The sequence below is a fragment of the Hwangdonia seohaensis genome (assembly GCF_031932625.1).
Lineage (GTDB): Bacteria > Bacteroidota > Bacteroidia > Flavobacteriales > Flavobacteriaceae > Hwangdonia > Hwangdonia seohaensis.
Map to the genome: position 1 here is coordinate 115,343 of NZ_JAVSCK010000005.1, position 57,671 is coordinate 173,013.

A 57,671-nucleotide genomic window follows, 5' to 3' on the forward strand; every position below is an offset into this window, starting at 1 on the left:
TTTCATATCTTCAACCGAATCAATGGCAACTCCAGCTTTTCCAACATCGCCAACTACTCGTTCGTGGTCGGAATCGTAACCGCGATGTGTTGCCAAATCAAATGCCACCGATAAGCCTTTTTGTCCCGCTTCCAAATTGCGTCTGTAAAACGCATTGCTTTCTTCGGCTGTAGAAAATCCAGCGTATTGCCTAATGGTCCACGGTCTGCGTACAAACATGGTGCTGTACGGTCCACGAAGATTTGGTGCTATGCCCGCAACAAAATTAAGATGCTCGATATGTTGCAAATCGTCTTTTGAATAGGTTGATTTTACAGGAATATCTTCAGCGGTCAAAAACGAGCTATGGACCATTGGTTTTTGGTTTTTGGCCGCTGGCTTAATTGTAATATGTTGGAGGTTTTTTCTAGACATTTTGGTTTACCCAATTTTTTTATTGTGGCGTTTTGTTAAAATCTACTTTTTGCACGGATTTTTCAGCATTGGCGCTTGACAAATCTTTATTAAACAGCTTCGCATAATACAAATCGAAAGCGATGTAAGCTGCCAAGTATTTATCGCTTAACGCATGCCTGTAATTAGACATTAACGGTGCGCCAAAAGGTTTCGGACTCATGCTGTTTACTTTTAATAACGAATTAAAAGTTGCTCTTAAATCTGGGTTTTGCATATTTATAGCAATGCATTTTACCAAAGCACCGTTATAGTTTAAATAGCTTTCTGGGTTGTTGGCATCCCACAAGTCGTTCTCGTTTTTTAGGGTTTCAAAAACCATAACAGTATGTGGCGAAACGATGTCTTCGTGTTTTAACCTGCCGTAAATAGCATTTCTGATAAACTGACCGTAAGCCTGAACTAACGAGGCGTTTGGGTTGTTTTTACCATAATACTTTAAAATATCATCTTCAAAAGCAAATAGGGCTTCGCTGTATAATTTGGAGTTTACGTTTTCGCAAGTTAAAACCAAGCCTTTGTCGGCATATTTATATTCTGTTAGTGTGTTTTCATTTTTACAACTTATCAAACCAAAAGTTAATGCGATTACAAAAAGTTTAAAAAATGGTGTTTTCATGGGTGTAATAAAATTTAAAATTATTCGGTTTTTAATCGGTTTTGTTCTAAGCTTTCGGCAAGTCGTTTTTCAACAATAGGCTCAATCAATGTTTTTCTCGACTTGGTTTTTACAAACGGATATAATTCCAGTTCGTCCTTCATTTTATCGTTTGTATTGGGGTGTTTGTTGCTTCCCAATAACACTTCTTCGCCAGCATTAAATTGCTGTTGTTCTTTGTTGGCGCTTTCCTTTATTTTCCGTTGAATGGTGCCTTCTTTCAATTGTTTTAAAAAGCCGCCGTTGGCCTCAATATCCTTAAATAATTCTAAAGCTTTTTCGGCAAGCTGATGGGTTAAACTTTCAATATAATAAGCACCATCGGCAGGATTGTTTACTTTATCAAAATAACTTTCGTGCTTTAAAATAAGCAATTGATTTCGGGCAATGCGCTCGCCAAATTCGTTGTTTTTATGATATATCGCATCGTAAGGCAAGTTGCAAATGGTATTGGCGCCACCCAAAACAGCGCTCATGCACTCGGTTGTGGTGCGCAACATGTTGGTGTTGTAATCGTAAAGCGTTTTGTTGCGTTTTGTTGGAACTGCAATGATGTTGCAATTTGGGTTGATATTATATTCTGAAGCTAATGTATTCCATAGTGTTCTTAGCGCTCTGAGTTTTGCGATTTCGAAAAAATAATTGGTGCCAACCGACACTTGGAAGATAGCATTGAACGTTGATTTTTTTTCGTTATCAATAATGTTTTCAAGATGATTTAAATACGCGTTGGCATGGGCTAAACCATAAGCCAGTTGTTGCACCATATTGGCACCTGCGTTTTGATACAACGATGCATCTACGCTAAACGTATTGGTGTTTTTTACGATAGATTCAAAATGCTTGTGGTCGTCTTTTAAATTGTTAAACCAGTTGCCAGATTTGGCTAGATTTCCTATGATATCTGTTTGAATGTGGATTCCCGCCTTCGTAGGAATGACAGAAAGTTGTTTAACATAGTCGTTATTTAAAAACTGTAAATCGAAATAGAAAAGGGTAGAAGTAAGGTTGATATTTTTCAATAAACCTTCAATTGAAACGGAATCATTCGGAATAATAAATTTGATGCTTTCTGCGCCTCTTTCAATAGCATCAATAGCCTTTAGATTCGATTTCTCAACATCGGCAACAAAAATAGTTTGGCAGATATTCCATTGTGTGGCTTTGGTGTTTGATGGTTTTGGGAACTCATCAAAATCATCGGCATGATAAAACGGTTTTACCGCAATGCCTTCGTTGGAATTCCAAATAAGGGTATCGTTATAATCGGCGCCTTTTAAATCGACTTGAATTTTTTGTTTCCATTGCTTTGCCGACACCGAGTTGAAACCATCAAACAAACGCTTAGTCATCTTTTTTTGTTTTTAAACTGTCTTCGTATTCAATAATAAAAATTTCCTCATCATCCTTTTTCATGTAATAGGATTCCCTAGCAAATTTTTCCATGCCTTCTTCTGTGCTTAATTTTTTAATGGCTTTTTTATCTTTTTCAATTTCTCGTTTATAGTATTTTTTTTCATTCTCCAAAGCTTCAATATCTGAATTTAATTCATGATGAATGAGCCACGAATTGGTATCGAAAAACAGCATCCAAACCGCAAAAACCACAAGTATGAGTATAAACCAATTTTTAAAAGGTTTTAAGTATTTATTTTTTTTGAATTGTGCCATTTACAGTTTTTCGTTAATAATGGTTTTAACAATATCTACGGCAACGGTATTGTATTTATTGTTTGGAATGATAATATCTGCGTACTCTTTCATGGGTTCTATAAACTGATCGTGCATGGGTTTTAAGGTGTTTTGATAACGCAAAAGCACTTCGTTTATATCTCTACCGCGCTCGGAAATATCGCGTTTTAATCTGCGAATTAAACGTTCGTCGGTATCGGCGTGCACAAATATTTTAATATCGAACATATCCCGCAATTCTGGGTTTGTAAGTATTAAAATGCCTTCAACAATCATAACTTTTCTTGGGTGCGTTAAAATGGTATCGCCCGTTCTGTTATGTTTTACAAACGAATATACCGGTTGGTGTATGGGTTTGCCTGTTTTTAGTTCTTTTAAATGATTAACCAATAAATCAAAATCGATGGATCTTGGGTGGTCGAAATTTATTTTAACGCGTTCTTCGTAAGTTAAATGTGTGGTATCTTTATAATATGAATCTTGCGAAATAACACCAACTTCACCTTCGGGAAGTTCGTTTAAAATTTGATTGACAACCGTTGTTTTTCCACAGCCCGTTCCGCCTGCAATTCCTATTATTAGCATCTAAAAAATGTTTATAAACTTTAATAAAACCAAATAAAATCCAAATTTGTTATCCATCATTTTAGAGGTTATTTAGCATCACACAAATCTAAGATTATTTCTTCGGAATTATTTTAACTATGCCAACATTTTCAACCCCAACATAAATATAGCCGTCTGGACCTTGGCGTACACTGCGCACGCGACCAATGTCATCCAATAGGCGGTCTTGTTTAACAACCGCATTGTTTTTAATAACACACCTGTTAAGGTACTGAAATTTTAAAGAGCCTACTAAAAGGTTGCCTTTCCAATTGGGGTAAATGTCGCTGGTTATAAACGCCATACCACTGGGCGCAATGGAAGGTGTCCAATGATGTATGGGCTGCTCCATACCCGGAGCTTCGGTAAGCTCGGTAAATTTAGTGCCGCTGTAATTTATGCCGTAGCTAATTACGGGCCAGCCATAATTTTTGCCCGCTTCAATAATATTGATTTCGTCGCCACCTTTGGGACCGTGTTCGTGCGTCCATATTTTACCGGTCTCAGGATGTTTTACCATGCCTTGTGGATTGCGATGACCGTATGAATATATGGCTTTTTTGGCACCGGCTTTGTTGGTAAAAGGATTGCTTATGGGTATGCTTCCATCGTCTTTTAATCGATACACTTTACCACCGTCACGGGTAATATCTTGGGGGTTTACATCGCGATTCCCGCGGTCTCCTATAGTGAAATAGAGATACCCATCGTTGTCAAAAACAATTCGCGACCCAAAATGTTGTCCGCGGGTTGTGTTTGGTAACGCATTGTAAAGCACTTCTTTATTGGTTAGTACATTATTTTTAAGTTTTGCCCGCATTATGGTTGTGTTGGCACCGTCGTTATCATCGTTTGACGAGGCATACGACAAATACAACCAACCATTGTTTTTGTAGTTGGGATGCAATTCGATGTCCATTAAACCGCCTTGACCAAGGACTTCTATTTTAGGCATTCTGGAAATTATAGATTTTACTCCATTGTTGAAATGGATTAGTTCTCCGGATTTTTCGGTTATAAGCATCGAACCATCGGGCAAAAAAACAAACCCCCAAGGATTGTTTAAATCGGAAACAACGGTTTCATAAGAATGTTCGGTGTTTACAGGGTTTTTGTCTTGAGCGCAAGCGTTAAAACTAATAATGAAAGTTAGTATAAAATATAAAGGTTTTCGACTCATAATTTTACATATTAAATGAAACCACAATTTACTTAAATTTATTGTTTGTTTATAAAGAAAAGCCATATATTTGCAGTCCTTAAAAAGGGGGTAACCAATTCGGGGTGTAGCGTAGCCCGGTTATCGCGCCGCGTTTGGGACGCGGAGGTCGCAGGTTCGAATCCTGCCACCCCGACTAAAATTAATACCAAAGAAAACTAAAACCTTGTAAATCGTATGATTTACAGGGTTTTATAGTTTTCAAGGATGTTGTAATAGTTGATATCTTTTGGTTAAAAAACCATAACAAGTGTAGAGTTGCTCAATCAAACAATTCGTTATGCCAAATTTATACGAATAGAAGCCGCAAGTGTTGCGTAACGAAGGGTTGTGATTCCTTTATTTTTTAGACTCCTTTATTTATAAATTCACCTTATCTTTTAATAAAAACTGTTGATAACTTCTATTTATATATTGAGGCAAAAAAAGCTATTTTTGCAACTATAAAATTTGAAAATATGTCTGATACAATCGAAAAAGTAAAATGCTTAATTATAGGGTCTGGACCTGCAGGTTATACAGCTGCCATTTATGCAGCACGAGCTAACATGAAACCCGTTTTATACCAAGGTACGCAACCTGGTGGACAATTAACTACCACCAACGACGTTGAAAATTACCCAGGGTATCCTGATGGCATAACGGGACCGGAAATGATGATTGAATTCCAAAAACAAGCAGAACGCTTTGATACCGATGTTCGTGATGGCTGGATTACTAAAGTAGATTTTTCGGGTGATGTTCATAAAGTATGGGTTAATGATGAAAAAGAAATTCACTGTGATACCGTAATTATTTCAACAGGAGCATCAGCTAAGTATTTAGGCTTAGAATCAGAACAAAAATATTTAAACCTAGGCGGTGGCGTTTCGGCCTGTGCGGTATGTGATGGGTTTTTCTATAGAAACCAAGAAGTTGTAATTGTTGGTGCCGGAGATTCCGCTTGCGAAGAAGCACATTATCTGTCTAAACTCTGTACAAAAGTAACCATGCTGGTAAGACGTGATGAGTTTAGAGCCTCAAAAATTATGGAAGCAAGGGTTAAAAACACCAAAAATATTGAGATTTTATTCAATACGGAAACCGATGAGGTTTTAGGTGACGGACAAGTAGTAACAGGTGTACGAGTATTCAATAATAAAACCAATGCAAAGCACGAGATTCCAGCCACAGGATTTTTTGTAGCCATTGGACACACTCCAAATACCGAGATTTTTAAGGATTATTTAAACCTAGATGAAACGGGGTACATTATCAATGTGCCAGGAACATCAAAAACAAATGTAAACGGTGTTTTTGTATCTGGTGATGCCGCAGACCATGTGTACCGACAAGCGGTTACAGCTGCGGGAACAGGTTGTATGGCAGCTTTAGATGCAGAACGTTATTTGGCGGCGAAAGAAGGCTAGATTAAATGGCATTTAAAGTTAGCGTGAGTTAATTTAAGCTGGCTTAGTATTATAAAAAGCCATGTTTTGGTAATACCAAAGTAACTTAAGTAGCATTGCTCCATGCATGAATTGGTATTATTGTTATTATTTTTAAGTATTTAGTTTATGGCCAATCCACTTAAAAGCATTGTAAGCAAGAAAGCAAGCAAATCCAATCTTGAGGCTTATTTCAAGCCTTTTAGAGAAGAAATTATTGGCATAAACCAAGAGTTTGAATCGCCATACGGCAAAAAGAAAATAATTTATGCCGATTGGACCGCTAGCGGAAGACTGTACGAATCCATAGAAGACAAACTGCTTAACCATATTGGGCCATACGTGGCCAACACGCATACCGAAACATCCGTTACGGGTTCGGCCATGACATTGGCTTATCACGATGCGCGACACATTATCAAAAAGCATGTCAACGCTTCAAAAGACGATGTTCTCATTACCGTTGGCACGGGCATGACCGGGGCAATTAACAAGTTTCAGCGTATATTGGGGCTAAAAATAAACGAAAACCTAAAGGACCACACCCAGGTTCCGGAGGAGAAACGCCCCATTATTTTTGTGTCCCACATGGAGCACCATTCCAATCAAACCTCGTGGTTGGAAACCATTGCAAGAGTCAAAGTGATCCCTTCAAACGATGAGGGATTGCCCTGCATCAATAAATTAAAGGAATTAATTGAAACGCATAAGGATTGCCCCATAAAAATTGCGGCCATTACAGGTTGCTCCAACGTTACGGGCATCCGAACAAACTATCACGACGTGGCTCGTGTAATGCACCAAAACAACGGCCTGTGCTTTGTGGATTTTGCGTGTTCTGCACCTTATGTAAGCATCAATATGCACCCGGATAACGAGGATGCGTATTTAGATGCCATTACCTTTTCCCCACATAAGTTTTTGGGAGGGCCGGGGTCTTCGGGTGTTTTAATCTTCAACAAAAAGCTGTATAAAAACCTGGTACCGGATAACCCCGGTGGCGGAACGGTGAGCTACACCAACCCTTGGGGCGACCACGATTATATTGACGATATTGAAACACGTGAAGATGGCGGAACCCCCGGTTTTTTACAGGCCATTAAAATAGCGCTGTCCATTCGATTGAAAGAAAAAATGGGTGTTGAAAACATTTTGGACAGGGAGCACGAGCTCAATGCCATTATTTTTAAACGCCTTAAAAAAATTGAAAACCTGCGTATTCTCGCCGAAAACCACACCGATAGATTGGGCGTGTTTTCATTTTATATTGAAGATGCGCATTACAATTTAATAGTAAAACTTTTAAATGACAGGTTTGGCGTGCAAACCCGTGGCGGATGTAGTTGTGCCGGCACTTACGGGCACTATTTGCTGAATGTGGATGAGCCCACATCAAAATCCATAGAGAAAAAAATACTCGATGGCTGCCTTATCGAGCGCCCGGGCTGGGTGCGCATGTCTATTCACCCAACGATGACCAATAACGAAGTGCACCTTATTTGCGATGCCATTGAGGCGGTTTCCAAAAACCATAAAGATTGGGGTAAGGATTATGAATATAGCGCCATTAAAAATGAGTTTATCCATAAAGGAAACCATCAAATTGAAAAAGATATTATTCGAAATTGGTTTAAATTATAGTTAAAAACGAAATTGTAATTTTAATTATTATTCAATTGTAATAAGCACAGAAAAAACTCCGAAATAACACTGTTTTGGAGTTTTTTTATGGAGTAAAACCATGTGAAAAGCACTTTTTGATATTGCTTTTTTGTCTTACATAAAACCATACAAAAACCATACAACGTATTATAGAATGTAATTAGTTAAAGGATTTGTGCTATATTGGTAACGCAACATTAACTGCATTACCCTTGAAAAAATTATTTTGCCTTACTACACTATTGTTTTTTTTGTGCTCATTTGTATTGGTTGCACAAGAAATGCCTCCCATTGATGTTTACACACCAAAATCTTATGGCGCTGAAAATCAAAACTGGTCTATTGCGCAATCAAAAGACAAGTATATTTATGTTGGCAATAATAAAGGTCTGCTGGAATTTAATGGTGCAAATTGGCGTTTATACCCATCGCCAAACGAAACTATAATCCGATCTGTTAGTGTTTTTGACGATGTTATTTACACCGGTTGTAGCAAAGAGTTCGGTTATTGGAAAAGAAACAAGTTTGGAGATTTATTTTACACATCGCTTTCCCAAAAGCTTCAAATCGATTTTTTAGAAGAAGAAGAGTTTTGGAATATTATAAATCTAGACGATTACATATTGTTTCAATCTTTAGAAAGAATTTATATATATAATAAAAATGATGTATCGTATTCTGTAATTGATTCCGATACCACCATTTATAAAATGTTTAAGGTGAATGGTAGCATTTACTTTCAGCAAACCAAGGATGGCCTGTATAAGATTGAAAATGGCAAGTCTAAAGTAATTTCAAATCACACCGTATTACAAAACAATTTATTGGTTAATGTTTTTAATCATAAAGGAAAACTATTAATTGAAACTGAAAACACAGGGTTTTATGTTTTAGACAACAAGGGCCTTGAGCAATGGGATATTCCTGCTAGAAAGCTTGTTCCCGAAAGTGGTGTTTACCGAAGTACAAAATTGCGAGATGGTAGTTTTGTGCTCGGAACCAGGTCGAATGGCATTTTTCATTTAACAGAAGATGGAGAAATCAATTATCACATCAACATCATAAACGGTTTAAGTAATAACACTATACATGCCATTTTTGAAGATGCCGAAAATAACATTTGGCTGGCTTTGGATAACGGTATTAATTGTATAAATATTAAATCGCCATTTAGAATTTATAACGATAAAGAAGGGAAGATAGGGACCGTTTACGCATCGGCAGTGTACAACAATTACTTGTATTTGGGCACAAACCAAGGCTTGTATTGCAAGCCTATTAACGCTAATGGTGAATTTGAGTTTATTGAAGGCACCCAAGGCCCTGTTAGGTGTTTGGTAGAGCTTAACGACACCTTGTTTTGCGGGCACGATACCGGCACATTTCTTATAGATAAAAATACCGCAGATTTGGTGGTTGATGTTCAGGGCACTTGGAATATTGTACCGATAGACAGCTCGAAAAATGTACTGCTTCAAGGTAATTACGACGGGCTTAATGTAATTGTAAAAGTAAATGGCAAATGGATTTTGAGAAACAAAATAGAAGGGTTTGATATCTCAAGTAAGTTTTTTGAAATTTATAAAGACAATATTTTTGTAAGCCACGAATCTAAAGGCATTTATAAGATAAAAGTTGATAAGGATTTTACAAAAGCCACTGAGATTATTAAAGATTCTATAGTGGGCAAAGGGCTGAATTCTAGTGTGATTAAATATAACAACTCGATTTTTTATGCCTATAAGGAAGGCGTTTTTAAGTACCATCCTGAAAAAGAACAGTTTGTTGTAGATTCTGTTTTAAATAGTTTGTATTCGAAAGATGAATATACTTCGGGAAAACTCATATCCGATAAAGAAAACAATATTCTGTGGAGCTTTTCTAAAAAAAATCTGAGCTATGTTTCTCCAGGCAAGTTAAGCAGTGTGCCACGAGTTAAAAAAATCGCTTTATCAACGGCACTGCCCAAAGGTTTAACAGGTTACGAAAACATTTCATATCTGCAAAACAATAAACATTTAATGGGTACATCAACAGGTTATTTGGTTTTGGATTTAGATCAAATAAAAGAAAAAGTGTATAGCATTTCAATTAATTCAATTACAAAAAGCGATGTAAAGGATGGCCTTCAGGTTGTAGATAAGCAAATAAAAGGGGATTTTGAAAACAAAGACAATAACATAGAATTCACGTACAGTGTAGCAGAATTTAATAAATATTTAGACACCGAGTATCAATACCAATTAAATGGGATTTATCCGGAGTGGAGCGATTGGTCGGCGAACTCAAGTATATTATTTAAAAACTTGCCCTATGGCGATTATGTTTTTAACGTTAGGGCAAAGGTTGGCAATAGAATAACAAATAATACGGCAACCTATAGTTTTTCTATAGAAAGACCATGGGTTGTATCAAACACGGCAATCATTATATATGTTGTTTTGTTTTTGCTTATTACATCGTTGATGCATAATGTGTACAAACGCTATTACAGAAAACAACGGGAAAAGTTGATGCAAAAATCGGCACGGGACTTGGAGTTAAAGGAATTGGAGAACCAACAACAGCTTATGCGTTTTAACAACGAAAAATTAAGACAGGATATTGAAAGCAAAAACCGTGAGTTGGGAATTTCCACAATGAGTCTAATAAAAAAGAATGAGTTTTTAAACAATTTAAAAAAGGAGCTTAAAAATGTTTCGGATAATGATAAAAACTTAAATTCTGTAATTAGAATCATTGATAAAAACCTTAACAATACAGATGATTGGAATGTGTTTGAAGAAGCTTTTAATAATGCCGATAAAGACTTTTTGAAAAAGATTAAGGCCATCCATCCTTCGTTAACGTCAAACGATTTAAGGCTATGTGCCTATCTCCGGTTAAATCTCTCATCAAAAGAAATAGCTCCGCTACTTAATATTTCACCAAGAAGTGTAGAGGTAAAAAGGTACAGATTAAGAAAAAAAATGGATTTACCACACGAGTCGAGCTTAACAAATTATATTCTTGAAATTTAAGAACTATACATTTATATTTTTCACCTATACAATACCACAACATTTAGTAAAATAACGTTTTTTTAACATTAATTTGTTTTTTAGTAATTCGTTGGTAAAACCCCGATTTTATTATGGTTGTCACAATAAACTTTACTTTTTTTTGCTATGTATACTTTTTGTTTGGGTGAAAAATAAGGCTACATCAATGGTATAGAGTAGTTTTACATAAACTCAAAAAACTAACTCTATGAGACACAATCTCTTTAAAATTCTAACACTTTTCTTTATAGCATATTCAAGTGCTCAAAATGTAAATGTTAGTGGAAACGTACAAGACGATACAAGCTATCCTATACCGGGAGCAAATGTATTGGTAAAAGGTACAAGTAATGGCGCCGTAACAGACTTTGACGGTAACTTTACTATTACTGATGTTAAAATCGGAGCAACACTTGTCTTTAGTTATATAGGTTATATAACGCAAGAAGTTGTTGTTGCTAACGGCGATACTTTAAACATTCAATTAATGCCGGACATCGCACAACTTAGTGAAGTAGTGGTTGTGGGTTATGGTACGCAGAAGGTTACTAAAGTGTCCGGTGCTATTTCAACGATAAAATCAGAATCTATTGAAAAGATAAAACCTTTAAGGGTTGAAGAAGCATTACAAGGTAGCGCTTCGGGTGTTTCTGTAATTCAAAGTGGTTCCCCAGGAAGTAAACCAACCGTTTTGGTTCGTGGTATTCCTTCGTTTTCCGGGGTTGACCCAGTGGTTATTATTGATGGTGTACCTCAATCCTTAGATGATTTAAATTCTATCAGTTCTGCCGATATTCAGTCAATTAATATTTTAAAAGATGCGGCATCTACAGCCATTTACGGTGTTAAAGGTGGTAACGGTGTAATTGTAGTTACAACTAAAGGTGGAAGAAAAAACCAAAAAACTGAATTTAACTATAACACCTATACAGGTGTACAATCTGTAATAAGAAAAATAGGTTTATTAAATGCTACCGAATATGCTGTTATGGCCAATGAAGGAAGCTCGGTTGCTGGTGGAAGTTTAATTTTCCCTGATATTTCTAATATAGGAATGGGTACCGATTGGCAAGACGAGGTGTTTAAAAATGCAACTGTAAACTCGCATACATTATCTGCTAGAGGGGGATCAGAATCTGTAGGTTACTTTTTATCAGCAGGCTATTTAAGTCAAGGCGGTGTTGTTGGCGGTGATGATAAATCTAATTTTAATAGAGTAAACTTTACTTCAAACTTAGATTTTCAGTTAACTTCTAAATTAAAATTCTTAATTAACACAAGTTATGCGAACATTAAAAGCAAAACCATAGCAGAAAACTCTTTTAATTCCATTTTAGGAAATGCTATAAATTTCGACCCTACAGTACCGGTATTTAACAACGACCCTAACGATTTTGCTACATACGGTTACAGTAACTTATTGTTATCTGAGATTTTTAATCCAGTACAACGATTAGATGATACTTATAATGAGAACAATGGAAACAAGTTGTATGGTAAATTCGAATTACAGTACGATATATTGGATAATCTTAAAATATCGTCGCGTTTTGGTTACACCAAATGGGATCTAGTAGGCAAGAGTTTTTCTCCTTTAGCGTATTACGGACCCAATAACGTGTCTAGTCAATATTTACCAGATGGCACGGTGCCTATGCAAACTGTAGATAATGGCGATGGTACAACAAGTACAATCCCGTCGTCCCACAATAGTGTTACCGAATACACGGCATCAAATTTTAATTACACGTTCGAAACATTTGCCAGCTATAATTTTAGCTTAAACGATGCACATAATTTTGATGTTGTTTTAGGTTTAGCCCGAAGCAAATCTACAGGACATGGTTTTGGTGCCACTAGACAAGATGTAAGAGATAACTCGTGGGCTTGGGCAGATATTAGTGCTGCTACGGGAGTAAATACCAAATTAAATACCAATGCCTATACAGGGTATAGCTACCAAAATTTAGAGCGTAGAAACATGTCTTTCTTTAGCAGGGTTAATTACGATTATAAAGACAGGTATTTGGCATCGTTTTCTGCAAGACGCGATGGCTCTATAGCTTTTGGTGATGATAACAAGTTTGCCAATTTCTTTGCAGGGTCTTTAGGATGGGTTGTAACAAACGAAGAGTTTTTCAATTCAGAATCTATTAATTTCTTAAAGATTAGAGGAAGTTATGGTACGGTTGGTAATGAAAATGTAAATCCGCAGTATGTAGGTATTTCTGTGGGCGGACCAAGTTATAACTCTACCGCGAATAGTAACGGATATACGTTTGGAACCGAGTTTGTTTCTGGCGCCACGGTTAATTCGTTTAGCAACCCAACATTGAGTTGGGAGGAGCAAACACAATATAATGTAGGTTTAGATGCTACATTATTTAATAACTTATCTATTACTGCAGATTATTTTAACAAGTCTGTTGAAGGATTATTATTTACAGATGCACCGCCACTTTATGCGGGTACTTCAGAACCAGTTACATCTAACATTGGAAGTACAGAAAGTAAGGGTATAGATTTAACATTAGGATATAGGACTAACGGAGACGATTTTAAGTTTGATACATCATTTACGTTCACAACGTCTAAAAACTTGGTAACCGCAACAAATACCGATGGTACTGCATTTGTACCAGGTGGGTCTTATTTTAATGGTCAAGCGCATAATGCAACGCGCTTCCAAAAAGGGTTTACACCGGGGTATTTCTATGGTTTTGAAACAAATGGATTATTCCAAAATCAGGCTGAAATCGATGCGCATGCCACACAAACGGGAGCGCAACCAGGAGATATTCGCTTTGTAGATATTAATAACGACGGCATCATTAACGATGATGATAAAACAAATATTGGAGACCCGTTTCCGGAATTCACTTTAGGTTGGAATTTAGGATTTGAGTACAGAAATTTCGATTTAGGCATGTTTACTTATGCGTCTGTTGGAAACGACATATTTAGAGCCTATGAGCGTAATGCGATATACACGAATAAAGATAGAAGCATTTTAAACCGATGGATAGGGGAAGGCAGTACCAACGACGCTAAAAATCCGCGATATACTTTTGCCGATTCCAATAGTAATATCAGACCATCAGATCGATATATTGAAGACGGTAGTTTTATTAAAATTAAAAGTTTAATTTTAGGATACACACTACCTGAGGACTCAAATAATGTATTTAGTAAAGTGCGTATTTATGCCCAGGCTAAAAACTTATTAACACTTACAGAATATACGGGTTACGACCCTGAGATATCAGGTGGAATTTTAGATACAGGTATAGACAGAGGTGCTTATCCGCAGGCAAGAACATTTCTAATTGGTTTAGACCTTAAATTTTAACATCCAAAAATAAATTAGTATGAAAAATATAAAAAACAGTATAGTATTAACCATGATACTTTCAATCTTTGTTGGTTGTTCAGATGTTGTTGAATTCGACCCGCATGATGAGTATCAAGTTACCGAGGCTGATTATCTGCAAACAGAATCAGACTACCGGACTATGGCAGTGAGCTGTTATACACCAACACAATGGTTAAATCAAATGGTGGTTATTGGCGATATTGCATCAGATAATGCCGTTGCAGGTGGCGAAAATGCTTCCGATGTACTATCGTTGCAAAACATTGATGATTACGATTATCAACTTTTAGCAAACAATTCAACACTTCAAGATTTATGGCTATCGGCTTACGAAGGCATTAACAGAACCAACTATCTTATAAGTTATAAAGATGTTAACCTGTTAGGAAACACGGTAGATTTTAATGGTAAGGAAGCACTTTTTGGCGAAGTTCGTTTTTTAAGGGCTTATTATTATTTCAATTTGGTTAGAATGTTTGGCGATGTAGTGTTATTTACCGATCGTAAATTAGGTATCACGGATTTTGGAACCTTACAAAGATTGCCTAAAGCAGAGGTGTATGCACAAATAGAAACCGATTTAACAAACGCTATTAATGCTTTGCCTACATCGGCTTCGCAACAAGGGCGTGTAACAAAATATGCTGCTCAAGCTTTACTGGGTAAAGTGTATTTGTACCAAGAAAAATTTGACTTGGCGGCACCAATGCTTGAAAACGTGGTAAATGGCCCATTTAGTTTAGTACCAACTTTTGATGATATCTTTTTATTTGAAGGTGAAAACGGTCCAGAATCAATTTACGAAGTACAATACTCAAATGGTTCCCCGTATTATAACTGGGGCGGACAAACAAGAGGTCAAGGAAATTACGCGGTACAGCAATGTGGTGTAAGAGGTTTAAGTGGTTCGGCGGATATGCCTTTTAATGCTGGTTGGAGTACAAATTTACCAACACAGGATTTAGCTTTGGCTTATGAAGATGGCGACCAGAGAAAAGACGCTACGGTTTTTGATGTTGCTGCTTATGCTGCAAATAATCCAAGTCTTAATGTTACATTTCAAGTGGCTCCTTTTAAAAATACCGATTTATATAATAAAAAGTATTTACCAAGAAAAGGGCAAACAAGCGGACAAATTGAGTTGAATTACGAAAACAATCAACGTATTATCCGTTATGCAGACGTGTTGTTAATGGCAGCAGAAGCTAACTTAAGAGCATCTAACGGTAGCGCTGCTAAAGCACAAACCTATTTAGATATGGTAAGAGATAGAGCCTTTGGCGATACTAACCATAGGGTTACAGCAACAGTTCAAGCGGTTTGGGATGAAAGACGATTGGAATTGGCTATGGAAGGCGATCGTTTTTTCGATTTGGTGAGAACAGGTCAAGCAGCTACAGTTTTAGGAAGCGGTTATAGCACGGCTACAAAAGGTTTGTTTCCTATACCTCAAAGAGAAATCGATCTTTCTGGATTATCACAAAATGACGGCTATTAAAAACTTAAAAAACAAATTATGAAAACATTAAAATATATTTTTAGCACGATCTTAATTATAGCTTTGGCATGGAGTTGTGAGGAAAACGTGTTTGGCGATACAGATTTTGTTGATAGCACTAAGGCTCCAACAAATCTATCGGCTGCGGTTAGTATTTCACAAGACAATACGGGCGTAGTAACCATTACACCCTTAGGTGAAGGTGTTGCAAGTTATAGTATTGACTTGGGCGATGGCTCTGAAATTGAAGAAGGCATTACTCCTGGCAATAGCATAGAACATGTTTATAAAGAAGGAACTTATGATGCAACAATTACGGCAGCGAGTATAAATGGGTTAACAACATCCATTACACAACCTGTAGTGGTGTCATTTAAAGCACCGGAAAATTTAGTTGTAACTATCGAGAATGATGCTGCAATTTCAAAGCAAGTAAATTTATCGGCAACCGCAGATTTCGCTACATCTTATGAAGCGTATTTCGGAGAGCCAGGAAACGATGACCCAATTCCTTTTAATATAGACGAAACCATATCGTATCAATATGCAGAGGCAGGAACATATACAATTAGAGTTGTAGCTATGAGTGCCGCTATTGAAACTACGGAGTTTTCTGTAGATTTTGAGGTAACCGCAATTTTACAACCATTAGAAGCTGCGCCTGCTCCAATTAGAGCACAAGCGGATGTGATTTCAATTTATAGTGATTCTTATACAGATCCAGATCCAATTGATTACAACCCGAATTGGGGACAATCAACAACGTATACGCAAATTGAAATTGGCGGAAACAACATGATTCAATATGGTGATATTACTTACCAAGGAATCGATTTTTCTAGCGTAGCTGTTGATGCTTCGGCCATGGAATATGTTCACGTTGATGTTTGGACAGCACAAGCAGGTTTCAATGCAAAAATATCTCCTATTAGTGCAGGACCAAATGAAACGGCTTATGATTTAGAGTTAACTCAAGATCAATGGACATCATTTGATATTCCATTATCTGTCTTTACAGATCAAAACCCATTGGTAGACTTTTCAAATATTATTCAATTTAAGTTTGAAGGTTCTCCATCAGAAGGTGGTACCATTTTTATTGACAACCTTTACTTTTACAAAGTGCCAACAGGCGTAGAAACTGGTATTGTTGGAACATGGAAATTGTCATCGGCAGCTGGATCATTAGGTGTAGGCCCATCAGTTGGTGATATTAGTTGGTGGAACTGTGATGATACTTGCGTATCAGACAGAGCATGTTATTATGATGATACTTATGTGTTTAACCAAGACGGTTCTTTCCAAAATGTATTAGGTGCCGATACCTGGGTTGAGGCTTGGCAAGGTGGTAGTGACTCATGTGGCGCTCCGGTTGCTCCTCACGATGGCTCAAACGCTGCAACCTATGTATACGATGAAAACACAGGTACAGTTACTCTAAACGGTACTGGAGCTTTTATAGGATTGCCAAAAGCAACCAATACGGGCGAACTTTCTAGTCCTGGCGATGCACCAGCATCGGTTACTTACAATGTTAGCTTTGTAGACCCAAATACCTTATCGGTATATATTGAAGCGGGAGCAGGTGTGTTCTGGCAGTATACCTTAGTAAGAGAAGGCGTGGTTAGCTCACCATTAACAGGAACATGGCAAATGGCGCAAGAGGCAGGAGCACTAGGTGTAGGACCAGCTCTTGGAGATACCACATGGTGGAATTGCGACGACGCTTGCGTTTCAGGTAGAGCATGTTACTATGATGATGCTTATGTGTTTGGAGCCGACGGTTCTTTCCAAAATGTATTAGGAACCGATACTTGGGTAGAGCCTTGGCAAGGTGGCAGTGATGCTTGCGGAGCACCTGTAGCACCTCATGATGGATCAAACCCGGCAACATTCACCTTCAATTCCGGCATATTGACATTAAATGGCGTGGGAGCTTATATCGGTTTACCAAAAGCAACCAATACAGGCGAGCTTTCAAGTCCTGGAGATGCGCCGGCATCAGTTATATATAACGTGTCTTTTATAGATAATAATACAATAAGTGTATCTATTGAAGCAGGAGCAGGTGTATTTTGGCAATATAAGTTAGTAAGAATCTAAAAAAATTAAATTATGAAAAACATAAAATATTATATCGGAATGTTTTTGGCACTAGCTTTAGTATTTACTAGTTGTCAAGACGATGATATTTCAATGGGCGAATTAATTGCCCCATCTAATGTCACAATTTCTGCCGAAGTTTTTGGAGTAGATGCAAGTAATCCTAACGGAGATGGATCCGGATTTGTAGATTTTTCTGCAACAGCAGATAATGAAATTAGTTACCAATATGATTTTGGTGATGGTAAATCAGAAATATCTTCAACAGGTAAAATAACCCATAGGTACACAACCACAGGGGTAAATACTTATACGGTTGTTGTTAGCGCTATTGGTGCCGGTGGAATTAAATCGAGCACTTCTATGGAAGTTGAGGTGTTTAGTTCATTCTCCGATCTTGAAGCTGTAGAAATGTTATCAGGAAAAGTAATAGGAGGCTCTAAAACATGGTATTGGGCCTCTAATTTGCCAACTCATGTTGGTTTAGGTCCTGTTGAAGATGATTATGGAAATGGTGAATTTGCCTATGAAGCATGGTGGAATTCCATTGGGCCTTGGGATGAGGAAAAATCATGTATGTACACCAACGAATTTGTATTTACTAGATTAGAAGAAGGCTTAACATTTGAACAAACCGTTGGTCCTGCATTTATACCAGGAACTTATGCTGGTGATTTAGGTGTTGCTGGCGATACTTGCCATGATGAAACCGTAGCTACAACCATGTTTGGTGTTAAAAATGTATCATTTGCACCTTCTTCATCTAAAGCAGCGCTTGAGGGTTCATATAATGAAGCACCTTACAGAGGCACTAGTTTCGAAATTGCTGATGGCGGATTTATGGGATGGTATGTTGGAGCATACACTTATGATATTATATCGATTACCGATGACTTTTTAGAAGTTAGAATTATTCAAACCGGCAATGGATTTGCTTGGTATCATAAATTCACCTCTGTAAAACCTGAAGAAGGAGCGGTTGAAGAATTTGAATCTCAGTACAATACACTGGTGTGGTCTGATGAGTTTGATACAGATGGTGTTCCGGATGCAGCAAACTGGACTTACGATACTGGCGCTGGAGGCTGGGGTAACCAAGAAGTGCAAACTTACACTACCAATGAAGAAAATGTAACGGTTAGCGGCGGATTACTTATTATAACAGCCAAAGCAGATGGAAGCGGTGGCTATACCTCGGCAAGAGTAAAATCTCAAGGTTTACAAGCGTTTACTTACGGAAGAGTTGAGTTTAGAGCTAAATTACCAAGCTCACAAGGAACTTGGCCTGCATTGTGGATGTTAGGTGAAAGCTTTTCTACCATTGGTTGGCCAAGGTGTGGAGAGATTGATGTTATGGAGCAAACAGGTTGGGACAAAGAAACAACTTTAGGAACATTGCATTGGTTCGATACAGGAACAAATGCCAATGCGTCTTATGGTGAAACAACAGCTATAGCCGATGTGTCTTCAGAGTTTCATTTATACTCTTTAGAATGGACTGAAGATAAGTTAACCGTAATGCTTGATAATGTGGCCTTTTTTGAAATGGACAACAATTCAGGTTTACCGTTTAACGATGATTTCTTTTTTATCATGAACATCGCCATGGGCGGAACTTTAGGTGGAACAATCGATCCTGGGTTTACCCAAGACACGATGGAAATTGATTACGTAAGAGTTTATCAATAAATAATTTGAGAGTCATTAAAAAGGCCGGCATTTTACCGTCCGGCCTTTTTATTCCATTTCTTATTTAAAATAGCGCTTTGGTCACTTAGTCGCATGCAATTCAAACGATTATAATTAATGAACAATACAGTTTTAACAGCAGATAAAAACGTTTTGAACCACACCCAAAAAGTAAAGGGTGAACTGGTGGATTTTGATGGCGAAGCGTATTACAAGATTTCCAATAGTGACGCTATGCGACCATTTTTTATGAGCATCGTTAGCGATTCCAACCATTGGATGTTTATTTCTAGCAATGGCGGTTTATCGGCAGGCAGAAAAAATTCTGAATCTTCATTATTTCCTTATTATACCGATGATAAAATAACCGAACTTGCCGATATTACGGGAAGCAAAACCATCTTTCAAATTCATTTAAAAGGAAAAACCTATGTGTGGGAACCTTTTTCGGAAAGACAGGCAGGACTTTATCAAATTACCAGAAACGTATATAAAAACAGATACGGCAATAAGGTTGTTTTCGAGGAAGTTAACAAAGATTTAAGGCTAACGTTTCGATATCAGTGGAGTTCAAGTAACCAATTTGGTTTTGTAAAAAAATCGACCCTTCAGAACAACTCCAATAAAGATTTAAACATCACTTGTTTAGACGGATTGCAAAATATTTTACCCGCTGGGGTAACTTCCGATATGCAAAACGCATACAGCAATTTGGTTGATGCTTATAAAAAGAACGAGTTGTTGCCAGAAGTTGGTTTAGGTATTTTTTCGTTAAGTGCCATTATTGTTGACAAAGCAGAACCTAGTGAGGCTTTAAAAGCGAACACGGTTTGGTCTGTTGGAGTTAAAAATCCAACGTATTTAATAGCGTCAATACAGCTTAATAATTTTAGAAAAGGAAATGCTGTAAAACAAGAAGAAGACATTCGCGCAGAAAAAGGCGCGTATTTTACGGTTTCAAATATAGATTTACAAGCCAATTCAGAAAAAAATTGGATGTTTATTGCCAATGTAAACCAAACCATTACGGGAATTACCCAAATTTCCGAACTCATAAAAAGTGAAAATGACGTAGTTCGTCTTATTGAAAATGATATTGAGTTGGGTACGGAAAACCTAATAAAATTAACCACAGCTTCTGATGGTTTGCAAGTAACCGCAGACCCTTTAACAAACACAAGACACTTTGCAAACACGCTTTTCAATATCATGCGTGGTGGCATTTTTGATGACGATTACAACATCGAAAAACAAGATTTTATAACATACATTTTGAAGGCCAACAAAGACGTTTTCAATACAAAACAGAAAACCTTAGAAGCCCTACCGGAAATTTTTCAATTAAAGGATATTAAAGCTTTCGCTGAACAAAGTGCGGATAAAGATTTTAAGCGTTTGTGTTTCGAATATTTACCATTAAAATTCAGCCGAAGACACGGCGACCCGAGCAGGCCTTGGAACAAGTTTTCAATAAACACAAAAAGTGAAATTGACGGTTCTAAAATTTTGGATTACGAAGGCAATTGGCGCGATATTTTCCAGAATTGGGAAGCACTGGCACATGCGTATCCAGAATTTATTGAGGGTATGATTCACAAATTTTTAAACGCCACAACTTTTGAAGGCTACAACCCGTACCGCGTAACAAAAGGCGGATTTGATTGGGAGGTTATTGAAGAAGACGATCCGTGGTCGTACATAGGCTATTGGGGCGATCATCAAATTATATACCTTTTAAAATTTTTGGAGTTTATTGAAAAGCATTACCCAAATAGATTGGAAAAACTATTCGACCAAAATATTTTTGTGTATGCCAATGTGCCTTATAAAATTAAGAGTTACCAAGACACTTTATCAAACCCAAAGGACACGATTGATTTTGATTATAAACTGAATGAAAAAATCAACGAAAGAAGGACCAAAATAGGCGCAGACGGGGCATTGCTTTTAGATAAAAATGCGTCCATTTACAAAGTCAATTTAATTGAAAAATTATTGGCAACCGTATTGGCAAAACTGTCTAATTTTATTCCAGAAGGCGGTATTTGGTTAAACACCCAACGCCCCGAATGGAACGATGCCAACAACGCTTTGGTGGGCAACGGTGTCTCAATGGTTACTTTATATTATTTAAACCGTTTTTTCAATTTCTTTGAAACGGTGGTATCGAAATCTGAAACCGAAAAGGTAGAGATCTCTTCAGAATTAAATGTATTTTTCAATGAAGTTGTTACCACATTTCAATCTCATAAAAACATACTTTCTGGGCATATTTCGAATAAAGACAGAAAAATAGTTTTAGATGGTTTAGGAAAGGCAGGGAGTAAATTTAGAAGCACTATCTATAAAAACGATTTTTCAAGCGATAAATCTTCTATAAACAAAACAGAACTTTTAGAATTTATCGGGGTAACAAAATCCTATTTACAGCATACCATTGATGCAAATAAACGAGCAGATAATTTATATCATGCCTATAATTTAATGACGGTTGAAAATAGCGAAGAAATTTCCATTTCATATTTATCCGAAATGCTCGAAGGACAAGTTGCCGTTTTAAGTTCGGGCTATTTAGCGCCAAAAGAAGCTCTGGATTTATTGGACGGATTAAAACACAGCGCACTGTTTAGAGCCGACCAATACAGCTATATTTTATATCCAAATAAAGACTTGCCTCGGTTTGACAAAAAGAACAATATTCCAGCCGAAAACGTGGAGCAATCCCAATTATTAAAGCAATTGGTTGATGATGGGAACACGCAGATAATTGAAAAAGATATTTTAGGAAATTTCCATTTCAACGGAAACTTTAATAACGCAAATAGTTTAAAGGAAGCGTTGCATAAATTATCGGATGAAAAATATAAACTGCTGATTGAAAAAGACACCCAATTCTTATTGGATACATTCGAAGCTGTCTTCAATCACAAAGCATTTACGGGACGTTCGGGAACATTTTTTGGTTACGAAGGATTGGGGTCAATTTACTGGCACATGGTTTCCAAATTGGTATTGGCGGTTCAAGAAAATGTACAGTTAGCCATTAACACCAATGAAAGCGACGACATAATAGGCAGATTGTTAGATCACTATTACGAAATTCAAGCCGGTATTGGCGTGCATAAATCTCCAGAATTATATGGCGCATTTCCAACCGATCCGTATTCGCATACGCCAGCAACAAAAGGTGCACAACAACCGGGAATGACAGGGCAGGTTAAAGAAGATGTGTTGAGCAGATTTGGGGAACTGGGCGTTTTTGTTGAAGATGGAAAACTGTTTTTCAATCCACGATTGTTACGAAAAAGCGAGTTCTTAAATTCATCAAAATCGTTTGAATATACCAGTATAAATAAAGAGGATAAAACCATTCAATTGGAGGCCGACTCATTGTGTTTCACTTATTGTCAAATTCCAATAATTTATAAAATTTCAGAAAACGAAACCATTAAAGTGGTTTATCAAGACAACACGATTCAAGAATTTCAGGATTTAAGTTTAGATGAAAAAACTTCAAAATTAATTTTTGAAAGAACGGGTGATATTAACCGCATTGAAGTTTCACTTAAAAATAGATTTTAAAATGACAACAACGCTTAGAAATACATTGATATTGTGCATTTTGATTGTGATGGTTGGCTGTGGGAATAAGCAAAAAAAAGAAGAAAACAACGTGGCAACAGAAAAACAGATAACAGCAAAAGATATTTTAGGAAACCCTGATTATTTGGCCATTTCTTATGGCGGTTATAGGCAAACGTCGCGGGATATTCAACCCACTATTGAAGAGCTTAAAGACGACATGAAGATTCTTGCCGCTATGGGTGTTAAAATACTGCGCACTTATAACGTTCAGTTGCAGCAAGCGCCAAACTTGTTAAAGGCTATTAGTGAACTAAAAAACGAAGATTCAAACTTCGAAATGTATGTTATGCTTGGCGCGTGGATAGATTGTAAAAACGCGTGGACAGACCAAACACCGGACCATAATGTGGAAAGCGAACAAAATGCTGGCGAAATAGATAGGGCAGTAGCCTTAGCAAAAGCCTATCCGGACATTGTAAAGGTAATTGCCGTTGGTAACGAAGCCATGGTGCGTTGGGCAACAAGCTATTTTGTGCAACCCAACGTCATTTTAAAGTGGGTCAATCATTTACAAGGTTTAAAGCAAAAAGGCGAGCTTTCAAAAGATTTATGGATTACAAGTTCAGACGATTTTGCCTCTTGGGGCGGCGGCGGTCCGAGTTATCATACACCGGATTTGGAAAAGCTAATTAAGGCTGTCGATTATGTTTCCATGCATACCTATCCGTACCATAACTCACACTATAATCCGGAGTTTTGGAAAGTGCCGGAAAATGAGCAAAACCTATCTGATTTAAAAAAGATAGATGCGGCCATGTTGCGGGCTTTTGAGTTTGCAAAGAAACAATATAATGATGTTTACAAATACGTAAAAAGCATCGATGCGTCAAAAACAATTCATATAGGCGAAACGGGTTGGGCAACGGTTTCAAATGGGCATTACGGCAACAATGGGTCCAGAGCTACGGATGAATACAAATCGGGATGCTATTATGAGTTGATGAGGGCTTGGACAAACAAAGAAAACATCTCTTGTTTTCACTTTGAAGCGTTTGATGAGCCGTGGAAAGATGCCAGAAATCCGTTGGGTTCAGAAAATCATTTCGGACTTTTTAAAGTCGATGGTCAAGCAAAACATGCCCTATGGGATTTGGTAGATAAAGGCGTTTTTAAAGGATTAACCAGAAACGGAAACCCTATAACAAAAACCTATAATGGAGATAAAGACGCTTTAATGAAAGACGTTTTAGTGCCGCCAATAAAAGAATAAAGATGAAAAACTATATCGTACTGTTTTTAATGGTTTGTGTTTTTGCATCGTGTAAAAACGAGGCTGAAAGCCCTGTGGTTTCGGTTAACGCGCGTCAAATTCTAGTAGATGGCTCACCCTATCTTATAAAGGGTATTTGTTATCATCCCGTGCCCAAAGGAAGCGATAAAAGGGACTTCAGCACCATCGCCCAAGATTTGGACTTAATGGTCGAGGCAGGTATTAATACCATCCGCGTTTATGCGCCTATTGATAACAAAGCGGTTTTAGACGACATACATGCAGCCGGAATTAAAGTGATTATTGGTTTTGGGTATAATCAAAAAGGAAAGTTTGATATACTTTCAGGAACATATATTGATTATGTAAACAAGTATAAAAACCACCCATCCATTTTAATGTGGGAATTGGGTAATGAATACAACTACCATCCAGAATGGTTCAGAGGCGACATAAAAAATTGGTATATAGCCATGAATGATGCTGCAGAACTTATCCATAAAAACGATAGCAATCATCCTGTAACAACAGCTCATGGCGAGCTGCCCGATGCATTGGCATTGTCAATGGGGCCAAATATCGATGTTTGGGGCATGAATGTGTACCGTTGGGACGATCCATCAAGTATTTTTTCCCAATGGGAGGCCGTTAGCGAAAAACCCATGTATTTATCCGAAGCAGGTGGCGATAGTTATATGACCATTTCAAAGGCTGGATTTGAAGAAGGTATTAATGAAAAGGCACAAGCTGAAGCCAATAAAAATATTTTAGACAAAATTTTTGAAAACCAAGAGGTTTGCTCAGGTGTTACCATGTTTTCATTTACAGATGGCTGGTGGAAAGCAGGAAATCCGGATAAGCAGGACATTGGTGGTTGGGCGCCCAACAGTAGCGGCGTGCCATACGACGGGGCTCCAAACGAAGAATTTTGGGGCATTGTAGATATCGATAGAAACAAAAAAGAAACATTTAGTGTTGTAAAAAATAAATATAATCAGTTAAAAAATTAGGAAAATGAGGCAATGTAATTATGTAACAATCTTTATAATGGCGATAGTATTATCAAGTTGTAATGTGAAAGGTAAAGCGTTGGATTTTGAGGTTTACGAAACATCGGAAAGCGGAAATAAGCTAACCAGAATTACCGAATTTAAAACACTGGATAGTGTTGTTAAAATAACTTTAAACCCCGAAAAAACGTTACAAACCATTACAGGTTTTGGCGGTTCTTTTACGGAATCTTCAGCTTATTTGCTGAACAAGTTGAGCAAAAAAAACCGCGATACCATTCTTCAGGCTTATTTTGGTGAAGAAGGCGCGCGCTATTCATTAACAAGAACCCATATTAGTTCCTGTGATTTTTCATTGAGTAATTACACCTACGCACCGGTTGAAGGTGATATGGAATTGGAAAACTTCTCCATTGAAGAAGATCGTGACGATTTAATTCCAATGATAAAAGACGCGATGGCGATTTCAAAAGATGGTTTCAAAATTATAGCCTCACCTTGGACGGCGCCGCCATGGATGAAAGATAACAATGCCTATGTTGGTGGCGAGTTATTGCCACAATATTACGATACATTCGCCCTGTTTTTTTCTAAATATTTAGACGCCTATAAGGCAGAGGGCATTGATATTTGGGGTTTAACGCCTGTTAATGAGCCTCACGGAAACGGCAATAATTGGGAGAGCATGCACTTTTCGCCCGAGGCAGAAACAGATTTTGTTCAAAATCATTTAGGACCAAAACTTGAAGCCAATGGTATGGGAGCCGTTAATATTCTTGGTTACGACCAAAATAGAGCCGGTTTAAAAGAATGGGTCGATGCCATGTTCGCTACCGAAGAATCTTCAAAATATTTTGCCGGTACAGCCATTCATTGGTATGAGAGTACTTATGATTATTTCCCAGAAGCTTTACAATACGCGCACAACAAGGCACCAGAAAAATACTTGATAGAAACCGAAGGCTGTATAGATTCTCAAGTTCCGGTTTGGCAAGACGATGCTTGGTATTGGAAAAAAGAAGCCACAGATTGGGGCTATGATTGGAGAGAGCCCGAAAAAAAATATTTACACCCAAAATACGCACCTGTAAATCGTTACGCAAGAGATATTATTGGTTGCTTAAACAATTGGGTTGATGGTTGGATAGATTGGAATATGGTATTAGACAGACAAGGTGGACCAAACTGGTTTGAAAACTGGTGTGTCGCCCCGGTTATTGTGGACCCGGAAAAAGATGAGGTTTACTTCACGCCACTATACTACACCATGGCACATTTTAGCAAATATATAAGACCTGAGGCTAAAGTTATTTCGCATGATAATTCAGATGAAACCCTTATGGTCACAGCTGTTAAAAATCCTGATGAATCCATCGTATTGGTGTTATTCAATGAAGGTGATACGCCTAAAAGTTTCAATATTAATTTAAACGAACAATCTATTGCTGTTTCAATAAATGAAAAAGCCATTCAAACTATAGTCATTCCAAGTCAACAATAAAAACACCTGCACAATGCTAACTAAAAACTAAAAAAGTATGTCTAAAACGAATAAAGTACCCATGGGTCAAAAAATAGCTTTCGGAATTGGTATGTTCGCTAACCAAATGTTCCCTGCTATTCTGGGCATTTTTATGGTAGTTCTAGTGCAAGATTTAGGTTTTCCTGGGTGGATGTGGGGTATTCTGTTTTTTCTTCCAAGGGTGTTTGATGCTTTTACCGATCCAATTATGGGTTTTATTTCAGATAATACAAAATCCAAATGGGGAAGACGCAGGCATTATGTTTTTCTTGGTGCATTAATTATGGGCATCTCTTTTGTTATAATGTGGCAATTATATAGAACAGACGGTGTAAACTATAATTTTACATACTTTTTAATTTGGTCTTTTGTGTTTTATTTAGGGCTTACCATTTTTAGTGTTCCTTATGTGGCTATGGGTTACGAAATGAGTAATGATTTTCATGAACGCACGGATATTATGGCTATTGCCCAATGGATAGGCCAATGGGCTTGGGTAATTGCGCCTTGGTTCTGGGTTTTTATGTACGATCAAAACTTGTTTGAATCGGCAGATGTAGCAACACGAAGTTTGGCTGTTTGGGTCGGTGTCGCTTGTATGGTTTTTGCCATGGTTCCTGCAATTTTTATACATAGTAAATCGACAATTAATGAAAATTATGCGCCTTTAAATTTTAAGACCATTGGCGGTAGTTTAAAAAAGATTTTCGAAGGTTTTAAAGAAGCATTTAAATCGGTGCCTTTTCGACAATTGTGCATCGCCACCTTTTTTATTTATAACACCTTTTATACTATTGCGAGCTTTTCGTTTTTCATTGTAGTTTACCATTTATTTGGAGGCGATGCCGGAGCGGCAGGAATCTGGCCCACCTTATTTGGCAGTGTGGGTGCTTTGGCTACCACCTTTATTGTTATTCCGATAATTACCGGAATGTCTAAAAAAATAGGTAAAAAGAAAGCTTTTATAGTCTCACAAGCAATCTCAATAATAGGGTATATTCTACTTTGGTTCCTGTTTATTCCAGGGAAACCGTATATGTTTTTATTTGCACTTCCGTTTTTTTCATTCGGAATTGGAAGCTTGTTCACATTAATGATGTCTATGACTGCTGATGTTATCGATTTGGACGAATTAAACACCGGGCAACGTCGCGAGGGTGTTTTTGGAGCTATTTATTGGTGGATGGTTAAATTTGGGTTTGCCATTGCTGGATTGTTAACAGGCACCATTATGTCGGCCGTAGGATTTGACCCAAATTTGGCTACCCAACCAGAAGGTGCCGTTTGGGGGCTTAGGGTGTTTTATTCAGGATTTCCTATCGTAGGTACTTTAATTGCCATTTATGTGATGCGTAATTATGATTTAACCGAAGAAAGAGCGAATGAAATAAGTGAGCAGTTAGAAAAACGTAAAAGTACACCATAAACACAGTATTATGTCTCTCAAAACAGGAAATATATTGTCGCTCTCTGGTGGCAATCATGAAAATAAAACGACAAAAGGATTACAAAATACATTTAATAGGGTATTAAAAAGTGGTATGCACGGCATTTGCTTTAGTGCTTACGAGGAAGGACAGGAAGCCGGAGATCAAATTACCGAAAAACAAATCCGCCGACGCATGAAAATTATTAAACCATACACCAAATGGATTCGTACTTTTTCATGCACAGACGGAAACGAACTTATTCCCGTAATTGCTAAAGAATTTGGTATTAAAACAATGGTTGGTGCTTGGTTAGGTAATGATGCCGAAATTAACAAAAGGGAAATTGAAGGCCTAATTAAACTGGCTAAAGAAGGATTTGTAGGTATTGCTGCCGTTGGAAACGAAGTGATGTACAGGGGTGATTTAACCGAGGCGGAACTTTTAAGTTTTATGCAACAGGTTAAGGAAGCTATTCCAGAAATTCCAATGGGCTACGTTGATGCGTATTATGAGTTTACAAAACGCCCAAAAATCACTGAAGCTTGCGATATTGTTTTGGCAAATTGTTATCCTTATTGGGAAGGATGTAGTCTGGAATATTCTTTAATTTATATGAAGGATATGTTTAACAGAGCATTAAAAGCTGCCAACGGAAAAAAAGTTATAATTACTGAAACAGGCTGGCCTAGTCAGGGTTCAGGGTTGCATGGTGCTGTGCCTTCTTACGAAAACGCCATAAAATATTTTATTAATACTCAAGAATGGGCCAAAGAAGATGATATTGATGTGTTTTATTTTTCTTCTTTTGATGAGTCATGGAAAGTTGGAACCGAAGGCGATGTTGGTGCTTACTGGGGCTTATGGGATAAAGATGAAAAATTAAAATATAAAAACAACATTCTTGGTTTTAATACCTCGAAGCATTCTTTAATAAAAAGTCGGTAATTTTCTTTTCATTAGTTCGTTTTCCTTTAAAAAAATATCAAATATTTATTGCAACTAACTATCTGTCAAGCTAAGCGGGATTACCAACTCAATTTCTTACGGTTAAACTCAGAAATTTACCACTACATCACCCATGCAAATGGCTTTATCTGGAACGATGAAGCTTTTTTTTGGGGAATGGCAATAAGTCTTACAAACCCCTATATTCGTATAATGCGTTTTGTTAAAAATAGAATAAACCCTGGTTTTTATTGCGTTGTATACTTTTTGTAGTGCTCTCAAATAAGAATTTCTCATAGTTTTATTAATATATTTATTAAAGCGACAAATTCAGTTTTCATTTCGCTTTAACAAAAGCATACTTTAAACACTGAATTTGTTTTAATACTAATAATTCTTAAAACTAAATTATGATGAAAAAAATTACTTTATTTCTTTCAAAAATCACATGGTCTATTGTTACACTGGTATTTATGGTAAGTATGTCTGCTTCCGGACAAACCCCAGGAGGCGATTGGTATTTAAAATGGAGCGACGAATTTAATGGGAACTCTTTAAACACTAACCATTGGAATGTTGAAGTTGGGAATCTTAACATAAACAATGAGTTACAAACCTATACTGCCGATAGAGTGACGGTTGGCAATGGCCATTTAACAATATTTGCCTCTTGGGATTTTCAAGAAAACCGTATGGAATCGGGTCGAATAAATTCGGCTGATAAAATCGTATGGGACGAAGGTTATACCGAAGCACGAATTAAATTTGAAGATTGGGACTGGAATGGAAAAGATGCAACTTTTGCTGCATTCTGGTCGATGGGAGAAAGTTTTGGTAATCCAAATATAAGCGCCCATAATGTAAATGGTGGTTCGGCATGGCCAAGTTGCGGGGAAATTGATATGATGGAAATGGTTCCCAATCACGACGCCATTTCTACAATCCATTACAATCCATCATTAGACTATAATGGCGATGGCGATTCAGACGTTCAAAACTGGCCGCACAATTGGGTTTATTATACCGTAAGCAGGCCTGCTCCAGATTGGACACAGTGGCATACCTTTGGTTGTGAAAAAACAGATACCGAGCTAAAGTTTTATATAGATGGCGTCTATTTTGGTTCGCATTATTTAGATGAAACAAGAAAAGAGTATCACCAGCCTTTCTTTTATATTTTAAATGTAGCCATAGGCGGTGATTTGGCAGGCAATCCTCCAAACAATTATGACGTTTATGTAAAAATGAATGTTGATTACGTGCGCTATTATAAACGCCCTTGGACTATTTCATTAAAAGGCAGCAACAACAAATTTGTGAGTTCCAATAATGGTTCGTCGGCAATGATGTGTGATCGCCCAAGCGTTGGAGACTGGGAAAAATTTGATATCATAGATCAGGGTGACGGAAAAGTGGCTTTAAAAGGTTCTAACGGAAAATATGTAAGCTCAAATAATGGTGCGTCGCAAATGAAATGTGACCGACAAAGCATTGGAGGATGGGAAGTTTTTACCTGGGTTGATTTGGGTAACTCGCAATTTGCTTTAAAAGGAAGCAATGGAAAGTACGTAAGCTCTGAAGGTGGCAACACAGGAATGATGTGTAACCGCTCAAGCATCGGAGCGTGGGAAACATTTAACTACCAAACTACTACCCACTCTGCTAAAAATAGCGCCAAGAATAAAAACTTATTATCTGATGACATTAATGAAAACTTATTATCGGATATCACTGTATTTCCAAACCCCGCAATAAACACGCTAAACATTAATACTGAAGAAAAAAATTATACCTTATCGGTATTCGATATGCTAGGTAAGCAAGTTTATAAAGCATCTGATATTAGTGGTGCCACTGCAATTAACGTAGAAAAAATGAACTCAGGATTGTATGTAATAAAAATAAACTCTGAAAACCGAACACATACCCAGCTCGTGGTGGTTAATTAATGCTTTCCGAACCAATAATTAAAAGCTGTTTCGCTTACTTCGAAACAGTTTTTTTTTTTTTTTTACACTTTTTTTATATGAATACAGGTCAATTTGCATCAAAATATTTACTGCAATCACCTTTTCTTCAAGGTAATACAGAGTCATAGATTGGTTTCTTGTAGTACAACTCAAATATTTACCACTACATCACCCATACAAAACGGCAATATGTCAACCAGTAAAGCTGTTTTTAAAAGCACCATAAACCGCACTATTGCCCTGTAGCTGTGCTCTGTTTTATGAAAAATTAGATAAAGCATAACTTTTATTGCGTTGTATGTTTTTTGTAGTGCTGTTAAATGTGAATTTCACACAATTTTGTCAATATATTTATAAAAATGGCAAAGTTAGTTTTTAGTAGGTTGAAGTTCGACCTCACGTAAATACTGGTTTTGTTTAAATATTAACTAATTCATAAAACTAAATTACGATGAAAAAAATTACCTTATTACTTATCTTTTTGACTGTGTCTCTTGGATTTGCGCAGCCAACAACCAATGCTACCGATCCGCAGGCTAGAGATGCAGGAGATGTTATTTCTATTTTTAGTGGTGCCTATACCGATGTGGCTGGATCGAATTTCAACCCAAACTGGGGTCAATCTGGTTTTGGCACTGCAAATACGGCTTTCGATCCCGGGACGGGAAATACCGTATTGGCTTATACCAACTTTAATTATCAAGGCGTTCAATTTGGATCTACTCAAAACATATCAGGAATGGAATTCTTGCATGTCGATATTTATATCGATGGTACATTCAATCCTAATGTATTTGTGATTAGTTCAGGTGCTGAAATTGCCCATGCCATCACAAATACGGGAGCAAATACATGGATTAGTGTAGATATCCCTGTAACTGGAATTACGGGAGACACTTCTAATGCGATTCAGTTCAAGTTCGACGGTGGCAATGGATCTACAGACGCTATCTATGTAGATAACTTATATTTTTGGAAGGCAGCAACAGACCCTGCAACAGATGCAACATTAAGCGACCTGCAGGTTGACAATGTTACGATTACTGGTTTTGGATCGGCTACAACGTCTTATGATTACTCCGTTCCACCGGGAACCTCAGTAGTACCGCAAATTACTTTAGCGACTACAACTAATGCCGGTGCATCACGTGTAATAACTCAAGCGTCTGGTATTCCCGGAACAGCTACGGTGGCCGTTACAGCTTCAAATGGGATAGATACGGAAACATACACAGTTAATATTTTTGCTAGTGGCCCTCCTACAGCTGCCCCATTACCCCCTAATAGAGCACCTGCCGATGTGAAGTCAATTTTTAGTGACGCCTATACCGGTATTACAATTGATACTTTTGATACACCATGGTGTCCCGGAACAACAACAGAAGAGTCGATTTCCGGTAATGCCATGAAAAAAGTTAGTGGCTTAGGTTGTGAGGGTGTAGAATTCATAAACGGTAGATTTGACGCTACAGAGTTTACTCATTTTCACATGGATATTTTTACAGAGACAGCAACCATGGATAAGAGTTTCAATATTAAATTTTCCAACTGGGATAATGGCACATCGGAATCAAACGCTATAGAATATTCTGTAACCAATGCAAATTTCTTAACCAATCCGAATCCAGGTACATGGATATCTTTAGATATACCTTTATCTGATTTTACCGCTGGAAGTAGAAATGATATCACACAGTTTATAATAACATCAGATTTGGGAACTGTTTATTACGATAATTTATATTTATATAAAGGAACACCTTTAAGTACCGATGACTTCGAATTATCGGTATTCAAAGCATATCCAAACCCCACACATGATAGTTGGACGGTGCAATCTAAAAACCAAAATATAGCATCCATTAAAGTGTTTGATATTTTAGGAAAACAAGTGTTATCACTTTCTCCCAATTCAAGCGAAGCAAACATTGATGGATCGAGCTTAAAAACCGGATTGTATTTTGCACAAATACGTACCGAGAATAGTTTACAAAGTATAAAGCTTGTGAAAAAATAAATAAAACCATATATGTTTTAAAACCCTATAAACGCTGTTTATAGGGTTTTTTTATACGCCATGTTTCTCTTTTATCGCTGTGCTCTCTTAACTTAATATCAATCGATTAAAATGCTGTGTTAATTTAATTTAGGTGTTAAAATTTTGAATTACTAAAAATATTTCTTTAATATTGCATTATGTATTACATAATACTTAATACGAAAAACTAACGTTATTTAACTAATTCAAATCATTTTAGTATGAAAAAAAGAAAGTTTAATATCAATTATTTGATATTTATTTTGCTTTTTTCTTTGCCAATTCTAACTTTTGGTCAAGAAAAAACAATTACGGGAACCGTGGTTTCAGCCGGAGACAGTATGCCATTGCTAGGTGCAACGGTTGTTGTTAAAGGTACAACTACAGGAGCGTCAACAGATTTTGATGGAAACTACACCATTAGTGCCAACACAGGCGATGTTCTTGTGTTTAGCTATGTTGGTTATACATCAAAAGAAGTTACGGTAGCAAGCGAAACAGTAATTAATGTGTCTTTAACTGAAGACGTAGCAATGCTGGACGAAATTGTTATTACAGGTTATGGTAAGCAAACCAGATCCACTTTAACAACTTCGGTATCTAAATTAGATACACAAATTTTAGAAACATCAACACGATCTAATGCTGCAACTGCATTACAAGGAACCATTGCTGGTTTAAGGGTAACAAACACTACGGGACAACCGGGGTCTACGCCACAAATTGTTTTACGTGGTGGTACTAATTTTGACGGTACGGGTTCTCCATTAATATTAATTGATGGTATTCCTGGGTCTTTTTACGCATTAAACTCAGACGATATCGAGTCTATCGAGGTGTTAAAGGATGCGGCAGCTACCGCAATTTACGGTGCAAGATCTGCTAATGGTGTTATTTTGGTAACCACAAAAACAGGTAAGGTTGGAAAATCTTCTATCAACTACAGATATAAGTATAGTACCAATAATGAAAGAAACGACCAAAAGTATATTGGTGCTGCAGATCATATCAATTACAACAGACAGTCGATTGCTTGGTATAGAGAAGTAGTTAATAACCCTGGCAGCTTTGGTGCGTTTTTAAATGGAAACCACAGTGCGGCGACAGGTAATAACACAACCAACGATCCGTTTACTACGCAGCTTTTAACAGCTTCAAACCAATATTTATTAAACCAACCTGGATGGATGTCTATTCCAGATATTTTAGATCCAAGTCAAGACATTTTATTTTTCGATAATAAAGGTGTTGGCGATCGTATCTATCAAAATAGCGAATCAAAAGACCACTATTTATCATTTGACGGTGGTAACGAAAAAGGGACTTACTATTTAGGTTTAGGGATTTTGGATAATGATGGTTTAATTTTAGGGTCTGGATTTAAAAGATACTCAGGGAAATTTAGCGGTTCTTACCAAGTAACCGATAATATTAAGGTAAACTCGAATATTTTATATTCACACTCTAATTTAAATTTAAGTCCTTTAGGTGGAGAAGATACTGTTTTTAGAAGATTCCAAGGACAGGCTTCAACCTCAAGAACTTACGATAGTAACCCTGATGGAACTTGGTCTGACCAATATGCCGTAGGGCAAAACCAAGGCTTTGGTAACCCACTATATTACCAAGATAAATTTGTTAGAAAAAATTTAGAGCAACGTTTATCGGCATCGGTTGGTATTAACTGGGATATTATTGAAGACTTAACCTTAGCGGTAACAGGAAGTCATTTTACAATTAATAACCATAACGAAAGCTTTAATAGAGCTTACCGCGTAGGTAGTACTACAGGGCCTTTACGTACAGGTCGTGAAGCAGGTGTTAGTTTAGGCAGAACATTGAGAAACCAATTAACAGGTACATTAAACTATACCAAAAAATTTGGCAATCATAACTTTAACGCCTTAATTGGTGCGGAGTATTTTAAAGATAACGGCTTTAGTACGTTTGCTGGAACAAGAAACTCACCAACAGATTTAATTGAGACGCTTAACGCAGGTGCAGAAGCTGATGGTATTCCTTCAAGTTTTGAATCTGAGTACGTGATAACATCTGCTTTTGGTAGATTGCTTTATGATTTTGATGATAGATATTTATTTCAGTTTAATTACAGATATGATGGTACTTCAAGATTGGGTAATAATAAATTCGACTTTTTTCCAGGTGTATCTTTTGGATGGAACGTGCATAACGAATCATTCTTTGAAGAGTCTTCATTAAGCAACACGGTTTCTAGATTAAAACCAAGATTAAGTTATGGTGTCGCTGGTAATATAGATGTATTAAGCAATTATGGTGTTTACGGTTCTTATGGAGAGCAAGGGGTTTACAACGGTCAAACAGGTTATGCAAATTCTTCTTTACCAACGTTAGATTTATCATGGGAAAAATCAACCACCTTTAATGCTGGTTTGGATATCTCATTTTTAGATAACAGAGTGTCAATCATTACCGATATTTACTCTAGGGACATTAAAGATAAATTAGCAACTCTTACCTTGCCATACTACACTGGATTTGGTGGTATATTAACCAATAACGGAACCATTAGAAATAAAGGTTTTGAATTGCAGGTAAATGGCGATATTATTAGAAACGACGATTTAACTTGGAATGTGGGCGCTACGTTTACCAAAAACAAGAACTATGTGCAGAAACTTCCTGAAAACGACAACGATTTAAACAGACAAGGCGGTACATTAATTTGGAACCCAGATACACAGCAAGAAGAATGGGTAGGCGGTTTCCAAGAAGGACAACGCTCTGGTCACGATTTAGTAGTTGCTTTCGAGCAAGCAGGTATTTATGCTACACAAGCTGAAGCCGATGCAGACAATGCCATTACCGATACCTATATGCCAGGAGCTAGCCGTAATCAACGTTGGGCTGGTGATGTAAAGTGGGTTGATCAAAACGGCGATGGTGTGATTGATGGCTTGGATAGAAAAGTTATTGGACGTACCACTCCAGATTTTGTTGGTGGTATAACCACAAGTTTACAATACAAAAACTTCAATTTATTTGTTAAAACCGATTTTGCTACCGGACATTTAGTATGGAATCATATTAGAAACAAAGGTTACGGGCAAACACAAGGTAACTTGGCACAGCCTATTGAAGTGTTGGATTCTTGGACACCAACAAACACCGATACCGATTGGCCGCGTTTTGTTTTTGTTAACGGAGCTAAAAACGTATGGAGAGGTAATGAAGGTTCGGGTAGTTTACAAACAGAAGCAAACAATAGGTTCTGGGAAAAAGGCGATTACTTAGCATTGCGCGAAATAACTTTAAGTTATAATGTACCAACAGAGCATTTTAACGATGTTATTAAAAGATTAAACATATATGTAACGGGTACTAACTTGCACTATTTTAAAAGTATGAGTGGTGATACACCAGAAGTTGGTGGTGTGCAATATGGAGAATTTCCAGTTCCTAAAACATTTACAATAGGACTTAACGTAACATTTTAAATTTTAAAAAAAATGAAGAAGTATATATATATATTTATAGCTGTAATGACTTTTAGTGCTTGCGAGAGTGAACTTGAATTAACAAGCCCTAGTCAATTAACAGCAGCAGGTTTTTGGGATACCGAAGAAGGTGCAAAAACCGCACATACAGGAATGTATGCAAACTTAAGATCATCAGCGGGAACGCTATGGTTATTAGGAGAAATGAGAAGTGATATTTGGGGTGGACGAACTTACGAGTCGCCTTCAAACGAATCATTAATAGAATCTAACATTACAATTGCCACAGCACCTTTTGGTGGATGGGCAGGTTTGTACACTAGAATTCACAGGATAAATGACTTTTTGGTAAACTTGCCAAATGTAGAATTTAACGACGAATCGGAAAAAAATCATTTATTGGGTCAAGCTTACGGGTTGCGTGCATTGTACTATTACACTATGCTTAAAACTTGGGGCGATGTGCCAATTATTTTAGAACCATTTACCGATATCGATCCAGCAGGATTAAGTAGAGCAAGATCACCTCAAACTGATGTAATGGCGCAAATTAAATCGGATATAGCTGCATCTTTAAGTGCATTTGGATCTGATGATAGCTATTGGGAAGGTAGCCGCGTGTTTTGGTCTAAGGCTGCAACCTTAGCGCTTAAAGGCGATGTGTTTATCTGGTCTGGAAACCTATTGGGTGGCGGAAACGCAGATTTTACAGAAGCTAAAGCTGCTTTACAGCAAATCGCATCTTTGGGTGTGAGTTTAGAGCCAAGTATCGATAACCTATGGGGCGTATCAAACGAAGGTAACAACGAGTTCATTTTTGCTTATCAATATAAACAAGACGAAGCAGAGAACTTTTACAATAGCTTAACAGGTAGAAGTACTGAAATTAACCCTCAGTTTGATAGTATGGGGAATTCTATGAGTAGTTTTATTATCGCTGGAGCTAACCGATATGGTCAGTCTGAGAAAACCATTTTGCTTTTAGATGATAATGATGATGCTCGTAAAGAAGCTACCTTTATTAGATTATATACCGATGATAATGGAGGCGCTGGATACCCTACGTATAATGAGCCTACATACTTTGGTTCTATATTTAATAAATTTTTGGGAGAAGTAAATGGTAGTGAGCGTATTTTTGAAAACGATGTGCCATTATACAGATATGCCGATGTACTTTTATTGTTGGCCGAAGCAAAAAATCATTTGGGTGAAGACCCATCGGGAGAGATTAACCAAATTAGAGCTAGAGCTTACGGTGCAAATTATGTGCCTGCAACCCATGCTTACGTTAACAGTACCCAAACCGATAACGCCAACGCTATTTTAAACGAGCGTTACAAAGAGTTTATTGGCGAAGGTAAGCGCTGGTGGGATTTAAGAAGAGCTGGAGATAGTTTTGTTTACAATAACATAGTTTATATTTCTTCAAGCGATAGCCAGTTGTTGTTGTTACCAATCACAGAAGACATGATAGGTAGGAACCCATTATTGGACCAAACTCCTGGATATACCAATTAGATTAGTAGCAATTGTTTGAGTTAGTTTGAAAAGAGAGTTTTAGTTTAAAAAACTTAACTCTCTTTTTTATCCTTTGAAAACAACAAAACAGCATAAAATTATTAAGTTCGCTTTATGAAACTTCCATAGCGAGAATTCGATTCCCAAGGATATGATTATATGGAAGCTACATGTGACCATTGAATAGCAATAATTATAACACATGAAAATAAAAAATTTAGTAGCAGCGGTTTATGCCCCAATGCATAAAGATGGTTCTTTAAATACTGATAAAATTAAAGATTATAGTCAGTTTCTAATCAACAATAAAATCTCTGGGGTATTTATGAATGGCTCTACGGGGGATTTCGCATCATTATCAACTGCAGAGCGAAAGCAAATAACATTGGCTTGGTCTCAAAACAAATCCGAGGATTTGTGTTTAATAGACCATGTTGGGCACACCAATCTGCGAGAAGCTAAAGAACTAGCGGAATATGCTGCCGATAAGGTAGATGCCATTTCGGTATTGGCGCCATTTTATTTTAGGCTAAATACTATTGAAAAATTAGTGCAATACTGTAAAGAAATTGCTGCATGCGCTCCTAATTTACCGTTTTATTATTACCATATTCCGGTATTATCCGGAGCGAATTTAAATATGAACGAATTTTTAATTAAAGCAGAAAGCGAAATACCAAGTTTGGCTGGAATTAAATTCACCAATAATAACTTAATTGACTTTCAACACAGTAAAAAGGTGGCAAACGGAAAGTTTAATATACTTTTTGGTTTTGACGAATTGTTTATAAACAGCTTACCAGTGGGGGCAACAGGATGGGTTGGTAGTACATACAACCATTTGGCTCCATTATATTATAAAATAAAGGACCTTTTTGAAAAAGGGCAAATGGCTGAAGCCACGGCGTTACAAAACAAAGCCATCCGATTTGTTGAGATTTTAGATAGCAAAGGCGGATTTAATGGTGTAGCCAAAGGTTTTATGAGGGTGTTGGGTGTAGATTGCGGACCAAGTAGATTTCCGCATACCACCTTAACCGATGCCGATTATAAAATAATTAAAGAAGAATTAGATACTTTGGGTTTAACGGATTTGTTTAGCAGATTTGACGAATCTTTAGTAAATTAAGTAGAGTGTTTGTTTAGTTTTTAAAAGTCAGCTTTAAATTAATTTAAAGTTGGCTTTTATGTTTTTATACCTTAAGATTTAACCGTGTTCAATACCCTTTCAAAGTGCGGTTCAAGATGATTTCTCATAGCTTCCCTAAATGTTTCGGCATCACCATCTATTAAAATGTTTAGTAAATCGCGATGCGTAACAAATTTTCCTTTCGAATATTTAAAATCTTCAGCACCTTGAGGCATGTTGTCGTGTACATAATTAAAAACCGGTAAAAGCAAGTCTTGAAATCTTTGCAGTGTCGAATTGTTCGACATTTCATATAATTTCCCATGAAACGCAATTTCGTTTTTTAAGCTAAAAAGCACGGTATTTTGCTCTTCAATTTCTTGTTTGGAAACAATTTTGTCCAATGCATCAAGATCCGCTTTGGTTTTTCTGGCAAACAATAAATCGGCCATACCCATTTCCAATATTAGCCTAAGTTCAAAAATATCGGTTAGAGCTTCTTCGCCTAATAAATTATATTCAATGGCTTTTTCAAAATTCTGAATAATATCGGGCTGTGTTAACACCATGCCGCTGCGTTTTTTAGACTGGATTACGCCAATGGTTCTCAATCTTAACAAGGCTTCGCGTATAACGGTGCGGCTAACTCCAAGGGCCTGTGCAAACTCCAATTCTTTCGGAATCGAATCGCCAATCTTTAAATTGTTTTCTTTAAAATACTCCTTTAATCTAATTTCCACTTTATCCACTAACGATAAGTTTTCGAGCGGAGCCATTTTACTAAGTTTGGTTTTCATTTAATTTATTTGTTAAAAAGAAGTCTTACAAAGGTATAATTTCTTATTTTTGTATTATGTCAGACATATAAAAGTAAGACATTTTATTTTAAAATAAAAGGCTAATATAAAAAAATCTTATTTCGAGATGAATTTTTCTACACTTTATAAAAAAACGTTGCTTGAAGATGTTGTTCCGTTTTGGGAAAAACACGCCATAGATTATGAAAACGGAGGCTATTTTACATGCTTGGATACCAAAGGGAATGTGTACGACACCGATAAGTTTATTTGGCTTCAGGGGCGACAGGCGTGGACGTTTTCGATGCTGTACAACAAAGTTGAAAAAAACGAGAAATGGCTGGCCATTGCTAAAAATGGCATCGATTTTTTGCGTAACTACGGCATGAATGAAAAAGGCGATTTTTATTTTTCTGTTACAAAAGAAGGCAAGCCTTTGGTGCAGGCCTATAATATTTTTTCCGATTGTTTTGCGGCCATGGCATTTAGCCAATACGCCATCGCATCGGGTGACGAAGAGGTAAAGGAATTGGCTAAAAAAACGTATTTTAATATTCTTGGTAGAATTGATAATCCGAAAGGGAAATACGAAAAGAATACAGATACCAGACCATTAATGGGCTTTTCGTTGCCCATGATTTTGTCTAATTTGGTATTGGAATTGGAAGCCGTTTTAGATGCCGACGAAGTTGAAAAAACAATAGATTACAGCATCCATCAAGTTATGGAAGTGTTTTTGGACAAAAAATCAGGTTTGATTTTCGAAAACGTTTTACCTAACGGCGAGCATCATGATAGCTTTAACGGGCGTTTGTTAAATCCGGGTCATGGTATAGAAGCCATGTGGTTTATGATTGATATTGGCGTGCGTAAAAACGATAAAGCCCTCATTAATAAAGCAACCCAAACTATTCTAAATATTTTAGAGTACAGTTGGGACGATAAATTCGGCGGAATTTACTATTTTATGGATTCAAAAGGGCATCCGCCTCAACAATTGGAATGGGATCAAAAACTATGGTGGGTTCATTTGGAAACCTTAGTGGCATTGGCAAAAGCTTATGAGCAAACCCAAAACCCCGATATTTTAAAATGGTACCATAAAGTACACGATTATGCTTGGTCTCATTTTTCAGACCCTGATAACGGCGAATGGTTTGGGTATTTAAACCGCCAAGGCGAAGTGCTTTTAAAACTAAAAGGAGGCAAGTGGAAAGGTTGTTTCCATGTGCCTAGGGCCATGTACCAATGTTGGAAAGCTTTTGAAAACATTGAAGCTAAAAAATAATAATTAAACCTAAAATATTAAAAAGATGATAAGAAGTACTGTTTTGTTAGTGATGATTGTATTACTTAGCTCGTGTAAGGGAAAAGTCAATACTGAAAAAAAGGAAAATACCGAAGCTGTAAAGGAGACTCCGGAACTGGTAGCCCTATTTAATGCAGGTATGGAAGAAGGAGTTGCTTGTTACAGAATTCCAGCAATCGTTACGGCGCCAAATGGCGATGTAATAGCGGCTATCGATCAGCGTGTTCCAGGTTGCGGCGATTTAAAATGGAGCAAGGATATCAATATCATTATACGCCGAAGCAGCGATAATGGCAAAACCTGGACGCCCATTGAAATGGTAATTGATTTCCCAGAAGGCAAATCGGCTTCAGACCCTTCAATGATTGTCGATAAAGTTACGGGCGATATTTTTATGTTTTACAATTACATGAATTTGGATACCGAAAAAGACATCTACTATTTACATGTTATGAAAAGTTCCGATAACGGAAAAACTTGGAGCGAACCCGAAGATATTACTTCGCAAATAGCAAAACCCGAATGGCATAAGGATTTTAAATTCATAACCTCGGGTCGTGGTATTCAAACACGCTCAGGAAAATTATTGCACACCATGGTAAATTTAAATAGCGGATTGCATGTATTTGGTAGCGACGATCATGGTAAAACATGGTATTTTATTGATACGCCAATTCAACCGGCAGACGAATCTAAAATTATTGAACTTGCCGATGGTACTTTAATGATTAACGCAAGAGTAAACGGCAAGGGCATGCGTTACGTACACACCTCGAAAGACGAAGGAAAAACTTGGGAAACAAATCCAGTTCCAGAATTAATCGATCCGGGTTGTAATGCCAGTATCATTCGCTATACTTCAAAAGCAGATGGTTACGATAAGGATAGAATTCTTTTTTCGAATGCGCAATCTGAAAAAGGACGCGTAAACATGTCGGTTCGTATTAGTTATGATGAAGGAAAAACGTGGAGCGAAGGTAAAACGGTTTACCCAGGGTCATCGGCATATTCATCATTAACCATTTTGGAAAATGGCGATATTGGATTGTTTTTTGAAAAGGATGAATACAAAAATAATGAGTTCATAAGCTTTTCATTAGATTGGTTAACCGATGGCAAAGACACCTACAAAAAACCATAATGTTTAAATAAATGCCTTTAAAGTTTATTTATTTTATTGCATTCACATTTACATTGATTTTGCCAACACAAGCTCAAAAAATTAAAGTAGCTTGTGTTGGCAATTCGGTTACTTATGGAGCGGGTATTAAAGATAGGGCTGTAAATTCCTATCCCGCGCAGTTGCAAAAATTATTGGGCAATAACTACCAAGTGGCCAATTTTGGGTACTCCGGAGCGACCATGCTTAAAAACGGACATAAACCCTATTGGACAAAAAACGAGTTTAAGCAATCCCAAGATTTTGCACCAAACATAGTAATCATTCATTTAGGGTTAAACGACCAAGGCAACAATAATTGGCCAAAACACAAAGATGAATTTATAGCCGATTATTTGGAAATGATTGCGGTTTACAAAAATCTGCCATCAAAACCCAAAGTGTTTATTTGTAAAATGACACCCACTTTTTCAGGGCATCATTGGTTTGAAGAAGGCATGCGTGAAAATTTTAAAGACATTCAAAATAAAATTGAAACTATTGCTAAAACGGCTAATGTACAGCTTATAAATCTGCACGAACCGCTATATCGTTTCCCGGAATATTTCCCGGATAATTTACATCCAACGGAATCTGGCGCTACCGTGATTGCCCAAAAGGTTTATGGCGCCATTACAGGTGATTTTGGTGGATTAAAATTACCAAAATTTTATGGTGAAAACATGGTGTTTCAGCGTAACGAACCCATTATTATTTCTGGAACAGCGAATGCGAATGATGAGGTTTTGGTAAATTTAAATGGAGAAAAATCTAAAGTAAAAGTTTCAGCAAATGGCGAATGGCAAGCAACGCTTCCTGCAATGAAAGCCGGTGGGCCTTTTCCGTTTAAAGTTGAATCGAAATTATCTGAAAATATTAATTTCAGTAAGGTATATATTGGCGAGGTTTGGTTGGCATCGGGACAATCTAACATGGACTGGAAAGTAAATCAATCTAGACACGCCAAAACAATTTTAAAAGACTCTCTAAATCCCAATGTTTTTGTGTTTTCAATGGATCCGAAGGTTTTAAACGGCCGTGTTTTTACTAAAGAAGAATTGGCCCTTTGCAACACAAACGATTATTTTAAGTATTCAGGATGGAGCAATACTAAAGATGATATTTTAGAAAACTTTTCGGCCGTGGCTTATGCCTACGCCTATAATCTTCAAAAAGAATTAAATGTGCCTATTGGTATTATTTGCAATGCCATTGGAGGTTCACCAGCACAAAGTTGGATAAGTCGGGAACGCATGGAACAAACACACGAAACCATAAGTATGTTAAATGATTCGTGGCAAAATCCGTTAATCGATTCTTGGAATTCAAAACAGAAGACGAAAAATTTCGATCATAATAAAAACTTAAACGCGAGGCATCCATACGATCCTACTTTTTTATTTGATTCAGGAATTTTACCGCTTACCAACTTCAACTTTAAAGGTGTTATTTGGTATCAAGGCGAATCAAATGCAGAACGTGTCGATTTGCACGAGCGATTATTTAAAATGTTAATTAACGATTGGCGTATTCATTTTAAAAAACCCGAACTTCCTTTTTATTATGTGCAATTAAGTAGCATCAATCGCCCAAATTGGGGCGCGTTTAGAGATTCGCAACGTAAATTGCTGGCTATTGAAAAAACGGGAATGGCGGTATCTTCCGATATTGGTCATGAAACAGATGTGCATCCAACCCAAAAATGGATTGTTGGCAAACGATTGGCCAAAGTGGCACTTGCTAAAACCTATAACAAAAACATAGCGTATTCGGGACCTTTGTTGGATTTTGTCAATGTGATAAATGATAAATTGGAAATCCATTTTAAACATGGCGAAGGTTTAAAAACTGTTGATGGTACTGCTGTAAAAGACATAGAAATAGCTGGAGCGGATAAAATTTTTGTAAAAGCAAATACGGATATTAAAGGTAACACACTCATTGTTTGGTCCGAAAACATTAAAAACCCACGATTTGTAAGGTATGGCTATGCGTCTTTTACCAACGGTAACCTTATTAATAAAAACAATTTACCAGCTTCAACATTTTCCAATATTTTAGATTAAATTACATAAAACAAAATAATATGAAATCAATTTACCTTTTTTTAATAGCATGCTTTTTATCAGCAAGCACGATTTACGCTCAAAAATTTGAAAATTTAGCGTTAACACCTCCCATGGGTTGGAATAGCTGGAACACTTTTGAATGTGAAGGTGTAAACGAAACCGTTATCAGGGAAATGGCAGATGCCATGGTTGAAAAAGGTATGAAAGACGTTGGTTACGAGTATATTGTAATTGACGATTGCTGGCAAATTGGTCGCGATGAAAACGGATACATTATTGTTGATAAAGAAAAATTCCCATCAGGAATTAAGGTTTTGGCTGATTATGTGCATTCTAAAGGATTGAAATTCGGGATTTATTCTGATGCGGGCACAATGACCTGCGCGCGTCGCCCTGGGAGTAAAGGTTTTGAGTATAAAGATGCAGAAACCTATGCAAAATGGGGTGTCGATTATTTAAAGTACGATTGGTGTTTTACTGAAGGTCAAGATGCTAAATCGTCTTATAAATTAATGCGCGATGCTTTATATAAAGCGGGCCGACCCATTGTTTTTAGTATGTGCGAATGGGGCGAAAACAAACCTTGGGAATGGGCAGAAAACGTTGGACATTTGTGGCGAACAACCCTAGATATTGATATGAATGGACGATATGACGGAAACGTTAACGGCAACCTTTTTGGTTGGTCGGATTTAGTGGATATGCAAGTGGGCTTGGAAAAATACGCAGGCCCCGGGCACTGGAACGACCCCGATATGCTCGCCGTTGGGAACAACGATATGCCGATAAACGAAGCCCGGGCACACTTTAGTATGTGGGCTATGTTAGCGGCACCTTTAATGGCTGGGAACGACTTGAGAAACATGTCGTTTAGCGACCAAGAAATTCTAACTAATGAAGAACTGATTGCCATAAACCAAGATGCCTTGGGCAAGCAAGGTTTTAAAATCGTAGATTTAGGAAATTTTGAGGTTTGGCAAAAACCGTTGTCAAATGGAGATATGGCGATTTGCTTGTTTAATAGAGAAATTAAAAACACAAAATACCAAGTTAATTGGAATCAAATGAATATCAAGGATTTTTCCGGAGCTTATACAATTAAGAATTTATGGCAGAATAAAGTAATCGGTACAACCGATACCAATTTTTTAATTGAAGTTCCGGCCAGAGACGTTGTGGTTTTTAGGTTAACCAAATAAATAAAGCGGATATGTTGGATTTTTTTAAAGCAAAAGTTTTAGTGTACACAGCACTTTTGGGGTTTTGTGTAAGTGGTTGTGCGGATTCAAATCCTGAGAATTTTGAAGATAAATATCCTATCATTCCAACACCGCAGGAAATCAATTATGGCAGCGATGAAATTCAATTTGAGCATATCAACATTCAAGCCACCGATTTTGAAAATGAAGGACGGTTGCTCGCTGGTTTTTTTGAATCAAAACAGATTAAAGAAGATACCAAAGGTCTAACAATTGAGTTGAAAAAAAGTAGTACTGAAAACGAAAACGATGAAGCTTATTCATTAACCATTTCAGATAAAATAGTCATTTCCGCTACTACCCACAAGGGCATTTATTACGGTATTCAAACCTTAAAGCAAATCTTTAGAAAACAAAACAAAAAAGGCGTTTTTCCAAAGCTTACACTTAACGATTGGCCGGTATTTAAAATTCGTGGTTTTATGCACGATACGGGCAGAAATTTCCAATCGGTTTCCCAGTTAAAAGAGCAGATTGAAATTTTGGCACAATACAAATACAATGTGTTCCATTGGCATTTAACCGATAATCCGGGGTGGCGTTTGGAAAGTAAAATATATCCGGAATTACAAGCAGAACATGCCACAACAAGGCAAAAAGGCAATTTTTATACACAAGAAGATTTTAAGGATATCCTTGAATTTTGCAAAGCCAGAAACATAACCCTAATTCCGGAATTTGATATTCCAGGCCATACCGATGCGTTCAGAAAAGCCTTGGAAATTGATGAAATGCGCGACCCAAAAGTAAAACCCATTTTGTTGGATTTATTTCAGGAATTAATGGATTTAACTAGCGCCGAAGATGTGCCGTACATTCATATGGGGACGGATGAAGTTCGGAATGATTTTGAGCGGGTTTCCAACGATGTTATTTTTGAAATTATGAACTTAATCAGAAAAAATAACAGAGAAGTTATTGTTTGGAAAGAGGGGATTGTGGTTAAAAGGGATTCCACTTCCATCAATCAACTGTGGGCCTATCACGAAGGGCGAAAAGGACATCGTTTTATAGATTCCAGAAGTAATTATATCAATCATTTAGACCCTTTTGCGGGAATGGCACGTTTATATTTTCAACAGCCAACCAGACAGCCAAAAGGTGATTCGTTGGCACTTGGCGGTATTTTAGCGGCGTGGCCAGATAATAATATTAACCACGAACGCGATATATTGATACAAAACCCTATTTATCCTTCCATGGTATTTTATGCCGATGCCATTTGGAATGGCAGGGCAAAAGACTACCCGGAATATTGGGCAAAACTGCCACCAAAAGGTACTCAAGAATTCAACGATTTTAAGGCTTTTGAAAAAAAGGTAATTACCCATAGGGATTTGTTCTTTAAAGGCAAAGAGTTTCAATACATCACACAAACCGATAAACATTGGAAACTTATCGGGCCTTTAAACCATCAAGGTGATGTTGAAACATCCTTTCCCGTTGAGGAAAGCATAAAGGACACGTACAACATAGACGGAAACCCATATACTTGGACGGATAATCACACAGGTGGCACCATTCATATAAAACATTTTTTCGGATTTCCAGCGGTTACCGAAGCCAAACAAGGCACCTATTATGCCTACACCAATATTTATGCGCCCGACGATAGAATCCAAGATTTTTGGGTAGGCTTTCAAGGTTGGTCGCGCTCGGGTGGAAGACGTGTTGGTCCTTTCCCAGATCAAGGTGATTGGCACACCACAAAACCGAAAATTTGGGTAAATAATACGGAAATTGAACCACCAATTTGGAAACAACCAAATTTAGGCACAAAAACAGATGAAATCCCATTTATTGACGAAGACTATTTCTATAGAAATCCAACCAAAATTCATTTAAAAAAAGGCTGGAACAAAGTGCTTTTAAAAATTCCCCAAGACAGAAACTCATGGAAATGGATGTTTACCTGTATTCCTGTAAATATTACCGAAAATGGTGTTAGGGAAGTACCCGAATTAAAATATAGTACTAAATTTGAGAATAACTAATGCGTTTCGAAATGAAAAAATTCCTGATTGTTATTTTACTGGTATGTGCTAATATTGGATTTGCCCAAAAATATTCAGACCATTACTATAAACGAAAAGCATTATTTGAAAAGGAGGCGGATACAAAAAACGAAATCATTTTTTTAGGCAATAGCATAACCGAAGGTGGCGATTGGAAAGCCTTGTTTCCTAACAAAAATGTGGTAAATAGAGGGATTAGTGGCGATGTTACCGATGGCATTTTATACAGATTGGATGAGGTTACAGCATCAAAACCTTCAAAAGTATTTTTATTGATTGGTACCAATGATATGGCACGTGGAAGAAGTGTGGATTATGTTTTGGAAAACACTGAAAAAATCATTCTGCAAATTAAAAATCAATCTGAAAATACAATCATATACTTACAAAGCATCCTGCCCATCAACCCCAATGTGGGCCAAAAGTTTTCCGGACACAAAAACAACCATCAAAAAATCATAGAGGCAAATAAACGCTTAAAAGCTTTAGCCAAAACGCATCAAATAAAATACATCAATCTGCATAAAGCCATGCGAAATGGCAAAAAGCACATCAAACCAAAATACACTTACGATGGGTTGCATTTAAGCGAAACCGGTTATATAAAATGGAAGAAAGTCATTAGTAAATACATCAATTAAAATGAATACAAAACCACGCCCTTACGTGTTGGCCGAAACCAATTGGAAAACCATAAAAGACGAAAATTACACGGTTGCCGTTTTACCTTGGGGCGCTACCGAAGCGCATAATTATCATTTGCCTTATGCAACAGATAATATTTTGGCCGAAGCGGTTGCCATTGAGGCGGCAAGTATAGCGTGGAGGAACGACGCAAAAATGGTGGTTTTGCCCACTATTCCGTTTGGTGTAAATACGGGGCAGTTGGATGTGCCTTTGTGCATAAACATGAACCCGAGCACGCAGTTGGCTGTTTTAAAAGATATTGTTGATGTGCTGAATCGCCAAAACATTCAAAAATTAGTTGTGGTAAATGCACATGGTGGTAATAATTTTAAACAGATTATTAGAGAGTTGTCGGTTGAGTTTCCTAATGTGTTTGTCTGTGCCTTAAATTGGTGGCAAGCTGAAAGCGGCAATGATTATTTTATTGAACCGGGGGATCATGCAGGCGAATTAGAAACCGCGGTTACCATGCACATAGCCCCGCATTTGGTATTGCCATTAAGCGAAGCCGGTGATGGCGCTGCCAAAGAGTTCAAATTAAAAGGTTTAAAAGAAGGCTGGGTTACGTCGCAACGTCAATGGACATCGGTTACCAAAGACACTGGTGTTGGAAATCCTAAAAAAGCAACCCAAGAAAATGGCGCACTTTTTTTCAAAGCAGTGAGCCAAAAAATAGCGTCTTTTTTCGAAGAACTGCATCACGCCGATTTAGATGATATGTATGCGTAATTTCATATGTCAAACATAAGACAATCGTGTTGTTTTTGGCTATATTTGTAGTTCAACAAGTTTAAACGAAATCATAGAATAATTAATTTTAAAATGCCATTAAAAATGAAAAGCTTTAAGTTAGTACTAGTTACTTTGACAATTTGTTTTGGGATGCTGTCTTTTCAAGCCCAAACGCTCGATCCTGTTATTGAAAACCCAGATGTAATTGGGATAAACAAACTGGATGCGCGCGCCACTTTTTTTCCGTACAATTCGTTGGAGTTGGCAAAAGAAGACAATCTTTCTAAAGCCGAAAACTACTTGTTGCTAAACGGTATTTGGCAGTTTAATTACAGCGAGGCTCCAGAGTCGAGACCTGCCGATTTTTATAAAGAAGATTACGATACCTCAAAGTGGAATACCATTAAAGTGCCGTCAAACTGGGAAGTTGAAGGTTTTGGTGTACCTATTTATGTAAACGCCACTTATCCTTTTCAAAAAGGCAAATTAAACCCACCAGATATTCCAGATGGAGATAACCCTGTGGGCTCTTATAAACGCACGTTTAATGTTCCGAACAATTGGGACGGGAAAGATATTTTTATCCATTTTGGCGCTGTAAAATCTGCTTTTTATATCTGGATTAACGGTAAGAAAGTAGGGTACAGCCAAGGCTCGAAATTGCCGGCGGAATTCAATCTTACAAATTTCGTTAAACCCGGAAACAACAGTATTGCTTTAGAAGTGTATCGCTGGAGTGACGGCAGTTATTTAGAGTGTCAGGATTTTTGGAGAATTTCAGGAATTGAACGCGATGTGTATTTATATGCCAGACCAAACGTGCAATTGGCCGATTATTTTGCAAAAGCAGGATTGGAAAACAATTATACCGATGGCGTTTTCGATTTAACGGTGGATATTAAAAGCATTGATACCAAAAAGCAACGCGGTACCGTAGCGGTGGAAATCACAAAAAACAATCAAACGGTTTATACTGCTTCTTCAACTTACGACTTAGCACCAAAAGCAGATGCAACCTTAAAATTCAATAAAACCATTCCGCAGGTAAAAACGTGGTCTGCTGAAATTCCGGAATTATATCAATTAAATATCATTATTAAAGATAGAAAAGGAAACGTAATTGAGGCTATTTCCAGAAAGTTAGGATTTAGAACTTCCGAAGTTAAAGATGGACAATATCTGGTAAACGGAAAACCGATTTTATTTAAAGGGGTGAACCGACACGAGCACGACCCAGATACGGGGCATGTTATTTCCAGAGAAGATATGCTTCTCGATATTCAGATATTTAAGGAATATAACATCAATGCCGTTAGAACAGCGCATTATCCAAACGACCCTTATTTTTACGAGTTGTGTGATGAGTATGGTATCTATGTTATCGACGAAGCCAACATCGAATCGCATGGTATGGGTTATGCACTGCACAGAACATTGGCAAATAATCCAGCTTGGTTAAAATCGCACTTAGAGCGTGTGGAACGCATGGTTCAGCGAGATAAAAACCATCCATCAATCGTTATTTGGTCTTTGGGTAACGAAGCAGGAAATGGCTATAATTTTTACAAATCTTATTTATTGGCAAAGGAACAGGATGATACCAGACCAACACAGTACGAACGTGCGGTTTATGAGTGGAATACCGATTTATTCGTGCCCATGTATGCCACTCCCGATGATGTGGAAAAATATGCCTTAAACGACGATTTTACAAAACCTTTGGTGCAATGTGAGTTTGCACACGCTATGGGAAATAGTATGGGTGGTTTTAAGGAATATTGGGATTTATATGAAAAATACGATAAACTACAAGGTGGTTTTATTTGGGATTATGTCGATCAAGGTTTAAGAACCGTTAAAAACGGCAGGGAAATTTTTGCTTATGGTGGCGATTTCGGACCCGAAGGCACACCAAGTGATAACAACTTTTTAAACAACGGATTGGTACAACCTGATAGAAGACCAAACCCGCACATTCACGAAGTGGCTCACATTCATCAAGACGTTAAGTTTTATGAAAACGACTTAGCTAATGGTGTTATCGATGTTAAGAATTGGTATTTCTTCAGGGATTTATCAAACTACAAACTAAAATGGGAAATCTTAGAAAACGGAGCGGTTGTTGAATCCGGAACCATTGATGATATGATAACGGCACCACAAGCAAAAAAAGCAATCAAAATTCCTTTTAAAACACAGCTAAAAAATAATAAAGAATATTTTTTAAATGTGGCTGCCATTTTAAAACAAAACGAGCCTTTGTTAAAAGCAGGACATGTTTTGGCCTACGAGCAATTTCAATTGCAGGATGCTAAAACGGTACTTCCCGAAAATTCAACCCAAGCCGTTAGTTATAAAACCCAGGGCGATGTTATAAATGTAACGGGTGAAGGTTTCAGTGTGGTGTTCAACAAAAAGGAAGGTCAACTTACAGATTACTCATTCAACAATAAAAATTTGCTAAAAAGTGGTCCCGTAGTAAACTTTTGGCGTGCACCCATTGATAACGATTATGGTGCGGGAACACAGCTGCGCTATAAAGCTTGGAAAGACGCCGGAACTTCGGGTACGGTAACAACCGAGGTTAAGCAAGTATCAAAAAACGATGTACAGATTACTTTTACAAGGGATTTGTTTAATGGCGATGCGCAAGTTATAAGCACTTATTTAGTAAATGGCGATGGTGCCGTAAAAGTAACCAATGAATTAAAGGCTATAAAAGGCAAGCATTCTAATTTTTATAAATTTGGAAATAAACTCGTTTTGCCAGAGGATTACAAAAACATCACTTACTATGGTAAAGGGCCTTTTGAAGCCTATGCCGATAGACAACATGCAGCTAAATTAGGGGTGTTTGAGCAAACCATTGAGGAGCAATATTTCCCATATATTCGTCCGCAAGAAACAGGAAATAAACTGGATGTACGTTGGGCGGCCATAACCAAATCAGATGGTTCCGGAATTAAGTTTTTAAGCGACACGCCATTTCATTTTTCAGCATTGAATTTTAGTGAAGACGATTTACATACCGGAGATAAAAGAGTACAGCATCACGCAGGGGAAATCGACCCACGAAAAGAAGTTTTTGTAAACATTGATGGTTTCCAACAAGGTTTGGGCAGTATAAATAGCTGGGGAAGATTACCCATGGAGCCTTACATGTTGCCGTACCAAGATTATTCGTATTCATATTGGATGATGCCTATTAATAAATAATCAAAAATATTAGCGTAGCTATCTGAAAAATTAAATTTCACATTAATACGCAACACGGTCGAAACACACAAAAATTTCTATATTTTTAAGGTTTCGACTGTGTTGTTATAATAAATATCACTTTGTAAATTACATCAACCAACCAAAAATGAATAAAAAATGAATAAATTCATTCTGCTTTTAACACTTATAATTTTAATGTCTTGCCAAAATCAAGGCGATAGAAAAGACATTCGAATTTCAACCGAAAACAATTCCCAAAAAATTAATAAACCACAAACCCCAATCATGGGCTGGTCCAGCTGGAATAATTTCCGCGTGAACATTAACGAAGACATCATCAAGGCCCAAGCCGATTATATGGTGTCGTCGGGAATGGCGGATGTTGGGTATGCCTATGTGAATATAGACGATGGTTTTTTTGGCGGTCGCGATAGCGAAGGCAACTTGTTGGTGCATCCGGAAAGATTTCCCAATGGCATGAAAGTCATTTCGGATTATATTCATTCCAAAGGATTAAAAGCGGGGATTTACTCCGATGCGGGCATTAATACCTGTGCGTCTTATTGGGATAAAGATACTATTGGAGCGGGGTCGGGGCTTTATGGGCACGATAGAAAAGATTTAAAATTAATGCTGAAAGATTGGAACTACGATTTTATTAAAATTGATTGGTGCGGTGGTGATTGGTTAGATTTGGATGAAGAAACCCGTTACACACAAATAGCCAACATTATAAAAGAGATAAAACCGAGCGCCGTTTATAATATTTGCCGCTGGGAATTTCCTGGTGAATGGGCCCTTCAAATAGCCGATTCATGGCGGATATCGGGAGATATTTCCAACAAGTTTGAATCCATTTTACACATCATCGATTTGAATGCCGATTTATGGAAATATGCCTCGCCCGGACATGTAAACGATATGGATATGCTTCAAGTGGGCAGAGGCATGAGCTACGACGAAGACAAAACCCATTTTACCATGTGGTGCATGATGAATTCCCCACTTTTGGCCGGTAATGATTTACGAAACATGAGTGACGAAACGATTTCAATATTAACAAATAAAGAAATTATAGCCTTGAACCAAGATCCATTAGTGTACCAAGCGCGACGATTAATTGATAACGGCGATTTGGAAGTCTGGGCAAAACCATTAATTCATACAATGAGCGGAGAGGTGGCCGTTGCTTTATTAAATAGGTCTAACAAGGCTGAAACCATAAGTTTTGATTTAGATACCATTGGGATTGACGAGGATAAAGGTTACACGTATCGCGATTTATGGGGGCAAAAAGATTTTGAGAAAACGAGTGAAAAAAGTTTATCTTTTGAAGTACCGAAGCATGGTGTAGTGGTTTTAAAGATTGAAGGCACCTCAAAACCGTTTAATGTGTTTCAAAATAAATAATTTAGGATAATTGTTCCGTAAATGAAGACAATCGAAGCTTTTAATAAAAACATAAATTTAAGGCATCTGCTATTGTTTGTGTTGGTTTTTTTATTGACACTTTCATTGTTTGGGCAACATCCAGTTAGGGACATACTCACTTTAGAAAAAAACTGGAAATTTATTAAAGGCGATGTAACAAATGCACAAAAAATCGCTTTTGATGATTCCAATTGGGAAACCGTTACCGTGCCTCACGATTGGGCCATAAAAGGCCCTTTTGATAAGGAAATAGACAAACAAAACGTTGCCATTGTTCAAAATGGTGAAAAAGTGGCTACGGAAAAAACAGGGCGCACGGGTGCATTGCCATACATTGGTGTGGGCTGGTACCGCAATACGTTTTCAATTCCAAATTTTTCCGAAGAAAAAAAAGTCATTTTGCTTTTTGAAGGCGCCATGAGCGAACCGGAAATTTTTCTAAACGGTAAAAAAATAGGCAGTTGGAATTACGGTTACAGCTATTTTTATTTCGATATCACCGAACATATTTCAGCCAATCAACCCAATACCTTGGCCGTAAAACTCACCAATGTGGGGTTGTCTTCGCGCTGGTATCCCGGAGCAGGTTTGTATCGTAATGTTCGGGTAATTGTAAAAAACAAAGCCAGCATCAATCAATGGGGAACCTTCATAACCACACCTTTGATTACAAAGCATTTGGCTAAGGTAAATGTAAAAACCAAAGTGTCTGGAAAGCAGCTTAAATTGGTTACTACAATTAAAGATGCTAACGGAAAAACTGTTGCAACCGATACTACGGAAACGATTTTTGATAATGAATTCGAACAAAATATAGCTGTTAATAACCTCAATTTATGGAGTCCGGAAACGCCTTATTTGTATACGGCAACCTTTCAATTATATGCTGAAAATATTCTAAAGGATGAAACTGAAACTCGTTTTGGTATTCGGGATATTAAGTATGAAGCGGAAAAAGGATTCAGTTTAAACGGAACCATTACCAAATTTAAAGGCGTATGTCTGCATCACGATTTAGGCCCTATTGGAACAGCTGTAAATAAATCCGCTTTGCGCAGACAATTACGTATTTTAAAGGATATGGGCGCGAATGCCATCCGGAGTTCGCATAACATGCCATCTTTGGAACAATTGGAATTATGCGACGAAATGGGCTTTATGTTTTTGGCCGAAAGTTTCGATGAATGGGCAAAACCAAAAGTAGAAAACGGCTATCATCGTTTTTTTGAAACCGATGCGGAAAAAGATATTGTAAACTTGGTGCATGCCACTAGAAACCACGCAAGCATCGTGATGTGGAGTTCGGGTAACGAAGTACCAGACCAATGGGGCAGCCAAGGTGCAAAACGTGCCAAATGGCTACAGGATATTTTTCATCGCGAAGACCCAACACGACCCGTAACCGTAGGCATGGATCAAGTAAAGGCGACCATGGCATCGGGCTTTGGTGCGGTATTGGATATTCCGGGGTTAAATTACCGTGTGCATTTATATGAAGAGGCTTACGAAGCTTTTCCGCAGGGATTGATTTTGGGCTCCGAAACGGCATCTACGGTGAGTTCACGTGGAATATATAAGTTTCCCGTTGAAGAATTTAAAATGAAACAATATGATGATTTTCAATCCTCTTCCTACGATTTAGAAGCTTGTAGTTGGTCTAATATCCCAGATGAAGATTTTGTATTGCAAGACGATAAACCTTGGGTTATAGGAGAGTTCGTGTGGACCGGATTCGATTATTTGGGCGAGCCCACACCTTACGATACCAAATGGCCATCGCGGAGCTCCTATTTTGGTATTAACGATTTGGCTGGTTTACCAAAAGACCGCTATTATTTATACCGAAGCCGATGGAATACCAAAGACGAAACCCTACACATTTTACCGCATTGGAATTGGGAAGGACGCGAAGGCGAAACCACACCCGTATTTGTTTATACCAGCTATACTAGCGCAGAATTGTTTGTAAACGGCAAGAGTATGGGGATTCAAAAGAAGAATAAAAGCACGCCAAAGCACAGGTACCGTTTGATGTGGATGGATGTAACATATCAACCCGGAACCATAAAAGTTGTGGCTTTTGATGATGAAGGAAACCCTGCTGCAGAAAAAGAAATACACACAGCAGGAAAACCTTATAAATTAGTTTTAGAATCAGATAGAAAAACAATAAAAGCCGATGGCAAAGACTTGGCTTTTGTAACAGTTTCGGTGGTCGATAAAAACGGTGTGCCTTGTCCTACGGCTACCAATCAACTAAAGTTTAAAGTAAAAGGCGATGGCATTTTTAAAGTGGCTTGTAATGGCGATGCGACTTCACTCGAGCCTTTTCATTTACCAACTATGAAATTATTTAGTGGTAAATTAGTGGTTTTGATTCAGTCTGATTCAAAAGCTGGTCATATAGATTTGTCGGTTTCCGGCAAAGGATTAAAAACTGGAAAAGTAACTATTCATACTAAATATTAAAAAAAATGAAATTATTTCGTATTCCTATTGCGTTCATTTGTATAACGGTTATGTTTGGATGCCAAAATAAATCCAAGCAATCAGAAGTACAACCAACCAATCAACCAAACATCATTTATATTCTAGCGGATGATTTGGGTTACGGCGATTTAGGAGCTTACGGACAAACCAAAATCGAAACCCCAAACATTGATGCTTTGGCACAAGAAGGGATGTTGTTTACACAGCATTACACAGCTGCTCCGGTGTGCGCACCGGCACGAGCTTCATTGTTAACAGGTAAACACGGTGGACATGCGAGTATTAGGGGAAATGACGAATGGAGATCACGAGGCAATGTGTGGGATTATTTAGAAATGCTAAAAGATTCTACCCTTGAAGGCCAGCGCCCCATGCCAAAAAACACCACAACTATGGCCCAATTATTAAAAACAGCCAATTATAAAACGGGCATCGTTGGAAAATGGGGATTGGGCGCACCGCATACCGAGTCCATACCAACTAAAATGGGCTTTGATTACTTTTTTGGGTACAACTGCCAACGTATTGCACATACATACACCCCAACACATCTATACGAAAACGAAAAGCGGTTTCACTTAAAAAATGATACTATAGCGCCGCATTCAGGCACAGGAAATGATGGTGATTCATTAGCTGAATCAACGTATGAAAAGTTTTATCAGCCCGATTACAGTCCAACTATAATTTTTGACAAAATGATGGGGTTCATCGAAGAAAATAAAAAAGAGCCCTTCTTTATGTATTGGGCAAGCCCTATTCCGCACGTGCCGTTACAGGCGCCAAAAAAATGGGTAGATTATTATGTTGAAAAATTCGGAGACGAAAAACCCTATTATCACAGAGAAAAAGGCAACTATTTTCCAACCCGATATCCGCATGCTACTTATGCGGCAATGATATCTTATTTAGATGAAAACGTAGGGAAGCTGGTATCCTATTTAAAAAATGAAGGTTTATACGATAACACTTTAATTATTTTTACATCAGATAATGGACCATCAAATCATGGTGGGGGAGATTCACAATGGTTCAATAGCACAGGATTATTTAAAAATAAAGCTGGAAGAGTTAAAGGCTTTACATACGAAGGCGGCATTCGCGTACCCATGATTGCTACTTGGCCCGAAAAAATAAAAGCAGGCTCAACAAGCAATCATATTTCAGCATTTTATGATGTCTTGCCT

Annotated in this window: 36 protein-coding genes and 1 tRNA gene (2 of these 37 running past the window's edge); 30 read left to right on the top strand and 7 right to left on the bottom strand. The window is 37.4% G+C overall.

Features of this window, described 5'->3' with window-relative positions:
- From scpA to RNZ47_RS15200, 6 genes are all read right to left on the bottom strand, one after another.
- Window positions 1-414: the start of a methylmalonyl-CoA mutase gene (gene scpA / locus RNZ47_RS15175; protein WP_311942263.1), read on the bottom strand. 1,779 nt of this gene lie to the left of the window's left edge; the window shows 414 of its 2,193 coding nt (coding positions 1-414); its start codon is at window positions 412-414; the stop codon falls past the left edge of the window.
- A 19-nt stretch (window positions 415-433) separates the two neighbouring features.
- Window positions 434-1,072 (bottom strand): hypothetical protein, encoded by a 639-nt coding sequence (locus RNZ47_RS15180; protein ID WP_311942266.1) that lies wholly within the window; start codon window positions 1,070-1,072, stop codon window positions 434-436.
- Window positions 1,073-1,092: 20 nt separating this feature from the next.
- On the bottom strand, window positions 1,093-2,463 hold the full coding sequence (locus tag RNZ47_RS15185) for a methylmalonyl-CoA mutase subunit beta (RefSeq protein ID WP_311942271.1): 1,371 nt from the start codon (window positions 2,461-2,463) through the stop codon (window positions 1,093-1,095).
- Window positions 2,456-2,782: an FtsB family cell division protein gene (locus tag RNZ47_RS15190; RefSeq protein ID WP_311942274.1), complete on the bottom strand. Its 327-nt coding sequence runs from the start codon at window positions 2,780-2,782 to the stop codon at window positions 2,456-2,458. Before RNZ47_RS15190 ends, RNZ47_RS15185 begins: the two co-directional genes overlap by 8 nt.
- Window positions 2,783-3,388: a uridine kinase gene (udk, locus tag RNZ47_RS15195; protein ID WP_311942278.1), complete on the bottom strand. Its 606-nt coding sequence runs from the start codon at window positions 3,386-3,388 to the stop codon at window positions 2,783-2,785.
- 94 nt (window positions 3,389-3,482) lie between these two features.
- The gene (locus RNZ47_RS15200) at window positions 3,483-4,589 is read right to left on the bottom strand and encodes a PQQ-dependent sugar dehydrogenase (RefSeq protein WP_311942283.1); all 1,107 of its coding nucleotides are present in this window, start codon (window positions 4,587-4,589) and stop codon (window positions 3,483-3,485) included.
- 100 nt (window positions 4,590-4,689) lie between these two features.
- Between RNZ47_RS15200 and RNZ47_RS15205 the strand changes: the two genes are divergently transcribed.
- From RNZ47_RS15205 to RNZ47_RS15295, 19 genes are all read left to right on the top strand, one after another.
- Window positions 4,690-4,764: transfer RNA gene (locus RNZ47_RS15205), tRNA-Pro, on the top strand.
- A 322-nt stretch (window positions 4,765-5,086) separates the two neighbouring features.
- A complete protein-coding gene (gene trxB, locus RNZ47_RS15210; RefSeq protein WP_311942286.1) occupies window positions 5,087-6,037 on the top strand; it encodes a thioredoxin-disulfide reductase in 951 nt (316 codons plus the stop codon).
- A gap of 147 nt (window positions 6,038-6,184) precedes the next feature.
- Entirely contained in the window at window positions 6,185-7,696 is a 1,512-nt protein-coding gene (locus tag RNZ47_RS15215; protein WP_311942289.1) for an aminotransferase class V-fold PLP-dependent enzyme, read from the top strand.
- A gap of 233 nt (window positions 7,697-7,929) precedes the next feature.
- Entirely contained in the window at window positions 7,930-10,737 is a 2,808-nt protein-coding gene (locus RNZ47_RS15220; RefSeq protein ID WP_311942293.1) for a triple tyrosine motif-containing protein, read from the top strand.
- A gap of 229 nt (window positions 10,738-10,966) precedes the next feature.
- A complete protein-coding gene (locus RNZ47_RS15225) occupies window positions 10,967-14,107 on the top strand; it encodes a SusC/RagA family TonB-linked outer membrane protein (RefSeq protein WP_311942296.1) in 3,141 nt (1,046 codons plus the stop codon).
- A gap of 19 nt (window positions 14,108-14,126) precedes the next feature.
- A complete protein-coding gene (locus tag RNZ47_RS15230) occupies window positions 14,127-15,629 on the top strand; it encodes a RagB/SusD family nutrient uptake outer membrane protein (protein WP_311942299.1) in 1,503 nt (500 codons plus the stop codon).
- Between the two features lie 18 nt (window positions 15,630-15,647).
- Window positions 15,648-17,732 carry a hypothetical protein gene (locus RNZ47_RS15235; protein WP_311942302.1) on the top strand — a complete coding sequence of 695 codons (2,085 nt, stop codon included), beginning with the start codon at window positions 15,648-15,650 and terminating at the stop codon, window positions 17,730-17,732.
- 12 nt (window positions 17,733-17,744) lie between these two features.
- Window positions 17,745-19,421: a family 16 glycosylhydrolase gene (locus tag RNZ47_RS15240; protein ID WP_311942304.1), complete on the top strand. Its 1,677-nt coding sequence runs from the start codon at window positions 17,745-17,747 to the stop codon at window positions 19,419-19,421.
- A gap of 117 nt (window positions 19,422-19,538) precedes the next feature.
- Window positions 19,539-23,003, top strand: a complete 3,465-nt coding sequence (locus tag RNZ47_RS15245) for a 1,3-beta-D-glucan phosphorylase, GH149 family (RefSeq protein ID WP_311942306.1) — start codon at window positions 19,539-19,541, stop codon at window positions 23,001-23,003.
- 1 nt (window position 23,004) lies between these two features.
- Window positions 23,005-24,276: a glycosyl hydrolase family 17 protein gene (locus tag RNZ47_RS15250; RefSeq protein ID WP_311942308.1), complete on the top strand. Its 1,272-nt coding sequence runs from the start codon at window positions 23,005-23,007 to the stop codon at window positions 24,274-24,276.
- Window positions 24,277-24,278: 2 nt separating this feature from the next.
- Window positions 24,279-25,286 (top strand): glycoside hydrolase family 2 TIM barrel-domain containing protein, encoded by a 1,008-nt coding sequence (locus RNZ47_RS15255; protein WP_311942310.1) that lies wholly within the window; start codon window positions 24,279-24,281, stop codon window positions 25,284-25,286.
- Window positions 25,287-25,323: 37 nt separating this feature from the next.
- The gene (locus tag RNZ47_RS15260) at window positions 25,324-26,787 is read left to right on the top strand and encodes a glycoside hydrolase family 30 protein (RefSeq protein ID WP_311942314.1); all 1,464 of its coding nucleotides are present in this window, start codon (window positions 25,324-25,326) and stop codon (window positions 26,785-26,787) included.
- Between the two features lie 37 nt (window positions 26,788-26,824).
- On the top strand, window positions 26,825-28,234 hold the full coding sequence (locus RNZ47_RS15265) for an MFS transporter (RefSeq protein WP_311942318.1): 1,410 nt from the start codon (window positions 26,825-26,827) through the stop codon (window positions 28,232-28,234).
- Between the two features lie 10 nt (window positions 28,235-28,244).
- Complete coding sequence (locus tag RNZ47_RS15270; protein WP_311942321.1) at window positions 28,245-29,183, top strand: glycoside hydrolase family 17 protein; 939 nt, start codon at window positions 28,245-28,247, stop codon at window positions 29,181-29,183.
- A 410-nt stretch (window positions 29,184-29,593) separates the two neighbouring features.
- Window positions 29,594-31,132 carry a T9SS type A sorting domain-containing protein gene (locus tag RNZ47_RS15275; protein ID WP_311942324.1) on the top strand — a complete coding sequence of 513 codons (1,539 nt, stop codon included), beginning with the start codon at window positions 29,594-29,596 and terminating at the stop codon, window positions 31,130-31,132.
- 472 nt (window positions 31,133-31,604) lie between these two features.
- Window positions 31,605-33,170 carry a T9SS type A sorting domain-containing protein gene (locus RNZ47_RS15280; protein ID WP_311942328.1) on the top strand — a complete coding sequence of 522 codons (1,566 nt, stop codon included), beginning with the start codon at window positions 31,605-31,607 and terminating at the stop codon, window positions 33,168-33,170.
- 242 nt (window positions 33,171-33,412) lie between these two features.
- Window positions 33,413-36,667, top strand: a complete 3,255-nt coding sequence (locus RNZ47_RS15285) for a SusC/RagA family TonB-linked outer membrane protein (RefSeq protein ID WP_311942330.1) — start codon at window positions 33,413-33,415, stop codon at window positions 36,665-36,667.
- A 12-nt stretch (window positions 36,668-36,679) separates the two neighbouring features.
- Window positions 36,680-38,188 (top strand): RagB/SusD family nutrient uptake outer membrane protein, encoded by a 1,509-nt coding sequence (locus RNZ47_RS15290; RefSeq protein WP_311942333.1) that lies wholly within the window; start codon window positions 36,680-36,682, stop codon window positions 38,186-38,188.
- 202 nt (window positions 38,189-38,390) lie between these two features.
- Window positions 38,391-39,317, top strand: coding sequence for a dihydrodipicolinate synthase family protein (locus tag RNZ47_RS15295; RefSeq protein ID WP_311942337.1), 927 nt, complete (start codon window positions 38,391-38,393; stop codon window positions 39,315-39,317).
- Between the two features lie 71 nt (window positions 39,318-39,388).
- On the opposite strand, the gene RNZ47_RS15300 is transcribed toward RNZ47_RS15295, so the two are convergent.
- The gene (locus tag RNZ47_RS15300) at window positions 39,389-40,114 is read right to left on the bottom strand and encodes a FadR/GntR family transcriptional regulator (protein WP_311942340.1); all 726 of its coding nucleotides are present in this window, start codon (window positions 40,112-40,114) and stop codon (window positions 39,389-39,391) included.
- A gap of 127 nt (window positions 40,115-40,241) precedes the next feature.
- Between RNZ47_RS15300 and RNZ47_RS15305 the strand changes: the two genes are divergently transcribed.
- The 11 genes from RNZ47_RS15305 to RNZ47_RS15355 form a co-directional block, all read left to right on the top strand.
- Window positions 40,242-41,402: a n-acyl-d-glucosamine 2-epimerase gene (locus RNZ47_RS15305; RefSeq protein ID WP_311942343.1), complete on the top strand. Its 1,161-nt coding sequence runs from the start codon at window positions 40,242-40,244 to the stop codon at window positions 41,400-41,402.
- A 25-nt stretch (window positions 41,403-41,427) separates the two neighbouring features.
- Window positions 41,428-42,564, top strand: coding sequence for a sialidase family protein (locus tag RNZ47_RS15310; protein WP_311942346.1), 1,137 nt, complete (start codon window positions 41,428-41,430; stop codon window positions 42,562-42,564).
- Between the two features lie 11 nt (window positions 42,565-42,575).
- Window positions 42,576-44,648, top strand: a complete 2,073-nt coding sequence (locus RNZ47_RS15315) for a GDSL-type esterase/lipase family protein (protein ID WP_311942349.1) — start codon at window positions 42,576-42,578, stop codon at window positions 44,646-44,648.
- Window positions 44,649-44,668: 20 nt separating this feature from the next.
- Window positions 44,669-45,850: a glycoside hydrolase family 27 protein gene (locus tag RNZ47_RS15320; RefSeq protein WP_311942351.1), complete on the top strand. Its 1,182-nt coding sequence runs from the start codon at window positions 44,669-44,671 to the stop codon at window positions 45,848-45,850.
- An 11-nt stretch (window positions 45,851-45,861) separates the two neighbouring features.
- Window positions 45,862-47,904 (top strand): family 20 glycosylhydrolase, encoded by a 2,043-nt coding sequence (locus RNZ47_RS15325; protein ID WP_311942353.1) that lies wholly within the window; start codon window positions 45,862-45,864, stop codon window positions 47,902-47,904.
- Window positions 47,905-47,915: 11 nt separating this feature from the next.
- Window positions 47,916-48,566 carry a GDSL-type esterase/lipase family protein gene (locus tag RNZ47_RS15330; protein ID WP_311942355.1) on the top strand — a complete coding sequence of 217 codons (651 nt, stop codon included), beginning with the start codon at window positions 47,916-47,918 and terminating at the stop codon, window positions 48,564-48,566.
- 1 nt (window position 48,567) lies between these two features.
- Window positions 48,568-49,341, top strand: a complete 774-nt coding sequence (locus tag RNZ47_RS15335; RefSeq protein ID WP_311942358.1) for a creatininase family protein — start codon at window positions 48,568-48,570, stop codon at window positions 49,339-49,341.
- Window positions 49,342-49,446: 105 nt separating this feature from the next.
- Entirely contained in the window at window positions 49,447-52,560 is a 3,114-nt protein-coding gene (lacZ, locus tag RNZ47_RS15340; RefSeq protein WP_311942361.1) for a beta-galactosidase, LacZ type, read from the top strand.
- Window positions 52,561-52,719: 159 nt separating this feature from the next.
- A complete protein-coding gene (locus tag RNZ47_RS15345) occupies window positions 52,720-53,973 on the top strand; it encodes a glycoside hydrolase family 27 protein (protein WP_311942364.1) in 1,254 nt (417 codons plus the stop codon).
- A 21-nt stretch (window positions 53,974-53,994) separates the two neighbouring features.
- Window positions 53,995-56,463: a glycoside hydrolase family 2 TIM barrel-domain containing protein gene (locus RNZ47_RS15350; protein ID WP_311942367.1), complete on the top strand. Its 2,469-nt coding sequence runs from the start codon at window positions 53,995-53,997 to the stop codon at window positions 56,461-56,463.
- Between the two features lie 5 nt (window positions 56,464-56,468).
- Window positions 56,469-57,671: the 5' portion of an arylsulfatase gene (locus tag RNZ47_RS15355; RefSeq protein ID WP_311942371.1), read on the top strand. The gene runs 366 nt beyond the window's last position; only the first 1,203 of its 1,569 coding nucleotides appear in the window; the start codon lies at window positions 56,469-56,471; its stop codon lies off the right edge, out of view.

Coding starts and splice junctions, on each gene's coding strand:
- RNZ47_RS15180 (WP_311942266.1), bottom strand. CDS start 1,072: ATGAAAACACCATTTTTTAAACTTTTTGTAATCGCATTAACTTTTGGT.
- RNZ47_RS15185 (WP_311942271.1), bottom strand. CDS start 2,463: ATGACTAAGCGTTTGTTTGATGGTTTCAACTCGGTGTCGGCAAAGCAA.
- RNZ47_RS15190 (WP_311942274.1), bottom strand. CDS start 2,782: ATGGCACAATTCAAAAAAAATAAATACTTAAAACCTTTTAAAAATTGG.
- udk (WP_311942278.1), bottom strand. CDS start 3,388: ATGCTAATAATAGGAATTGCAGGCGGAACGGGCTGTGGAAAAACAACG.
- RNZ47_RS15200 (WP_311942283.1), bottom strand. CDS start 4,589: ATGAGTCGAAAACCTTTATATTTTATACTAACTTTCATTATTAGTTTT.
- trxB (WP_311942286.1), top strand. CDS start 5,087: ATGTCTGATACAATCGAAAAAGTAAAATGCTTAATTATAGGGTCTGGA.
- RNZ47_RS15215 (WP_311942289.1), top strand. CDS start 6,185: ATGGCCAATCCACTTAAAAGCATTGTAAGCAAGAAAGCAAGCAAATCC.
- RNZ47_RS15225 (WP_311942296.1), top strand. CDS start 10,967: ATGAGACACAATCTCTTTAAAATTCTAACACTTTTCTTTATAGCATAT.
- RNZ47_RS15230 (WP_311942299.1), top strand. CDS start 14,127: ATGAAAAATATAAAAAACAGTATAGTATTAACCATGATACTTTCAATC.
- RNZ47_RS15235 (WP_311942302.1), top strand. CDS start 15,648: ATGAAAACATTAAAATATATTTTTAGCACGATCTTAATTATAGCTTTG.
- RNZ47_RS15240 (WP_311942304.1), top strand. CDS start 17,745: ATGAAAAACATAAAATATTATATCGGAATGTTTTTGGCACTAGCTTTA.
- RNZ47_RS15245 (WP_311942306.1), top strand. CDS start 19,539: ATGAACAATACAGTTTTAACAGCAGATAAAAACGTTTTGAACCACACC.
- RNZ47_RS15250 (WP_311942308.1), top strand. CDS start 23,005: ATGACAACAACGCTTAGAAATACATTGATATTGTGCATTTTGATTGTG.
- RNZ47_RS15255 (WP_311942310.1), top strand. CDS start 24,279: ATGAAAAACTATATCGTACTGTTTTTAATGGTTTGTGTTTTTGCATCG.
- RNZ47_RS15260 (WP_311942314.1), top strand. CDS start 25,324: ATGGCGATAGTATTATCAAGTTGTAATGTGAAAGGTAAAGCGTTGGAT.
- RNZ47_RS15265 (WP_311942318.1), top strand. CDS start 26,825: ATGTCTAAAACGAATAAAGTACCCATGGGTCAAAAAATAGCTTTCGGA.
- RNZ47_RS15270 (WP_311942321.1), top strand. CDS start 28,245: ATGTCTCTCAAAACAGGAAATATATTGTCGCTCTCTGGTGGCAATCAT.
- RNZ47_RS15275 (WP_311942324.1), top strand. CDS start 29,594: ATGATGAAAAAAATTACTTTATTTCTTTCAAAAATCACATGGTCTATT.
- RNZ47_RS15280 (WP_311942328.1), top strand. CDS start 31,605: ATGAAAAAAATTACCTTATTACTTATCTTTTTGACTGTGTCTCTTGGA.
- RNZ47_RS15285 (WP_311942330.1), top strand. CDS start 33,413: ATGAAAAAAAGAAAGTTTAATATCAATTATTTGATATTTATTTTGCTT.
- RNZ47_RS15290 (WP_311942333.1), top strand. CDS start 36,680: ATGAAGAAGTATATATATATATTTATAGCTGTAATGACTTTTAGTGCT.
- RNZ47_RS15295 (WP_311942337.1), top strand. CDS start 38,391: ATGAAAATAAAAAATTTAGTAGCAGCGGTTTATGCCCCAATGCATAAA.
- RNZ47_RS15300 (WP_311942340.1), bottom strand. CDS start 40,114: ATGAAAACCAAACTTAGTAAAATGGCTCCGCTCGAAAACTTATCGTTA.
- RNZ47_RS15305 (WP_311942343.1), top strand. CDS start 40,242: ATGAATTTTTCTACACTTTATAAAAAAACGTTGCTTGAAGATGTTGTT.
- RNZ47_RS15310 (WP_311942346.1), top strand. CDS start 41,428: ATGATAAGAAGTACTGTTTTGTTAGTGATGATTGTATTACTTAGCTCG.
- RNZ47_RS15315 (WP_311942349.1), top strand. CDS start 42,576: ATGCCTTTAAAGTTTATTTATTTTATTGCATTCACATTTACATTGATT.
- RNZ47_RS15320 (WP_311942351.1), top strand. CDS start 44,669: ATGAAATCAATTTACCTTTTTTTAATAGCATGCTTTTTATCAGCAAGC.
- RNZ47_RS15325 (WP_311942353.1), top strand. CDS start 45,862: ATGTTGGATTTTTTTAAAGCAAAAGTTTTAGTGTACACAGCACTTTTG.
- RNZ47_RS15330 (WP_311942355.1), top strand. CDS start 47,916: ATGAAAAAATTCCTGATTGTTATTTTACTGGTATGTGCTAATATTGGA.
- RNZ47_RS15335 (WP_311942358.1), top strand. CDS start 48,568: ATGAATACAAAACCACGCCCTTACGTGTTGGCCGAAACCAATTGGAAA.
- lacZ (WP_311942361.1), top strand. CDS start 49,447: ATGAAAAGCTTTAAGTTAGTACTAGTTACTTTGACAATTTGTTTTGGG.
- RNZ47_RS15345 (WP_311942364.1), top strand. CDS start 52,720: ATGAATAAATTCATTCTGCTTTTAACACTTATAATTTTAATGTCTTGC.
- RNZ47_RS15350 (WP_311942367.1), top strand. CDS start 53,995: ATGAAGACAATCGAAGCTTTTAATAAAAACATAAATTTAAGGCATCTG.